Raw genomic sequence first — 55,633 nt, 5'->3', positions numbered from 1 at the left:
GCCAAAACCTCGCAGGGTTCGGATGCGGTCTTTCCCTATCTTGTGACGCAGATTATGGATATGCACTTCCAGCGAGTTGGAAGACGGGTCGTCGTTCCAGGCGTAGATATCCTGATGCAGAACCTCGCGATGTACTTGGGAACCGGCTTTCAACACCAGACGGGACAGGATCGCAAACTCTTTTGGCGTCAGCACCACTGGCTTGTCGTCCAGTAACACCTGTTGATTGTTTAAGTCCAACGTAATGTTGTCGACCTGTATCAAGCTGTTGCTTGAACCCTGATTGCGGCGAATCAGGGCGCGTACCCGCGCCTGTAATTCGGTCAGTGCGAAAGGCTTGGCAAGGTAATCGTCTGCGCCGACATCCAGCCCGCTGACGCGATCGTTGACCTTATCCCGCGCCGTTAAGATGAGTACGGGATGCTGGTAATGGTTCTTGCGCCAGCGTGAGAGCAGGGTGAGCCCGTCTTCATCCGGTAAGCCAAGATCGAGAATAACCAGACTGTAATGCGCGCTGCTGATGAGCGCGTCTGCTTCTTTGGCGGTGCCTGCACAATCGCAGGCATAACCTTCATGACTCAACGCCAATAATAATCCTTCCTGTAACAGCTTATCGTCTTCAACAATCAATAACTTCATGTTGCCTTGTCCCTGCACGGATGAAGGATATCGAGCTGAGGCTGATATTCTTTCGTGGCGATAGTAAACATCCCCAGTATGGTATGGAAAAGATTATCTTGCGAGTAATCCAGCTGTTTTGCGTTCTGGCGCAGACAGGTGTCCTGAATGCCTTGTTGCTGCTGGTAACCTGTTGATAACCACATCAACATCGGTACGTGCGTTTGCTGCTTCGGCGCAATTGAGTAGGGCATACTGTGCAGGTAGATGCCGTTTTCCCCTAATGATTCGCCGTGATCTGACAGGTAAACCAGCGACGTACTAAATTTATCCTGATGCTGTTTCAGTAAATTGATCGCTTTATCCAGAACAAAATCGACGTACAGGATCGTATTGTCATACGTATTGGTCAGCGCTTCCTGCGTACAGGTCTGAATCTGATTGGTATCGCACGTTGGCGTAAATTTCTTAAAGGCGTCAGGATAGCGCTGGTAATAACTCGGGCCGTGGCTGCCTATCGTATGTAATACGATAATCCCGTCGTTATCGAGCTTGTTAATATAATCTTCTACACCGTGGAATAACGCGTCATCGTGGCATTCGCCGTTGGTGCATAATCCCGGCAGCTTTAATGATGTCACATCAACTGTTGGCACTCGTGTACAGGCATCCTTGCAGCCGCCGTCATTTTCCTGCCAAAGTACGTTAACCTTTGCCCGTTGTAATATATCCAGCAGCCCTTCCTGATGGCTGGCTACGTCACCATTAAAGCTTTGGCGCGGCATGTTGGAAAACATGCAGGGAACGGAAACGCCCGTTGAGGTACCGCACGATGAGGTGTTTTCAAAATAAACCACATTGTCTTTTGCCAGCAGCGGATTCGTTTCTTTCCCGTAACCGCCCAGCGAAAAGTTTTGCGCCCGGGATGTCTCACCAACCACCAGAATAACCAGATTCTTTTTTGCCGTCGGGGATGGTGGGGCCGCTTTGTGGGCATCCAGACCGATTTGCTCCAGAGGCAAATTAGCTAGCACACTATGTTTATGGTAGGACAAGCTGGCCGCCACAATATTGCTGGGCGTAATCGCTTTTACCAACTCTTTGTTATTACGCATAAACGAGGCGTAATCTTTATAAAAGAATGCCGCGACGGATAAAATGGCGAATAACGAAATAATAACGCTAAGAAAGCGCATGCCAATATAGAGCGTTGTCGGCTTGGCGGGCTTTATTTTTATCCAGACGGCGAGCGCCGCAGGAATGACGCCAATAAAGAATACCCAGGCGACAAGCTGTGGCGTAAGCAGTGAAAAGGATTCACCAGCTGTTGTCTCCAGAATATTCTGGATCATGGTACGGTCAATGATAATGCCGTAGTTCAGCATAAAGTATTGCGCAGCGGCACCGGTCAGCAGGAAAAGAACAATGACGGCCTTACGCAGATAAGGGACTGCCAGAAGTGTGAAAATGATATTCAGCACCGCGAAAATCACAACGGGCATGCTGAGAAAGAAAGGGATAGTAACCCAGTCTGTCATGTCCAGCAGTTGCAGTGTCTGACGGTAGTAGGCAATGTTCTGGACCAGAGTAATAAAGGCAGAAAATATCAGCACGAACATGATGCTACTCACGTGTGGTCTGCCCATCGGTATTGGATTTTTCATACACGTCTCTCGTGATTTCCATGATGGAGAGGAAAGAAGACGCTGACTCTAGCGGGGTTAAATTAATACAACCTTAAGAGGTAGCCCGTGAAATTCAGGGACGCGAGTGTGGACATTTGCTAGACTATGCCCCTTGTCAATACAAAATAAATAGACCCGTCATACTTCAAGCTGCTTGTGCGTTGGCCGCCCTTACTCATCTCAGTCACTTACTTGAGTAAGCTCCTGGGGATTTGCGCGGTTGCCGCGTTACAAGGCCATAAATGGGCCTTGCCCTAAAGGGTCAACGCAGAGCGTTGTTCAAAACGCTAACGTTTTGTCACGCAGCTCGAATTATTGAGGGGATAATGACGTTGAGGGTGGTGTCTGCCATGTCTAATTCGCTTGTATCTGGCGAATCTTATGAGCTTGATTTGCTGGATGAACGTCCTTTCAGTCAAACGGACTATGAGATCCTGAAATCGTATGAAGCGGTGGTTGATGGCTTGGCCATGTTGATTGGCGAGCATTGTGAGATTGTGTTGCACTCGCTTGAGGATCTTAAATGTTCTGCTGTGCGTATTGCCAATGGAGAACATACTGGTAGGAAGATTGGCTCGCCGATTACGGATCTTGCATTGCGTATGCTGCATGATATGGCAGGTGAAGATAGCAGCGTGTCGAAAGCCTATTTTACCCGCGCAAAAAGCGGCGTGTTGATGAAGTCAGTGACGATTGCCATTCGCAATCGCGATCAGCGCGTGATTGGGCTGCTGTGTATCAACATGAATTTGGATGTGCCTTTCTCCCAGATTGTGCAGACCTTCATTCCACCTGAAACGCATGATGCCGCCTCTTCCGTTAACTTTGCGTCATCCGTTGATGATCTCGTGGCACAAACGTTGGAATTTTCGATTGAGGAAGTCAACGCGGATCGCAACGTTTCCAATAATGCGAAAAATCGCCAAATTGTACTGAGCCTGTATGAGAAAGGTATCTTTGATATTAAAGACGCCATCAACCAGGTTGCCGAACGCCTCAATATCTCCAAACACACGGTCTACCTTTATATTCGTCAATTCAAAAGCGGCGACTTCAGCGGGCACGAACGTTAATGCTGAGTTACTGTTTGCTGGTGACTGGCCCAGCTTATGGCACACAGCAAGCAAGCAGCGCATTGCAGTTTGCGCAGGCGCTGTTGGCTGAAGGGCACAAACTGAAAAGTGTGTTCTTCTATCGGGAAGGCGTGCTAAATGCCAACCAGCTGACGTCACCCGCGAATGATGAGTTTGATCTTGTACGCGCCTGGCAGCAGTTGGGTGCTGCGCATCAGGTGGCGCTGAATGTCTGTGTTGCCGCGGCGCTGCGACGGGGCGTGACCGACACACAGCAAGCGACTCAGCTCAACCTTGCTGGTGCGAATCTGCAACCCGGCTTTGTTCTGAGCGGGTTGGGTGAACTGGCGCAATCGGTGCTGACCTGCGATCGGGTTATTCAGTTTTAAGGTAGCGTTATGAAGCGAGTCGCATTTGTTTTTACGCATTCTCCACATGGGAGTGCTTCCGGGCGAGAAGGGCTAGATGCGCTATTGGCGATGTCAGCACTGACGGAAGAGATCGGCGTGTTCTTTGTTGGTGATGGCGTACTTCAACTGCTGCCGCATCAACAGCCGGAAAAGATTTTGATGCGTAATTACATCGCAACGTTTGGCGTGCTGCCGTTGTACGATATCGAATGTTGTTATCTGTGCGAGACTTCTGTGCGCCAGCGTGGGTTGAGTATAGAGACAGACTGGGTTTTGGATGTAGAGCTATTAGCGCCGCAAGCATGGCGTAGTAAGTTGGCCGATTATCATTCCATCCTTTCATTCTAGCGACGGATTTCTCCTTATATATGCTGCATACGCTCTCACGTTCTCCTTATCACATTGACCTGGATGCACTTCTGCGAAGTTTGGGTCAGGGTGATGCGTTGGTCTTATTGCAAGACGGTGTTATCGCTGCGCTGGCTGGTGGGGATATCATTCAGCGTCTTCTTGATTCAGCGGTTCTTCTCTATGCGCTCCAGCCTGATACGGCGGCAAGAGGAATGACTGAACAAATTTCAAACAATGTGACACTCATTGACTATAATCAGTTTGTTCAACTGACAGTGGAACACCCGCAGCAACTCGCGTGGTAACGCCGAATTTTTGTATATTTCTTGACTCCTTCCACTGCCAGCCCTAAAATTCTGCGTCCTCATACTTTGCCTTGCGCAAACATGAGGCGATTTATTACGTGTTTACGAAGCAAAACCCAGGAGCTTTTTGAATGGCAACGATTAACCAGCTGGTACGCAAACCACGCTCCCTGAAGGCTGCTAAAAGCAACGTTCCGGCGCTGGAAGCATGCCCGCAGAAACGTGGCGTATGTACCCGTGTATATACTACCACCCCTAAAAAACCGAACTCCGCACTGCGTAAAGTATGTCGTGTTCGTTTAACCAACGGTTTTGAAGTTACCTCCTATATTGGTGGTGAAGGTCATAACCTGCAGGAGCACTCCGTGATCCTGATCCGTGGCGGTCGTGTTAAAGACCTGCCAGGTGTGCGTTACCACACCGTTCGTGGCGCGCTGGACTGCTCAGGTGTTAAAGACCGTAAGCAATCCCGTTCCAAATACGGCGTGAAGAAGCCAAAGGCTTAATGGTTCTCCGTTAAGTAAGGCCAAACGTTTTAACTTAAATGTCAAACTAAACTCGTAGAGTTTTGGACAATCCTGAATTAACAACGGAGTATTTCCATGCCACGTCGTCGCGTCATTGGTCAACGTAAAATTCTGCCGGATCCTAAGTTCGGATCAGAACTGCTGGCCAAATTTGTAAACATCCTGATGGTAGATGGTAAAAAATCTACTGCTGAAGCAATCGTCTATACCGCGCTGGAGACCCTGGCTCAGCGCTCTGGTAAAGATCATCTGGAAGCTTTTGAAGTAGCTCTGGACAACGTTCGCCCGACTGTCGAAGTTAAGTCGCGCCGCGTTGGTGGTTCTACTTATCAGGTACCAGTAGAAGTCCGTCCGGTTCGTCGTAATGCGCTGGCAATGCGTTGGATCGTAGAAGCTGCTCGTAAACGCGGTGATAAATCTATGGCTCTGCGCCTGGCGAACGAACTTTCTGATGCAGCAGAGAACAAAGGTACTGCTGTTAAGAAACGTGAAGACGTTCACCGTATGGCCGAAGCTAACAAGGCGTTCGCTCACTACCGTTGGTAATCCCTTCGTTGTAGTCATGCTAACCAAGCGGGCGCTAAAAATAGCCAACCCGCTTGGGTTAACTAAATTGAACGCCCTAGTAAACAGAGGATACAAATGGCTCGTACAACACCCATCGCACGCTACCGTAACATTGGTATCAGTGCGCACATCGACGCCGGTAAAACCACTACTACCGAACGTATTCTGTTCTACACTGGTGTAAACCATAAAATCGGTGAAGTTCATGACGGCGCAGCTACCATGGACTGGATGGAGCAGGAGCAGGAGCGTGGTATTACTATCACTTCCGCAGCGACTACTGCATTCTGGTCTGGTATGGCTAAGCAGTATGAACCGCATCGTGTAAACATCATCGACACCCCAGGACACGTTGACTTCACTATCGAAGTAGAACGTTCTATGCGTGTACTTGATGGTGCGGTAATGGTTTACTGCGCAGTTGGTGGTGTTCAGCCGCAGTCTGAAACCGTATGGCGTCAGGCAAACAAATATAAAGTTCCACGCATTGCGTTCGTTAACAAAATGGACCGCATGGGTGCGAATTTCCTGAAAGTTGTTGGTCAGATCAAAGCTCGTCTGGGCGCGAACCCTGTTCCGCTGCAACTGGCAATTGGTGCTGAAGAAGGTTTCACTGGTATTGTTGACCTGGTGAAAATGAAAGCCATCAACTGGAACGATGCCGATCAGGGCGTGACCTTCGAATACGAAGATATCCCGGCTGATATGCAAGAGCTGGCTGAAGAGTGGCACCAAAACCTGATCGAATCCGCAGCAGAAGCTTCTGAAGAGCTGATGGAGAAATACCTGGGTGGTGAAGAACTGACTGAAGAAGAGATCAAAAAAGCTCTGCGTCAGCGCGTTCTGAACAACGAAATCATCCTGGTAACCTGTGGTTCTGCATTTAAGAACAAAGGTGTTCAGGCGATGCTGGATGCGGTAGTTGACTACCTGCCATCCCCAGTTGACGTACCTGCGATCAATGGTCTTTTGGATGACGGTAAAGACACGCCGGCTGAGCGTCACGCAAGTGATGACGAGCCGTTTGCTGCACTGGCGTTCAAAATTGCTACCGACCCGTTTGTTGGTAACCTGACGTTCTTCCGCGTGTACTCTGGTGTGGTTAACTCCGGTGATACCGTACTGAACCCAGTTAAATCAGCACGTGAGCGTTTTGGTCGTATCGTTCAGATGCACGCTAACAAGCGTGAAGAGATCAAAGAAGTTCGTGCGGGCGATATCGCTGCTGCTATCGGTCTGAAAGATGTAACGACGGGTGACACTCTGTGTGATCCAGACAACGTCATCATTTTGGAACGTATGGAATTCCCTGAACCGGTAATTTCCATCGCGGTAGAACCGAAAACCAAAGCTGACCAAGAAAAAATGGGTCTGGCATTGGGCCGTCTGGCTAAAGAAGACCCGTCTTTCCGTGTATGGACTGACGAAGAATCTAACCAGACCATCATCGCTGGTATGGGTGAGTTGCACCTCGATATCATCGTTGACCGTATGAAGCGTGAATTCAACGTTGAAGCGAACGTGGGTAAACCACAGGTTGCTTATCGTGAAGCGATTCGTGCGAAAGTTACCGATATCGAAGGTAAACACGCCAAGCAGTCTGGTGGTCGTGGTCAGTATGGTCATGTTGTTATCGACATGTACCCGCTGGAGCCGGGCTCAAATCCGAAAGGTTACGAGTTCACCAACGACATTAAAGGTGGTGTAATTCCTGGTGAATACATCCCTGCCGTTGATAAAGGCATTCAGGAACAGCTGAAAGCAGGCCCACTGGCTGGTTACCCAGTTGTGGATCTCGGCGTGCGTCTGCACTTCGGTTCTTACCATGACGTTGACTCCTCTGAGCTGGCGTTTAAACTGGCCGCTTCTATCGCCTTTAAAGATGGCTTTAAGAAAGCGAAACCTGTTCTGCTTGAGCCGATCATGAAGGTTGAAGTTGAAACGCCGGAAGAGAACACTGGTGATGTCATCGGTGACCTTAGCCGTCGTCGTGGTATGCTGCGTGGTCAAGAATCCAACGTTACTGGCGTTGTGATTCACGCTGAAGTTCCGCTGTCTGAAATGTTCGGATACGCAACTCAACTGCGTTCTCTGACCAAAGGCCGTGCGTCTTACTCCATGGAATTCCTGAAGTACGATGATGCGCCTAACAACGTTGCTCAGGCCGTAATTGAAGCCCGTGGCAAATAAGCCTCAGGGTTAAAACAAAATCCCGTGCTCTCTCCATAGGGGGAGAGCATTTGAGTAAGGAATATCGCCGTGTCTAAAGAAAAATTTGAACGTACAAAACCCCACGTTAACGTCGGTACTATCGGCCACGTTGACCATGGTAAAACAACGCTGACCGCTGCAATCACTACCGTTCTGGCTAAAACCTACGGTGGTAACGCGCGTGCATTCGACCAGATCGATAACGCACCGGAAGAAAAAGCACGTGGTATCACTATCAACACCTCTCACGTTGAATACGATACCCCGTCTCGCCACTATGCGCACGTTGACTGCCCAGGACACGCCGACTATGTGAAAAACATGATCACCGGTGCTGCTCAGATGGACGGCGCGATCCTGGTTGTTGCTGCGACTGACGGCCCAATGCCTCAGACCCGTGAGCACATCCTGCTGGGTCGTCAGGTTGGCGTTCCTTTCATCATCGTGTTCCTGAACAAATGTGACATGGTTGATGACGAAGAGCTGCTGGAACTGGTTGAGATGGAAGTGCGTGAGCTGCTGTCTCAGTACGACTTCCCAGGCGACGACACCCCAGTGGTTCGTGGTTCTGCTCTGAAAGCGCTGGAAGGCGAAGCTGAGTGGGAAGCCAAAATCATCGAACTGGCAGGCTACCTGGATTCTTATATTCCAGAACCAGAGCGTGCGATTGACAAGCCGTTCCTGCTGCCAATCGAAGACGTATTCTCCATCTCCGGTCGTGGTACCGTTGTTACCGGTCGTGTAGAGCGTGGTATCGTTAAAGTTGGTGAAGAAGTTGAAATCGTTGGTATCAAAGATACTGCGAAATCTACCTGTACTGGCGTAGAAATGTTCCGCAAACTGCTGGACGAAGGTCGTGCAGGCGAGAACGTTGGTGTTCTGCTGCGTGGTATCAAGCGTGAAGAAATCGAACGTGGTCAGGTACTGGCTAAGCCGGGTTCAATCAAGCCGCACACTCAGTTCGAATCAGAAGTGTATATCCTGAGCAAAGATGAAGGCGGCCGTCATACTCCGTTCTTCAAAGGCTACCGTCCTCAGTTCTACTTCCGTACAACTGACGTAACGGGCACCATCGAACTGCCAGAAGGCGTAGAGATGGTTATGCCGGGCGACAACATCAAAATGGTTGTTACCCTGATCCACCCAATCGCGATGGATGACGGTTTGCGTTTCGCAATCCGTGAAGGCGGCCGTACAGTAGGCGCGGGCGTTGTTGCTAAAGTTATCGCTTAATCGCTGATAAACTCAATGCATGAAAAAGGCACTTCGGTGCCTTTTTTTATGTCTTAATGATTAAATGTAAATTGAAATAAAAATAATTCTTATTTAGAATAACTCAGTTGGTTAAAAAATCGCTAGGAGCGGTTTCAAATACCGTTTGCAGTGTCCCGAAAGGTAGTGTGAAAGGCACTCGCGATAACAATGAGTCATTCTGGTATGTATGTTTGTTTGTGTAACGCAATTTCTGACAAAGTCATTCGTAATGCTGTTCGTCAGCACCAGCCTCAATCTATGCAACAATTACGCAAGCTTGTTCCTATCGGGACAGATTGCGGTAAGTGTATTCGTCAGGCGCGTGTCATTTTTGAGGAAGAGCAGGCTAAAATTCCTGATATGTATGAAGTAGCATAAAATGTAGGGTCGTTTTTTTGACTCTCTGCTTACCGGTTCTACACTTTAAGAACTGGAGCGGAGGAGCATGTCATGAAAGGCGATAAAAAAGTCATCACACACCTGAATAAGTTATTGGGCAACGAGCTGGTAGCCATTAACCAATATTTTCTTCATGCCCGAATGTTTAAAAACTGGGGCTTAACCCGTCTAAACGATCACGAATATCATGAGTCTATTGACGAAATGAAACATGCTGATCGCTACATCGAACGAATCCTGTTTCTTGAAGGCATCCCGAATCTACAGGATTTGGGTAAGTTAAATATTGGCGAGGATGTCGAAGAGATTTTACGTTCTGACCTTCAACTTGAATTGGATGGCGCAAAGAATTTGCGTGAGGCAATTGCCTATGCTGATTCGGTGCATGACTACGTCAGTAGGGATTTAATGATAGAAATTCTTGCCGATGAAGAAGGGCACATCGACTGGCTGGAAACAGAATTAGATTTGATTTCACGTCTTGGCATACAAAACTATCTTCAAGCTCAGCTAAAAGCTGAGTAGCATAGTAGGTACGATGCTATGTATTGTTATCCCCAATCCGGCTGGAGTCGCATACATCATCCGGCCGGATTTAAAATCATTTCATCCCGCTTGTTGCTTCCCCTGCCAATTTGCGTATAATGCGCGAGCTTACCGAAACTAGGTAAGCCTGATTCAATCCGAATCAGACGGTCAATATTCATTTATTGCCCAAAACAATACTCCCGATATGGGGGTTATGTGCTGACGATTACACTCCCCATCAATCGAAATGGGTGTGAGGAGTAATCATTTACGTTTATAAATAATTGGAGCTCTGGTCTCATGCAGAACCAAAGAATCCGTATCCGCCTGAAAGCGTTTGATCATCGTCTGATTGATCAATCAACTGCGGAAATCGTCGAGACTGCTAAGCGCACTGGTGCGCAAGTACGTGGTCCGATCCCGCTGCCGACCCGCAAAGAGCGCTTTACCGTTCTGATTTCTCCGCACGTCAATAAAGATGCGCGCGATCAGTACGAGATTCGCACTCACAAGCGTCTGGTTGACATCGTTGAGCCAACCGAGAAAACCGTTGATGCTCTGATGCGTCTGGATCTGGCTGCTGGTGTAGACGTGCAGATCAGCCTGGGTTAATCAGGTCATTGAGCGATTGAGAGGTTGAAACAATGATTGGTTTAGTCGGTAAAAAAGTGGGCATGACCCGTATCTTCACTGAAGATGGCGTATCTATCCCCGTAACCGTTATCGAAATTGAAGCAAACCGCGTAACTCAGGTTAAAGACCTGGCTAACGACGGTTACCGCGCTGTGCAAGTAACTACTGGTGCTAAAAAAGCAAACCGTGTTACTAAGCCAGAAGCAGGTCACTTTGCTAAAGCTGGCGTAGAAGCTGGCCGTACTCTGCGTGAATTCCGTCTTTCTGAAGGCGAAGAGTTCACTGTAGGTCAAAGCATCAGTGTCGAAATTTTCGCAGACGTTAAAAAAGTAGACGTTACTGGTACATCTAAAGGTAAAGGTTTTGCTGGCACAGTTAAGCGCTGGAATTTCCGTACTCAGGATGCTACTCACGGTAACTCCTTGTCCCACCGCGTTCCGGGTTCTATCGGTCAGAACCAGACTCCGGGCAAAGTGTTTAAAGGCAAGAAAATGGCAGGCCAGCTGGGTAACGAGCGTGTAACCGTTCAGAGCCTGGACGTAGTGCGTGTTGACGCTGAGCGCAACCTGCTGCTGGTTAAAGGTGCTGTTCCGGGAGCTACCGGTAGCGACCTGATCGTTAAACCAGCTGTGAAGGCGTGAGGAGATAGCAATGGAATTAGTATTGAAAGACGCGCAAAGCGCGCTGACTGTTTCCGAAACTACCTTCGGTCGTGATTTCAACGAAGCGCTGGTACATCAGGTTGTTGTTGCTTATGCAGCAGGTGCCCGTCAAGGTACTCGCGCCCAGAAGACCCGTGCTGAAGTAACTGGTTCCGGTAAAAAACCTTGGCGTCAGAAAGGTACTGGCCGTGCGCGTTCTGGTTCTGTTAAGAGCCCGATCTGGCGTTCCGGTGGTGTGACCTTCGCTGCTAAGCCACAGGACCACAGTCAGAAAGTTAACAAAAAGATGTACCGCGGCGCGCTGAAAAGCATTCTGTCCGAACTGGTACGTCAAGATCGTCTGATCGTTGTCGAGACGTTCTCTGTAGAAGCACCGAAAACTAAGTTGCTGGCACAGAAACTGAAAGATATGGCACTGGAAGACGTGTTGATCATCACCGGTGAACTGGATGAGAATCTGTTCCTGGCCGCTCGTAACCTGTACAAGGTTGACGTGCGTGATGCAGCAGGTATCGACCCAGTTAGCTTGATCGCCTTCGACAAAGTCGTTATGACTGCTGATGCAGTTAAGCAAGTTGAGGAGATGCTGGCATGATCCGTGAAGAACGTCTGCTGAAAGTACTGCGCGCGCCGCACGTATCTGAAAAAGCATCTACTGCGATGGAAAAAACTAACACCATCGTTCTCAAAGTTGCTAAAGACGCGACTAAAGCAGAGATCGTTGCTGCTGTCGAGAAACTGTTCGAAGTAGAAGTTAAAGACGTAAACACCCTGGTAGTTAAGGGTAAAGTTAAGCGTCACGGACAGCGTATTGGTCGTCGTAGCGACTGGAAAAAAGCTTACGTCACCCTGAAAGAAGGCCAGAATCTGGACTTCATCGGCGGCGCTGAGTAAGTCGGAGGAGAAAGACAATGGCAGTTGTTAAATGTAAACCGACATCTCCGGGTCGTCGCCACGTTGTTAAAGTGGTTAACCCTGAGCTGCACAAGGGCAAGCCTTACGCCCCATTGCTGGAAAAGAACAGCAAATCCGGTGGCCGTAACAACAATGGCCGCATCACTACCCGTCACATCGGTGGTGGTCACAAACAGCAGTATCGTCTGGTTGACTTCAAACGCAATAAAGATGGTATTCCTGCGGTTGTTGAGCGTCTCGAGTATGATCCGAACCGTTCCGCGAATATCGCGCTGGTTCTGTACAAAGACGGCGAGCGTCGTTACATCCTGGCGCCGAAAGGCCTGAAAGCCGGCGACCAGATCCAATCTGGCGTTGATGCTGCGATTAAAGCGGGTAACACCCTGCCAATGCGTAACATTCCAGTCGGTTCAACGGTTCACAACGTAGAAATGAAACCAGGTAAAGGCGGCCAATTGGCTCGTTCTGCTGGTACTTACGTTCAAATCGTTGCTCGTGACGGTTCTTACGTTACCCTGCGTCTGCGTTCTGGCGAAATGCGTAAAGTCGAATCCGACTGCCGCGCTACGCTGGGCGAAGTTGGCAACGCTGAGCATATGCTGCGCGTTCTGGGTAAAGCTGGTGCTGCACGCTGGCGTGGTGTTCGTCCTACCGTTCGCGGTACGGCAATGAACCCAGTCGATCACCCACACGGTGGTGGTGAAGGTCGTAACTTTGGTAAGCACCCGGTTAGTCCGTGGGGCCTCCAGACCAAAGGTAAGAAGACCCGCAGCAACAAGCGTACTGATAAATTTATCGTACGTCGCCGTACTAAATAATCTTAGAGGATAAACCATGCCACGTTCTCTCAAGAAAGGTCCTTTTATTGACCTGCACTTGCTGAAGAAGGTAGAGAAAGCGGTGGAAAGCGGAGACAAGAAGCCTTTGCGCACTTGGTCCCGTCGTTCAACGATCTTTCCAAATATGATCGGTTTGACCATCGCTGTCCATAATGGTCGTCAGCACGTTCCGGTGTTTGTTTCCGATGAAATGGTCGGTCACAAACTGGGTGAATTCGCGCCGACTCGTACTTATCGCGGCCATGCGGCCGACAAAAAGGCCAAGAAGCGCTAAGGTAGGAGGAAGAGATGGAAACTATCGCTAAACATTGCCACGCTCGTTCTTCTGCTCAAAAGGTTCGCCTGGTGGCAGACCTGATTCGCGGTAAGAAAGTGTCGCAAGCTCTGGAAGTTCTGACCTACACCAACAAGAAAGCTGCTGGTCTGGTTAAAAAAGTGCTGGAGTCTGCTATTGCTAACGCAGAACACAACGATGGCGCTGACATTGATGATCTGAAAGTCGCGAAAATCTTCGTTGACGAAGGCCCAAGCATGAAGCGCATTATGCCGCGTGCTAAAGGTCGTGCGGATCGCATCCTGAAGCGTACCAGCCACATTACTGTGGTTGTGTCCGATCGCTGAGACTCTGGAGACTAGCAATGGGTCAGAAAGTACATCCTAATGGTATTCGCCTGGGTATTGTCAAACCTTGGAACTCTACCTGGTATGCGAATACCAAAGAATTCGCTGACAACCTGGACAGCGATTTTAAAGTTCGTAAATACCTGACGAAGGAACTGGAGAAAGCTTCCGTTTCTCGTATCGTTATCGAACGTCCGGCAAAAAGCATCCGTGTGACCATTCACACTGCTCGCCCGGGTATCGTGATCGGTAAAAAAGGTGAAGATGTTGAGAAACTGCGCAAAGTCGTAGCGGATATCGCTGGCGTGCCTGCACAGATCAATATCGCAGAAGTTCGTAAACCTGAACTGGACGCAAAACTGGTTGCTGACAGCATCACTTCTCAGCTGGAGCGTCGTGTGATGTTCCGTCGTGCTATGAAGCGTGCGGTACAGAACGCCATGCGTCTGGGCGCTAAAGGTATTAAAGTTGAAGTAAGTGGCCGTCTTGGCGGCGCTGAAATCGCGCGTACCGAATGGTACCGTGAAGGTCGTGTTCCATTGCATACACTGCGTGCGGATATCGACTACAACACCTCCGAAGCGCACACCACTTATGGTGTTATCGGTGTGAAAGTGTGGATCTTCAAAGGTGAGATCCTGGGTGGTATGGCTGCCGTTGAACAACCGGAAAAACCGGCTGCTCAACCTAAAAAGCAGCAGCGTAAAGGCCGCAAGTAAGGAGAGTCGCTGATGTTACAACCAAAGCGTACAAAATTCCGTAAGGTGCACAAGGGCCGCAACCGTGGTCTGGCGCAGGGTACGGATGTTAGCTTCGGCACTTTCGGTCTGAAAGCTGTTGGCCGCGGTCGCCTGACTGCTCGTCAAATCGAAGCTGCACGTCGTGCCATGACTCGTGCTGTTAAGCGTCAAGGTAAGATCTGGATCCGTGTATTCCCGGACAAACCGATCACCGAGAAACCGCTTGAAGTTCGTATGGGTAAAGGTAAAGGTAACGTGGAATATTGGGTTGCCTTGATTCAGCCAGGTAAAGTCCTGTACGAAATGGACGGTGTGCCGGAAGAGTTAGCCCGTGAGGCATTCCAACTGGCAGCAGCGAAACTGCCTATCAAAACCACCTTTGTAACTAAGACGGTGATGTAATGAAAGCAAATGAGCTGCGTGAAAAAAGCGTCGAAGAGCTGAACACTGAACTGCTCGGCTTGCTGCGCGAGCAATTTAACCTGCGTATGCAGGCTGCCAGTGGTCAGTTGCAACAGACTCACCTGGTAAAACAAGTGCGTCACAATATTGCACGTGTTAAGACTTTACTGACTGAGAAGGCGGGTGCGTAATGACCGATAAAATCCGTACTCTGCAAGGTCGTGTTGTAAGCGACAAAATGGAGAAATCCATGGTTGTTGCTATCGAACGTTTTGTGAAACACCCGCTTTACGGTAAATTCATTAAGCGTACGACTAAGCTGCACGTACATGACGAGAACAATGAATGCGGTATCGGTGACGTGGTTGAAATCCGCGAATGCCGTCCGCTGTCCAAAAATAAGTCTTGGACACTTGTTCGCGTTGTAGAGAAAGCGATTCTGTAATAAAGTAGCGCTCTTCTCTTATGATAAACGGCTCTGCAAAGGGCCGTTTATTTTTTCTACCCATACCAAGGAAGCGGTGTTATAATGCTGCGCCCTCAATTATGGGGTATTTAATGGCCCGAAAGGGTCCTAGAGTAGTAGTTGACAAGCGGAGCACTAAAATGATCCAAGAACAGACTATGCTGAACGTGGCCGATAATTCCGGTGCACGTCGCGTAATGTGTATCAAGGTTCTAGGTGGCTCGCACCGTCGCTACGCAGGCGTCGGCGATATCATCAAAATTACCATCAAGGAAGCAATTCCTCGCGGTAAGGTGAAGAAAGGCGATGTTCTGAAGGCGGTAGTGGTGCGCACCAAGAAGGGTGTTCGTCGCCCGGACGGTTCTGTCATTCGCTTCGATGGTAATGCTTGCGTTATTTTAAACAATAACAGCGAACAGCCTATCGGTACGCGTATTTTTGGGCCGGTAACTCGTGAACTGCGTAATGAGAAGTTCATGAAAATTATCTCTCTGGCACCAGAAGTACTTTAAGGAGCGAATCATGGCAGCGAAAATCCGTCGTGATGACGAAGTTATTGTGCTAACCGGTAAAGATAAAGGTAAGCGCGGTAAAGTAAAAAATGTCCTGTCTGCTAGTAAGGTCATTGTTGAAGGTATTAACCTGGTTAAAAAACATCAGAAGCCGGTTCCGGCCCTGAATCAACCAGGTGGCATCGTTGAAAAAGAAGCTGCAATTCAAGTTTCTAACCTTGCAATCTTCAATGCGGCAACTGGTAAGGCTGACCGTGTAGGCTTTAGATTCGAAGACGGAAAAAAAGTCCGTTTCTTTAAATCTAATAGCGAAACTATCAAGTAATTTGGAGTAGTACGATGGCGAAACTGCATGATTACTACAAAGACGAAGTAGTTAAAAAACTCATGACTGAGTTTAGCTACAATTCTGTCATGCAAGTCCCTCGGGTCGAGAAGATCACCCTGAATATGGGTGTTGGTGAAGCGATCGCTGACAAGAAACTGCTGGATAACGCAGCAGCCGATCTGGCAGCAATCTCCGGTCAAAAACCGTTGATCACCAAAGCACGCAAATCTGTTGCAGGCTTCAAAATCCGTCAGGGCTATCCGATCGGCTGTAAAGTAACTCTGCGTGGCGAACGCATGTGGGAGTTCCTTGAGCGTCTGATTTCCATTGCTGTACCACGTATTCGTGACTTCCGTGGCTTGTCCGCCAAGTCATTCGATGGTCGTGGTAACTACAGCATGGGTGTGCGTGAGCAGATCATCTTCCCGGAAATCGACTACGATAAAGTCGATCGCGTTCGTGGTTTGGACATTACCATTACCACTACTGCGAAATCCGATGATGAAGGCCGTGCGCTGTTGGCCGCCTTTAACTTCCCATTCCGCAAGTAAGGTAGGGTTACTAATGGCTAAGCAATCCATGAAAGCACGCGAAGTTGTTCGTGTGAAACTGGCTGAAAAATACCGCGCTAAACGCGAGGAATTAAAAGCTATCATCTCTGGTGTGAACTCATCCGACGAAGATCGTTGGGATGCAGTTCTTAAGCTGCAGACTCTGCCGCGTGATTCCAGCCCGTCTCGTCAGCGTAACCGCTGCCGCCAAACTGGTCGTCCGCACGCTTTCCTGCGGAAGTTCGGGTTGAGCCGTATCAAGGTCCGTGAAGCCGCTATGCGCGGTGAAATTCCGGGTCTGAAAAAGGCTAGCTGGTAATTGTCACCAATTGAATCACGGGAGTAAAGACAGATGAGCATGCAAGATCCGATCGCGGATATGCTGACCCGTATCCGTAACGGTCAAGCCGCGAACAAAGTTGCGGTCACCATGCCTTCCTCCAAGCTGAAAGTGGCAATTGCCAACGTGCTGAAGGAAGAAGGTTACATTGAAGATTTCAAAATCGAAGGCGACACCAAGCCAGTTCTGGAATTAGAACTTAAATATTTCCAGGGCAAGGCAGTGGTAGAAAGCATTCAGCGAGTAAGCCGTCCAGGTCTGCGCATCTATAAAAGAAAAGATGAGCTGCCAAAAGTTATGGCCGGTTTGGGTATCGCTGTTGTTTCTACCTCTAAAGGTGTTATGACTGATCGTGCAGCTCGCCAAGCTGGTCTTGGTGGCGAGATTATCTGCTACGTAGCTTAATCGGGAGGAAAAATGTCTCGTGTTGCAAAAGCACCCGTCGTCATTCCTGCCGGCGTAGAGGTAAAACTCAACGGTCAGGATGTTTCGATTAAGGGTAAAAACGGCGAGCTGAGTCGTAAGATCCATGATGCTGTTGAAGTGAAACAAGCTGACAACGCTCTGACTTTCGCTCCGCGCGAAGGTTTCGTTGACGGATGGGCCCAAGCGGGTACCACTCGCGCTCTGTTGAACGCAATGGTTATCGGTGTTACCGAAGGCTTCACTAAGAAGCTGCAACTGGTTGGTGTTGGTTACCGTGCTGCTGTTAAAGGCAATGTGGTTAACCTGTCTCTTGGGTTTTCTCACCCAGTAGAGCATGCACTGCCGGCAGGTATTACTGCAGAATGCCCAAGCCAAACTGAAATCGTACTGAAAGGTGCTGATAAGCAGGTTATTGGTCAGGTTGCTGCGGAATTACGCGCCTACCGTCGTCCTGAGCCTTATAAAGGCAAGGGTGTCCGTTACGCCGACGAAGTCGTGCGTACCAAAGAGGCTAAGAAGAAGTAAGGTAACACTATGGATAAGAAAGCAGCTCGTATCCGTCGTGCGACCCGCGCACGCCGCAAGCTCCAGGAACTGGGTGCGACGCGTCTGGTGGTACATCGTACACCACGCCATATTTATGCGCAGGTCATTGCACCGAACGGTTCTGAAGTCCTGGTAGCCGCTTCTACTGTAGAAAAAGCTATCGCTGAACAACTGAAGTCTACCGGTAATAAAGACGCAGCTATCGCAATAGGTAAAGCTATTGCAGAACGCGCGTTAGAAAAAGGCATCAAAGATGTCTCTTTTGACCGTTCCGGTTTCCAATATCATGGTCGAGTCCAAGCACTGGCAGATGCTGCCCGTGAAGCTGGCCTTCAGTTCTAAGGTAGAGGTGTAAGATGGCTCACATCGAGAAACAAGCTGGCGAACTGCAGGAAAAGCTGATCGCGGTAAATCGCGTATCTAAAACCGTTAAAGGTGGTCGTATTTTCAGCTTCACCGCACTGACTGTAGTGGGTGATGGCAACGGCCGCGTTGGTTTTGGTTACGGTAAAGCTCGCGAAGTTCCAGCAGCGATCCAGAAAGCGATGGAAAAAGCCCGTCGCAATATGATGAATGTCGCGCTGAACAACGGCACCCTGCAGCACCCAGTTAAAGGTGCTCACACGGGTTCTCGTGTGTTCATGCAGCCAGCTTCCGAAGGTACCGGTATTATTGCCGGTGGTGCAATGCGCGCCGTTTTGGAAGTTGCAGGGGTTCACAACGTATTGGCTAAAGCCTATGGTTCCACTAACCCGATTAACGTGGTTCGTGCAACGATTGATGGTTTGGCCAATATGAAGTCCCCGGAAATGGTCGCTGCCAAGCGTGGTAAATCCGTTGAAGAAATTCTGGGGTAATGACCGTGGCAAAGACTATTAAAATTACTCAAACCCGTAGTGCAATCGGTCGTCTGCCGAAACATAAGGCGACACTGCTTGGCCTGGGTCTGCGTCGTATTGGGCATACAGTGGAACGTGAGGATACTCCTGCGGTTCGCGGTATGGTCAACGCGGTTTCCTACATGGTTAAAGTAGAGGAGTAACAGATGCGTTTAAATACTCTGTCTCCGGCCGAAGGTGCTAAACACGCACCGAAGCGTTTAGGTCGTGGTATCGGTTCTGGCCTGGGCAAAACCAGTGGTCGTGGTCACAAAGGTCAGAACTCTCGTTCTGGCGGTGGCGTACGTCGTGGTTTTGAAGGTGGTCAGATGCCTTTATATCGTCGTCTGCCGAAATTCGGTTTTACTTCTCGCAAAGCGATGATCACGGCAGAAGTTCGTCTGTCTGATTTAGCTAAAGTAGAAGGCGACGTGGTTGACCTGAATACGCTGAAAGCCGCTAATGTTATTGGCATTCAGATTGAGTTCGCGAAAGTGATTCTGTCTGGTGAAGTTGCTCGTCCGGTAACGATTCGTGGTCTGCGTGTCACTAAAGGTGCTCGTGCTGCTATCGAAACTGCTGGCGGTAAAATTGAGGAATAAGTAGCAGATGGCTAAGCAACCAGGATTAGATTTTCAAAGTGCTAAAGGCGGAGTTGGTGAACTGAAGCGCAGACTTTTGTTTGTTATCGGTGCGCTAATTGTTTTCCGTATTGGCTCTTTTATCCCAATTCCTGGTATTGATGCCACTGTGCTTGCCAAATTGCTTGAACAGCAGCGAGGCACCATCATTGAAATGTTTAACATGTTCTCTGGTGGTGCTCTCAGCCGTGCTTCTATCTTTGCACTGGGTATTATGCCGTATATTTCGGCGTCCATTATTATCCAGTTGCTGACGGTGGTTCATCCAGCGTTGGCTGAAATAAAGAAAGAAGGGGAAGCTGGCCGTCGTAAGATAAGCCAGTATACTCGCTACGGTACCTTGGTATTGGCTATATTCCAATCGATCGGTATTGCTACCGGTTTGCCGAATATGCCTGGAATGCAAGACTTGGTGATAAACCCAGGCTTTGCTTTCTACTTTACCGCTGTTGTGAGCCTAGTTACTGGAACAATGTTCCTGATGTGGCTGGGAGAACAGATTACGGAACGTGGTATCGGTAACGGTATCTCGATCATAATCTTCGCTGGTATTGTTGCGGGACTACCGCCGGCCATTGGCCATACCATCGAGCAAGCTCGGCAAGGCGACCTGCACTTCCTCCTGTTGCTGTTGGTTGCAGTTTTAGTGTTTGCAGTAACCTTCTTCGTTGTTTTCGTTGAGCGTGGTCAACGTCGTATCGTTGTTAACTATGCAAAACGTCAACAGGGGCGTCGTGTTTATGCAGCACAGAGTACGCATTTACCGCTGAAGGTGAACATGGCTGGGGTTATCCCTGCAATCTTCGCCTCCAGCATTATTCTGTTCCCAGCCACGATTGCATCTTGGTTTGGGGGCGGTACCGGTTGGAACTGGCTGACAACTATTTCGCTGTATTTGCAGCCCGGACAACCGCTTTATGTGTTACTCTATGCGTCTGCAATCATCTTCTTCTGTTTCTTCTACACTGCGTTGGTTTTCAATCCGCGCGAAACAGCAGATAACCTGAAGAAGTCCGGTGCATTCGTGCCAGGAATTCGTCCGGGAGAGCAAACGGCGAAATATATCGATAAAGTGATGACTCGCCTTACTCTGATTGGTGCGATGTATATTACTTTTATCTGCCTGATCCCGGAGTTTATGCGTGACGCAATGAAAGTGCCTTTCTATTTTGGGGGTACATCTTTATTGATCGTTGTTGTCGTCATCATGGACTTTATGGCTCAAGTGCAAACTCTAATGATGTCGAGTCAATATGAGTCTGCATTGAAGAAAGCAAACCTGAAAGGCTATAACCGTTAATTAGGTGAGCTTGAGAAGTTACGGAGAGTAAAAATGAAAGTTCGTGCTTCCGTCAAGAAATTATGTCGTAACTGTAAGATTGTTAAGCGTAACGGTGTCGTTCGTGTGATCTGCAGTGCCGAACCGAAGCATAAACAGCGTCAAGGCTGATTATCTCGCATATTTTTCTTGCAAAGTTGGATTGAGCTGGCTAGATTAGCCAGCCAATCTTTTGTATGTAGCTGCAACATTATTTGAGTATCCTGAAAACGGGCTTTTCAGAATGGTGTTGCCGTATAAAATTGTAGGAGTGCATAGTGGCCCGTATAGCAGGCATTAACATTCCTGATCATAAACATACCGTTATTGCATTAACGTCGATTTTCGGTATCGGTAAAACTCGGTCGCAGGCTATTTGTACTGCAACAGGAATTGCCGAAAATGTTAAGATCAGTGAGCTGTCTGAAGAGCAAATCGATAAGCTGCGTGACGAAGTTGCCAAGTTTGTTGTAGAAGGTGATCTGCGTCGTGAAGTTACCCTGAGCATCAAGCGTCTTATGGACCTTGGTACTTATCGTGGTTTGCGTCATCGTCGTGGTCTGCCGGTTCGCGGTCAGCGTACCAAGACTAACGCCCGTACCCGTAAGGGTCCGCGCAAACCGATCAAGAAATAATCGGGGTGATTGAATAATGGCAAAGGCACCTATTCGTGCACGTAAGCGTGTCAGAAAGCAAGTCTCTGACGGTGTGGCTCATATCCATGCTTCTTTCAACAACACCATCGTAACCATTACTGATCGTCAGGGTAATGCGCTAGGTTGGGCAACTGCCGGTGGTTCCGGCTTCCGTGGTTCTCGCAAATCCACTCCGTTCGCAGCTCAAGTTGCAGCAGAACGCTGTGCTGAAGCAGTGAAAGAGTACGGTATTAAGAACCTGGAAGTTATGGTTAAAGGACCTGGTCCGGGCCGTGAGTCTACTATCCGCGCGTTGAACGCGGCTGGTTTCCGCATCACTAATATTACTGATGTGACTCCGATCCCTCATAACGGTTGTCGTCCGCCGAAAAAGCGCCGCGTATAACGCCGCTTTTAGGATTGTTGGAGAAAGAAAATGGCAAGATATTTGGGTCCTAAGCTCAAGCTGAGCCGTCGTGAAGGCACCGACCTGTTTCTGAAGTCTGGTGTTCGTGCGATCGATTCCAAGTGTAAAATTGAACAAGCTCCTGGCCAGCACGGTGCGCGTAAACCGCGTCTGTCTGACTATGGTGTACAGTTGCGTGAAAAGCAAAAAGTTCGCCGTATCTACGGTGTTCTGGAGCGTCAGTTCCGTAACTATTATAAAGAAGCTGCACGTCTGAAAGGCAACACAGGTGCAAACCTGCTGCAACTGCTGGAAGGTCGTCTGGATAACGTTGTTTATCGTATGGGTTTTGGTGCCACTCGTGCTGAAGCACGTCAGATGGTAAGCCACAAAGCTATCATGGTAAACGGTCGCGTTGTTAGCATCGCTTCTTATCAGGTATCCCCGAATGACGTAGTCAGCATCCGTGAGAAAGCGAAAAAGCAATCTCGCGTGAAAGCCGCTCTGGAGCTGGCTGAACAGCGTGAAAAGCCAACTTGGCTGGAAGTTGATGCTGCCAAGATGGAAGGTGTGTTCAAACGTATTCCTGAACGTACCGATCTGTCTGCGGACATTAATGAACACCTGATCGTCGAGCTTTACTCCAAGTAAAGCTTAGTACCAAAGAGAGGACACAATGCAGGGTTCTGTGACAGAGTTTCTAAAACCGCGCCTGGTTGATATCGAGCAAGTGAGTTCGACGCACGCCAAGGTGACCCTTGAGCCATTAGAGCGGGGCTTCGGCCATACTCTTGGCAACGCACTGCGCCGTATTCTGCTTTCATCCATGCCAGGTTGCGCGGTGACCGAGGTTGAGATTGATGGTGTACTGCATGAGTACAGCACCAAAGAAGGCGTACAGGAAGATATCCTGGAAATCCTGCTCAACCTGAAAGGGCTGGCGGTGAGAGTTCAAGGCAAAGATGAAGTTATTCTTACCCTGAATAAATCTGGCATTGGCCCTGTGACTGCAGCCGACATCATCCATGATGGTGATGTCGAAATCGTCAAGCCGCAGCACTTAATTTGCCACCTGACCGATGAAAACGCATCTATTAGCATGCGTATCAAAGTTCAACGTGGTCGTGGTTATGTGCCGGCATCTGCCCGTATTCATACGGAAGAAGATGAGCGCCCGATTGGTCGTCTGTTAGTTGATGCTTGCTACAGCCCTGTAGAGCGTATTGCCTACAATGTTGAAGCAGCTCGTGTAGAACAGCGTACTGACCTGGACAAGCTAGTCATCGAAATGGAAACCAATGGCACGATCGATCCTGAAGAGGCGATCCGCCGTGCGGCTACCATTCTGGCTGAACAACTTGAAGCTTTTGTTGACTTACGTGATGTTCGTCAGCCAGAAGTTAAAGAAGAGAAACCAGAATTCGATCCGATTCTGCTGCGCCCTGTTGACGATCTGGAATTGACTGTCCGCTCTGCTAACTGCCTTAAGGCAGAAGCTATCCACTACATCGGTGATCTGGTACAGCGTACCGAGGTTGAGCTGCTCAAAACGCCTAACCTTGGTAAAAAATCTCTTACTGAGATTAAAGACGTACTGGCTTCCCGTGGTTTGTCTCTGGGCATGCGCCTGGAAAACTGGCCACCGGCAAGCATTGCTGATGAGTAACCAGATCACAGGTTAAGGTTTTACTGAGAAGGATAAGGTCATGCGCCATCGTAAGAGTGGTCGTCAACTGAACCGTAACAGCAGCCATCGTCAGGCTATGTTCCGTAACATGGCTAGTTCTTTGGTTCGTCATGAAATCATCAAGACGACCCTGCCGAAAGCGAAAGAGCTGCGTCGCGTTGTTGAACCGCTGATTACTCTTGCCAAGACCGACAGCGTTGCTAATCGTCGTCTGGCATTCGCCCGTACTCGTGATAACGAGATCGTGGCAAAACTGTTTAATGAACTGGGCCCGCGTTTCGCGAGCCGTGCCGGTGGTTACACTCGTATTCTTAAGTGTGGCTTCCGTGCTGGTGACAATGCGCCGATGGCATACATCGAGCTCGTTGATCGCTCAGTTTCGCAGACAGAAGAAGTTGCTACTGCAGAGTAATCTGTAAGAGCGTAAAAAAACCGGGGAAACCCGGTTTTTTTATATCTGAAATAAGTCATGCTTTGCATAAATATACACGGTGAGCAACTACCTGTGTCTGAGTGAGCTGAAAATACATCCCACCTGTTCTCATCTACCCATTTCGACTATATACTCTGCACGTTTTATTGATGTACATACCAACCCGAGTTCCTTAGGAGTAATGATGACCACATACCGACATCAACGTGGGAAAATCCAGGACAATGCCATTGAGGCATTGCTACATGACCCACTGTTTCGCCAACGAATTGAAGTGAATGAAAAAGGGAAGGGAAGTTATCGTAGAAAAGAGAAGCACATGAAGAAAGGTAATTGGGAGGCCAGTGGTAAGCAATCAAATGATTATTTACCTCTGGCCTTTCTACTTTCTGCGTAGTGATGCTGAGTCTAAGCAGAAACTCAATGCTTACTGTCTAGTCTGTTGTTCTTTTAGTAAGTCGCGAATTTCAGCTAAGAGCTTTTCTTCTGCGCTAGGTTTTGGCGGTGCTGCAGGGGTATCTTCCTGTTTACGTCGCATTTTATTCATAAGCTTGATCGCTATAAAAATTGCGAAAGCGACGATGATAAAGTCGAAAATATTCTGGATGAAAGCGCCATAGTTCATGACAACCGCGGGAATTTCGCCTTGGGCGTCGCGAAGAATAAGGCTGAATTGTTTAAAATCGACACCACCAATCAAAAGTCCAAGTGGCGGCATAATAATATCTGATACCAGAGAAGAAACGATCTTGCCGAAAGCTGCACCAATAATGACACCCACCGCCAAATCGACAACGTTGCCACGCATGGCAAACTCTCTGAATTCTTTGATGATGCTCATATCCGTTCTCCTTGCCAAAAAATTATAAATTAATTCTAACCAATAGCCGTATCTTTGCCAGATTATCGATTAGCAATAAATCTGCTCCCACATTACAAAAAGAAGGGGCTTGGTTGAAATAGACGTTCAACATCAGGCACAAATTTCTTGTCAGCCAAGAACATGATGACATGATCACCTTGTTCAATTTTGCTATTTGCGTTGGCAATGATGACGTCGTCACCGCGAACAATTGCGCCTATAGTGGTTCCGGGTGGAAGTTTAATATCTTCGATCATTCTGCCGACAACTTTCGATGTGCCCTCGTCACCGTGAGCGATGGCCTCGATTGCTTCAGCTACGCCACGACGTAAAGAAGATACGCTAACGATATCTGCCTTACGGACGTGGCTGAGTAGCGCAGAAATTGTTGCCTGCTGTGGGGATATTGCGACATCGATAACGCTGCCCTGAACCAGATCGACATAAGCCCGACGCTGGATAAGCACCATTACTTTTTTCGCGCCCATGCGTTTAGCCAGCATAGCTGACATAATATTCGCTTCGTCATCGTTGGTAATGGCGATGAATACATCGATCTGCTCGATGTGTTCTTCGGCGAGGAGCTCTTGATCTGAAGCATCACCATGGAACACGACCGTATTTTGCAGGAGCTCAGCCAGCTCCACAGCCCGGTCTGCATTTCGTTCAATCAACTTGATGCTGTAGTCTTTTTCTAACCGCTGCGCTAATCCTGCACCGACATTCCCACCGCCAACGATCATGATCCTTTTATACGGTTTTTCAAGGCGCTGCAACTCGCTCATCACCGCACGAATATGCTGCGAAGCGGCGACAAAAAACACCTCATCTCCAGCTTCGATGATGGTGGAACCCTGTGGGCGAATCGGACGATCGTGACGGAAAATAGCGGCAACGCGGGTATCTACATGAGGAATGTGTTCACGGAGAGAGGTGAGAGCATTACCGACCAGTGGACCACCATAGTAGGCGTTAACTGCGGCAAGACTCACTTTTCCTTCAGCAAAATTGACGACTTGAAGTGCTCCAGGATATTCGATCAGTTTGTAAATGTTATCGATCACCAACTGTTCCGGGGAGATCAGGTGATCGATGGGAACCGCTTCTGGTAAAAACAGCTGTTCTGATTCACGAATGTATTCAGCGGCACGAATACGCGCAATCCGGTTTGGTGTTTTGAAAAGAGAATAAGCAATCTGGCAGGCTACCATATTCGTTTCATCTGAATTGGTAACGGCGACCAGCATATCGGCATCTTCTGCTCCCGCTTCACGTAGCACTCGTGGGTGAGAGGCATAGCCCGTAACGACGCGCAGGTCAAACTTATCCTGGAGCTGACGTAACCGGTTTGCATCGGTATCAACGACAGTGATGTCATTGTTTTCACCCGCTAGATTTTCCGCCAGTGTTCCGCCGACCTGACCCGCGCCAAGAATGATAATTTTCATAATAAGCCATGCCGTTTATTGATTGCTGTCTGTTGCAGACAATACTGGGTTCAATATCAGTTTTTTACCAGCTTCGCATAAAAGAAACCATCGCCACCATCGGTATGAGGAAGCATCTGTATGCCCGGTATTTCTCTTGTACCTGTATCAACAAGCGTTGCATCGGTATGGCGGGTCAGGAAATCAGCAACTTGTTGGGCATTTTCTTCCGGCAGAATAGAGCAGGTCGCGTAGACCATCGTGCCGCCTGTTTTTAGATGTGGCCAGATGGCATCAAGAATTTCTTTTTGCAGTGCCACTAGCTCCTCGATGTCTCTGTCTCGTCGCAACCACTTAATGTCAGGATGACGACGAATGACACCAGTGGCTGAGCAAGGTGCATCCAACAGAATGCGATCAAACACACGTCCTTCACACCATGAATCAGGGTAACGTCCATCGCCTTGTTTTACTTCGGCATGCATTTGTAGCCGCAGTAAATTTTCTTTTACCCGGCCTAAACGTGTTTCATCAACATCGACAGCGAGTACATGAGATTTTGGTGCTGCTTCTAAAATGTGTGTTGTTTTTCCACCGGGTGCAGCACAGAGATCGAGGATCTGTTCGCTATCTTGTGGATCGAGCCAATAGGCGCAGCCTTGAGCCGATGCATCCTGTACCGTTGCCCACCCTTGTGAAAATCCTGGCAATTGATCGACTGCACAGGGAGCCGCAAGTCGTATCGCATCGCTGTATTCAGCATGAGGAAATGCTTCGATTCCCTCTTGTTCTAACAAGTTTAAATACGCTTCACGTGTGTGGTGTAATCGATTCACACGTAGCCACATTGGAGGGCGTTGATTATTCGCTTCAACGATGTTTTGCCAGTGATTTGGATAGGCACGCTCAATGCGATCCAGTAGCCAGCTTGGATGCAGGTAGTGAGATGAGTGAGTTGCCTCACGTTGAATCAGTTCTTCCTGCTGACGCTGAAATTGGCGTAATACGCCATTAATCAGTCCCTTGAGCTGCGGCCGCTTTAATGCGACGGCACCTTCTACTGTTTCTGCCAGGGCCGCATGTGGCGGGATCCGAGTGTAATGTAGCTGGTAGATACCGACCATGATGAGGTAATGCAGCGTGCGTTGTTTACCCGTCAGAGGTTTAGCCATCAGTTGTTGAATACACCATTCCAACTGCGGTAAAACGCGTAATACGCCGAAGCAAAGCTCTTGCAAAAGTGCGCGATCTTTATCGGAGACTTCACGCTGATGAACAGGTAATAAGGCACTGAGTGATTGTCCCTGATCCAGAACCTGTCCCACCACTTTTGCGGCAATACTGCGTAGATTGTATGAGCTTTTCATGTGTTAGCGATGACGTATACGTAAAAGAGAGAGGATATACCGGCTTGGCGCCGGTATGAAAAATAGATTAGTCCAGTGTATTACCGGGAACGAACCACTCACGGCGTGAGTTAAGTAGATCCTGCGCGCCCATGACTTTTTTGCCTGCGGGCTGCAATTCCTGAATATTCAAGATGCCATCTGTTGTTGCTACCTGAATGCCCTGCTTGTCTGCTTGTATGATGGTGCCAGGCTGTGAGCCATGTGCTTTGGCGATGACCTCAGCTTTCCAGACTTTCACTGGCTGTTCATCTACGATGAAATAGCTGACTGGCCAAGGATTAAAAGCACGAATACAGCGCTCAAGCTGCTCGGCAGATAACTGCCAGTTGAGACGAGCTTCTTCTTTGCTGAGCTTTTCTGCATAGGTGGCAAGGGCATCATTTTGTGCTTCAGCAACAGCGCTGCCATCAGCAAGCTGTTCCAGCGTTTCCAATAAGCCACGTGGGCCCAGCTCAGCAAGTTTATCGTACAACGTTGCACTGGTATCCTGTGGCAGGATTGGGCACGAAATTTTGTGCAGCATTGCACCCGTATCGAGTCCAACGTCCATTTGCATGATCGTCACGCCGGTTTCACTATCTCCAGCCCACAATGCACGCTGAATAGGTGCCGCACCACGCCAGAGAGGTAACAGAGATCCGTGGACATTAATGCAGCCAAGGCGAGGCATGGATAACACGGGCTGTGGCAGAATTAAACCGTAGGCGACAACGACCATAATATCGGCATTTAACGCTTGAACCATCGCCTGATTTTCTTCCGGCCGCAGAGACTTAGGCTGGAAAACGGGGATGCTGTGTTGCTCTGCCAGTACTTTTACCGGACTAGGGGTGAGCTTGTTGCCTCTGCCTGCCGGACGGTCAGGCTGGGTGAAAACGCCAACGACCTCATGACCCGATGATAAAAGCGCGTCTAGATGACGCGCTGCAAAGTCAGGGGTTCCGGCAAGGATTATGCGTAAAGAATCAGACACGGTGCTTCCTGTCAGGATGAAAAATTATCGGGCTCGGCTATTCTGCTTAGCCAGTTTTTCCAGTTTTTGACGAATGCGCTGGCGTTTAAGCGGGGAAAGGTAATCGATAAACAGTTTCCCAACCAGATGGTCCATTTCGTGCTGAATACAAATGGCGAGTAGCTCGCTTGCTTCCAGTTCGAACGCCTTACCTTCACGATCCAATGCGCGCACTTTTACACGTTCTGCACGAGGGACCAGCGCACGCGTTTCAGGGATCGACAAGCAACCTTCTTCGATGCCTGTATCGCCGCTCTTTTCAATCAACTCGGGATTGATCAGCACCAGTCGTTGGTCTCGTTCTTCAGAGACGTCAATAACAATAATACGCTGATGAATATCCACCTGTGTTGCTGCCAGGCCAATACCTTCTTCTTCGTACATGGTATCGAACATATCATCTACGATACGTTGAATATCTGCATTGACTTCTTTTACGGGTTGCGCAGTGATGCGGAGCCGCTCGTCTGGAAAATGTAATACCTGCAAAACTGCCATATATGTTTAGATCTGTATCTGAATAGTGAGAGAGTCTTAATGCTCATTCTAGACATTTCCTGCCCCGATTGACAGCATCAGCACTGAATTGCACCACTTATCTGAACATAGCGGAATAAGGGACGACGATGCTATTAACGGAAATCTGGCTACGTATGACGGGTGTACGGCACCTAGGGGGCAGGCGTGCTCAGGCGATTGTCAGAAAGCTTATTGATTTAAATACGTTCGATAACGAGACCTTGGGGGCGTTAGGCCTGTCCGATGCTCAAATTGCCCAATTCTGTTCCTATGATCGTAAGATCCTAGAGGAAACTCTCACCTGGTTGTCTCATCCCAATAATCATATCGTGACGTGCGAAGATGTCCTTTATCCCTTTCTGTTGAGCAATATTCGTGATTTTCCGCTGTTGCTTTTTGTATCTGGTTCTCCTGAATTGCTGGCATCGCCACAAATATCGATTATTGGTAGCCGTGGGAGCAGTGCTTACGGCGAGCGCTGGGGATGCTTTTTCGCCCAAGAGCTTGCTGCGAATGAACTCACGGTGACAAGCGGGTTAGCGATTGGCATTGATGGTATTGCTCATCGTGCTGCGTTGGATGCGGGAGGGCGAACCGTTGCGGTGCTGGGAAGCGGGCTGGAGAATGTTTATCCCAAGCGGCACGCTAAGCTTGCCGAACGTATTTGTGGCGGTGGTGGCGCGCTGGTTTCCGAATTTCCTCTCGCGATGCCGCCTTTCCCAACCAACTTTCCCAGAAGAAATCGTATTATCAGCGGGTTAGGGCTGGGTGTTCTGGTCATTGAAGCGTCTATCCGCAGTGGATCGTTGGTCACTGCGCGTTATGCTTTGGAGCAAGGACGGGAAGTTTTTGCTCTGCCGGGGCCGATTGGTAACCCGATGACTGAGGGAACACACTGGTTGATCCAGCAAGGAGCCAGCTTGGTTACACATCCTAAAGATATTCTTGAGCAGTTGGTGAGTGAGTTACAGTGGCTGCCGATGGAAAGCGGGCAAACTATTTCTAGCGAAGAAGAGGATGGCGAATTGCCATTTGCCGACGTGTTGGCTAACGTAGGAGATGAGGTTACACCTGTTGACGTTGTCGCTGAACGTGCCGGCCAACCTGTGCCAGAGATAGTCACTAAGCTATTAGAGCTGGAGTTAGCAGGGTGGATCGCAGCAGTACCCGGCGGCTATGTCCGATTAAGGAGGGCAGGCCATGTTCGACGTACTCATGTACTTGTTTGAGAGCTACATCCACAATGAAACTGAAATGCGTGTCGATCAGGATACGTTAACTGATGACCTCACCCGCGCTGGATTCCATCGTAACGATATCTATAGCGCGTTGAGTTGGCTGGAAAAATTGGCCGATATTCAGGAAGGGCAGACCGCGCCGCTTCATTTAGCGAATGATCCTCTGGCTATGCGGATCTATACGCAGGATGAGGCGCTGCGTCTTGATGCGGAATGTCGTGGCTTTTTATTGTTCCTTGAGCAAATTCAGGTTCTGAACCTTGAAACGCGGGAAATGATTATTGAACGCGTCATGGCGTTGGAAACGCAGGAGTTTGATCTGGAAGATCTGAAGTGGGTCATTCTCATGGTGCTTTTCAATGTACCTGGTTGTGAGAATGCTTATCAGCAAATGGAAGAATTACTCTTTGAGGTCAATGACGGTTATGTGCAATAGCCAGAGGAATAACAGTTCGAATGGCTAAGCCTGCGCTGTTTGCTGAAAAAAAACAGGAAATATGTCCAGACTGTGGGTCAGTGCTGGTTATCCGTTCTGGTCGGCACGGCCCATTTCTTGGCTGTTCTGCGTATCCAGAATGTGAGTTCATTCGCCCGCTGAAAGCACAAGCTGATGGACATATCGTCAAAGTGTTAGATGGGCAGCAATGTCCGCTTTGTCAGTCGACCTTGGTTTTACGGCAAGGCCGTTATGGGATGTTCATCGGCTGTGGCAATTACCCTGAATGCCATCATACCGAGACTATCGATCGCCCTGATGATACGGCGATTCGATGTCCACAGTGTAATGAAGGAACGCTGTTGCAGCGCAAATCTCGCTACGGCAAGGTATTTCATTCTTGCGATCGCTATCCCGATTGCCAGTTTACGTTAAACCATAAGCCGATAGCGGGTGAATGCCCTTCTTGCCATTACGCTTTATTGTTTGAGAAAAAAACGGCACAAGGCATCAAGCTATTTTGTGCCAGTAAATTATGTGGAAAACCGATAGCGGCAGAAGTTGATAAGAATGAGTGATGCGTCTGATGAACTAATGATTCCCCTTTTGCGGGAGTTACACAACGAGCAGGTTATTGCGTACCCGACTGAAGCGGTATTTGGGTTGGGGTGCGATCCTGATAGTGAAGTGGCGGTTAATCGCCTGCTGGCGTTAAAGCAACGCCCTTGGCAAAAAGGTTTGATCCTGATTGCGGCAGATTTTAGCCAACTTGCTCTCTATATTGATGACAGTGCGTTATCCGCTGAGCAGAAGGCTATGATGTTTTCCACATGGCCAGGTCCGGTTACTTGGGTGTTGCCAGCAAAACGCACGACTCCGCAGTGGTTAACGGGGCAATTTTCTTCGCTTGCGGTACGTGTTAGTGACCATCCGTTAGTTAAGGAACTGTGCCAGCGTTACGGTAAACCGTTGGTGTCGACCAGCGCCAATTTAAGTGGTCAACCGCCTTGCCGCACGGCTCAGGAAGTTTCTCTACAGTTTGGTGATGATTTTCCTGTGCTAGTTGGGGATGTCGGCGGAAGAATGAACCCATCAGAAATCAGGGATGTATTAACAGGCGAGCTTATTCGTCAGGGGTAACGACAAGTTGGAGAGGAACGTGTCTGAAGTAACGTCTTTTGCGGTTTTTGGCAATCCGATTGCGCATAGTAAATCACCTCGCATACATGAGCTATTTGCTGCACAGACGGGGACAACATTGACGTACCAGCGCGTGTTGGCGCCTCTGGATAATTTTGAGCAGATGCTGCGCCAGTATTTTCGTGATGGTGCTGGTGGGGCGAATGTGACTGCGCCTTTTAAAGAGCGGGCCTTTGCCGAAGCGGATGAGCGTAGCGAGTGTGCCGCGCTTGCGGGGGCGGTCAATACATTGAAGAGATTGAGTGACGGCCGCCTGTTTGGTGATAATACTGATGGCATCGGTTTGCTCAGCGATCTGCAACGATTGGCGCTGGTGAAGCCGTTGGATCGTGTTTTGCTGGTTGGTGCAGGTGGTGCGGCGCGGGGTGTTATCCAACCTCTGCTGGCTTATGGCTGCACAGTGGTGCTGACGAATAGGACCTTTTCCAAGGCCGATGACTTAGCTAAGATCTTCCGTGACATTGGTGATATTAACGCTGTTGCTCTCGATGATTTACAGGGTCAGTCGTTCGATCTGATCATCAACGCCACATCTTCTGGTATGTACGACAGCGTTCCTAACTTACCGCCGGAACTCATTTCGCCGGAAACGTGCTGTTATGACATGTTTTACCTGCCACAACTGACACCATTTTTGTCATGGTGTGTACAGCATGGTGCCCTCCATTATGCAGATGGTTTGGGAATGCTGGTGGGGCAAGCGGCACATGCGTTTAAACTTTGGCATGGTGTTATGCCGGACGTGGAACCAGTGATTGCTTTACTAAAGCAGGATCTTGCTAAATGAATCAGGCGATCCAGTTCCCCGATCGTGAAAGCTGGGATGATAAGTCATGGCGATCCGCTTTCCTGTTTTAGTGAATGGCTTTCAGCAGGAATGTTTAGTGAGCACAGAGCAGCTCCAGCAACGTTACGGTGGTGATAGCCCTGAACGGTGGCTGGCACTGTTCAGGGAATATCGATGGGATCTTGAAGATGAACTGGAACAAATGATCGTTGCTGAAGAATGGGATGATGAAGGTTGTTACTCGTTGTCCTGAGCAAGGTATTCATCTTTCCAACGAACATAGTTGTTTGCCGAGTAAATCAATCCCTCTATTTCTTCTTGTGTTAGTGGTCGAATTTTTTTGACTGGGCTGCCGAGGTATAGATGTCCCTTCTCTAGCCGTTTTCCTGGGGGGACCAAGCTACCAGCGCCAATCATGACATCATCTTCAACAACGGCTCCATCGAGGAGTATTGAACCCATTCCGACCAGAACCCGATTTCCTATCTGGCAACCGTGCAGCATCGCTTTATGTCCTACCGTGACGTCTTCACCAATAATAAGCGGATTACCTTCTGGTTTTTTCTCTGAGCAGTGGGTGATGTGAAGTACAGATCCGTCCTGAACATTACTCCTTGCACCAATAGTAATGTAGTTAACGTCACCGCGTATGGCGACAAGAGGCCATATGCCGACATCATCGCCTAGTGTTACCTTACCAATCACCACGCTGGAATGATCGACCATGACTCTTTCGCCTAAAACGGGAGAAGTACCGTTATAACGGCGCAATGTTTTTGCACTCATCGACAACCTCGTAGTTATTTGCCACATACTGATGATTCGTTATTAGACAAAATATCGACAGATATGGGATGTCGGCAACTGAAAAGTGGTGTGGATCGAGTAAGATCTCATCGAAAGGGTCGAAAAACACGCGAACAGAAAAAAAGATCAAGAAAGTTGTTGTGTAACGAAAACGGATCCCTATAATGCGCCTCCATCGACACGGCGCTGTGAACACACAACCGGGTCGATAAAGAAAGAGAAAACACTTTAAAATAAGCGTTGACTCTGAAGGTGAAAAGCGTAATATACGCCACCTCGCGAAGTGGTTAAGGCCACAACGCACTGCTCTTTAACAATTTAATCAGACAATCTGTGTGGGCACTCACAAGACCGTATCTTAACGATATAAAAAGTCTTGAAGAGTGAACAACAGTAAAATTCATTACGAATGAACAGTGACTAATTCTTTGAGCATCGCTTCTCGAGTAGAAGCAAATCAAACAAATCTTAAATTGAAGAGTTTGATCATGGCTCAGATTGAACGCTGGCGGCAGGCCTAACACATGCAAGTCGAGCGGTAGCACAGGAGAGCTTGCTCTCTGGGTGACGAGCGGCGGACGGGTGAGTAATGTCTGGGAAACTGCCTGATGGAGGGGGATAACTACTGGAAACGGTAGCTAATACCGCATAACCTCGCAAGAGCAAAGAGGGGGACCTTCGGGCCTCTCGCCATCAGATGTGCCCAGATGGGATTAGCTAGTAGGTGAGGTAATGGCTCACCTAGGCGACGATCCCTAGCTGGTCTGAGAGGATGACCAGCCACACTGGAACTGAGACACGGTCCAGACTCCTACGGGAGGCAGCAGTGGGGAATATTGCACAATGGGCGCAAGCCTGATGCAGCCATGCCGCGTGTGTGAAGAAGGCCTTCGGGTTGTAAAGCACTTTCAGCGGGGAGGAAGGCGATAAGGTTAATAACCTTGTCGATTGACGTTACCCGCAGAAGAAGCACCGGCTAACTCCGTGCCAGCAGCCGCGGTAATACGGAGGGTGCAAGCGTTAATCGGAATGACTGGGCGTAAAGCGCACGCAGGCGGTCTGTTAAGTTGGATGTGAAATCCCCGGGCTTAACCTGGGAACTGCATTCAAAACTGACAGGCTAGAGTCTTGTAGAGGGGGGTAGAATTCCAGGTGTAGCGGTGAAATGCGTAGAGATCTGGAGGAATACCGGTGGCGAAGGCGGCCCCCTGGACAAAGACTGACGCTCAGGTGCGAAAGCGTGGGGAGCAAACAGGATTAGATACCCTGGTAGTCCACGCTGTAAACGATGTCGACTTGGAGGTTGTGCCCTTGAGGCGTGGCTTCCGGAGCTAACGCGTTAAGTCGACCGCCTGGGGAGTACGGCCGCAAGGTTAAAACTCAAATGAATTGACGGGGGCCCGCACAAGCGGTGGAGCATGTGGTTTAATTCGATGCAACGCGAAGAACCTTACCTACTCTTGACATCCACAGAATTCGGTAGAGATACCTTAGTGCCTTCGGGAACTGTGAGACAGGTGCTGCATGGCTGTCGTCAGCTCGTGTTGTGAAATGTTGGGTTAAGTCCCGCAACGAGCGCAACCCTTATCCTTTGTTGCCAGCGATTCGGTCGGGAACTCAAAGGAGACTGCCGGTGATAAACCGGAGGAAGGTGGGGATGACGTCAAGTCATCATGGCCCTTACGAGTAGGGCTACACACGTGCTACAATGGCGTATACAAAGAGAAGCGACCTCGCGAGAGTAAGCGGACCTCATAAAGTACGTCGTAGTCCGGATTGGAGTCTGCAACTCGACTCCATGAAGTCGGAATCGCTAGTAATCGTAGATCAGAATGCTACGGTGAATACGTTCCCGGGCCTTGTACACACCGCCCGTCACACCATGGGAGTGGGTTGCAAAAGAAGTAGGTAGCTTAACCTTCGGGAGGGCGCTTACCACTTTGTGATTCATGACTGGGGTGAAGTCGTAACAAGGTAACCGTAGGGGAACCTGCGGTTGGATCACCTCCTTACCAAAAAGATGTGTGTTAAGTGAAGTGCTCACACAGATTGTCTGATGAAAATACTGAGCAAGCGCACCTGTTGATGTCATGAGTGTAGACTCATGCTGACGCGAAAGTGCCGGGTTTATGATCCGGTACGGATTTTTCGTGTCCCCATCGTCTAGAGGCCTAGGACACTGCCCTTTCACGGCTGTAACAGGGGTTCGAATCCCCTTGGGGACGCCAATCCGATAATGAGTGAAAGACATTATCACGAATATCTTAAAGATGATTCTTCGGAGTCATGTTTACGATATTGCTCTTTAACAATCTGGAACAAGCTGAAAATTGAAACATGACAGCTGAACATGCATTGATACCTGCGGGTATGAATGGTGTATCAGTGTGTCAATGAGTCTCTCAAATAATCGCAGCACGACAGTGACTTTGATTTATCAAAGACACCTTCGGGTTGTGAGGTTAAGCGACTAAGCGTACACGGTGGATGCCTAGGCAGTCAGAGGCGATGAAGGGCGTGCTAATCTGCGATAAGCGTCGGTAAGCTGATATGAAGCGTTATACCCGACGATACCCGAATGGGGAAACCCAGTGTGTTTCGACACACTATCATGATGTGAATACATAGCATCATGAGGCGAACCGGGGGAACTGAAACATCTCAGTACCCCGAGGAAAAGAAATCAACCGAGATTCCCCTAGTAGCGGCGAGCGAACGGGGAGGAGCCCAGAACCTGAATCAGTTTGTGTGTTAGTGGAAGCGTCTGGAAAGTCGCACAGTAAAGGGTGATAGTCCCGTACACAAAAATGCACAGGCTGTGAGTTCGATGAGTAGGGCGGGACACGTGACATCCTGTCTGAATATGGGGGGACCATCCTCCAAGGCTAAATACTCCTGACTGACCGATAGTGAACCAGTACCGTGAGGGAAAGGCGAAAAGAACCCCGGCGAGGGGAGTGAAATAGAACCTGAAACCGTGTACGTACAAGCAGTGGGAGCCTTGATTAATCAGGGTGACTGCGTACCTTTTGTATAATGGGTCAGCGACTTATATTCTGTAGCAAGGTTAACCGAATAGGGGAGCCGCAGGGAAACCGAGTCTTAACTGGGCGTTAAGTTGCAGGGTATAGACCCGAAACCCGGTGATCTAGCCATGGGCAGGTTGAAGGTTGGGTAACACTAACTGGAGGACCGAACCGACTAATGTTGAAAAATTAGCGGATGACTTGTGGCTGGGGGTGAAAGGCCAATCAAACCGGGAGATAGCTGGTTCTCCCCGAAAGCTATTTAGGTAGCGCCTCGTGAACTCATCTTCGGGGGTAGAGCACTGTTTCGGCTAGGGGGTCATCCCGACTTACCAACCCGATGCAAACTACGAATACCGAAGAATGTTATCACGGGAGACACACGGCGGGTGCTAACGTTCGTCGTGAAGAGGGAAACAACCCAGACCGCCAGCTAAGGTCCCAAAGTCATGGTTAAGTGGGAAACGATGTGGGAAGGCACAGACAGCCAGGATGTTGGCTTAGAAGCAGCCATCATTTAAAGAAAGCGTAATAGCTCACTGGTCGAGTCGGCCTGCGCGGAAGATGTAACGGGGCTAAACCATGCACCGAAGCTGCGGCAGCGACACTTAGGTGTTGTTGGGTAGGGGAGCGTTCTGTAAGCCGTAGAAGGTGGCCTGTGAGGGCTGCTGGAGGTATCAGAAGTGCGAATGCTGACATAAGTAACGATAATGCGGGTGAAAAACCCGCACGCCGGAAGACCAAGGGTTCCTGTCCAACGTTAATCGGGGCAGGGTGAGTCGACCCCTAAGGCGAGGCTGAAAAGCGTAGTCGATGGGAAACAGGTTAATATTCCTGTACTCGGTGTTACTGCGAAGGGGGGACGGAGAAAGCTAGGTTATCCGGGCGACGGTTGTCCCGGTTTAAGCGTGAAGGTGGATGACTTTGGTAAATCCGGGTCGTCATTAACACTGAGGCGTGATGACGAGTCACTACGGTGATGAAGTAACCAATGCTACGCTTCCAGGAAAAGCCTCTAAGCTCCAGGTAACATCAAATCGTACCCCAAACCGACACAGGTGGTCAGGTAGAGAATACTCAGGCGCTTGAGAGAACTCGGGTGAAGGAACTAGGCAAAATGGTGCCGTAACTTCGGGAGAAGGCACGCTGATGGTAGGTGAAGTGACTTGCTCACGGAGCTGAAATCAGTCGAAGATACCAGCTGGCTGCAACTGTTTAATAAAAACACAGCACTGTGCAAACACGAAAGTGGACGTATACGGTGTGACGCCTGCCCGGTGCCGGAAGGTTAATTGATGGGGTCAGCCGCAAGGCGAAGCTCTTGATCGAAGCCCCGGTAAACGGCGGCCGTAACTATAACGGTCCTAAGGTAGCGAAATTCCTTGTCGGGTAAGTTCCGACCTGCACGAATGGCGTAATGATGGCCAGGCTGTCTCCACCCGAGACTCAGTGAAATTGAACTCGCTGTGAAGATGCAGTGTACCCGCGGCAAGACGGAAAGACCCCGTGAACCTTTACTATAGCTTGACACTGAACCTTGAGCCTTGATGTGTAGGATAGGTGGGAGGCTTTGAAGCGTGGACGCCAGTCTGCGTGGAGCCAACCTTGAAATACCACCCTTTAATGTTTGATGTTCTAACGTGGGCCCGTGATCCGGGTTGCGGACAGTGTCTGGTGGGTAGTTTGACTGGGGCGGTCTCCTCCCAAAGCGTAACGGAGGAGCACGAAGGTTAGCTAATCCTGGTCGGACATCAGGAGGTTAGTGCAAAGGCATAAGCTAGCTTGACTGCGAGAGTGACAGCTCGAGCAGGTGCGAAAGCAGGTCTTAGTGATCCGGTGGTTCTGAATGGAAGGGCCATCGCTCAACGGATAAAAGGTACTCCGGGGATAACAGGCTGATACCGCCCAAGAGTTCATATCGACGGCGGTGTTTGGCACCTCGATGTCGGCTCATCACATCCTGGGGCTGAAGTAGGTCCCAAGGGTATGGCTGTTCGCCATTTAAAGTGGTACGCGAGCTGGGTTTAGAACGTCGTGAGACAGTTCGGTCCCTATCTGCCGTGGGCGTTGGAAGATTGAGAGGGGTTGCTCCTAGTACGAGAGGACCGGAGTGAACGCACCACTGGTGTTCGGGTTGTGATGCCAATTGCATTGCCCGGTAGCTAAGTGCGGAAGAGATAACCGCTGAAAGCATCTAAGCGGGAAACTTGCCTCGAGATGAGTCTTCCCTGGGCACTAGATGCCCCTGAAGGGCCGTTGAAGACGACGACGTAGATAGGCTGGGTGTGTAAGCGTAGCGATACGTTGAGCTAACCAGTACTAATGACCCGAGAGGCTTAACCTTACAACACCGAAGGTGTTTTGAGACGACTCAAAAAACAATACTCAGCTTGTTCAAAGATTGGTTCTGATGGTTGTGCGAGCGCGTAAGCAACGTATAACGGTTGGAATGAAACAGAATTTGCCTGGCGGCGATAGCGCGGTGGTCCCACCTGACCCCATGCCGAACTCAGAAGTGAAACGCCGTAGCGCCGATGGTAGTGTGGGGCTTCCCCATGTGAGAGTAGGGAACTGCCAGGCATCAAACAAGTGGAAAGCCTCTGTCGAAAGACAGGGGCTTTTTGCTATGGGGAATTTTGGGGTTAGCTGCAAGAATTTGCTCACCGTTTGTACGCAGAGAAACCCATAGGGAATAGTAAATATAGGGAAATTCATGACGATCTTATATATCCAGATCCGTAAGAATAAAATGGTTGTTCGTAATCCTGAAACGTCTCAGGAGTTAAGTGATTCCAGTCAGGTTTTTAGTAATTCACGCTTACTGGTTGCTGATTTTTTTCGTGCAGAGAAAGTTCTTCAAGATTTAGCCGACAAGTTTATCAAACGTAGCTGGTTTAAATTTGGTCAGGATGTGCTGATTATTCATGCTCTTGAAATGAATGAGGGTGGTTTGTCTCAGGTTGAGGAACGTATTCTTCAGGAAATAGCTGTTGCCGCTTCACCGAAGGCGCGATTGATTGTAATAGAACGCTCTCAGACGTTAGTCGATGCGGAAGTGATTGAGCTGGCAAGGAAAAAAAGATAAAGCATGTGGCGCGTTCTTTGGGCACAGTGAAACATTTTCACCTTATGCGCTGAGCACTCGACATTAGTACAAAAACTCGCTATCTTCGGGCATCTGGATGTCTAAACGTTTAAACGTATGCTTTGAGGATATAAGGTTATGCCAATTCGGGTTCCTGATGAGTTACCAGCTGTCAATTTTCTGCGGAATGAGAACGTCTTTGTGATGACGTCCTCGCGTGCTAAAACGCAGGAAATTCGTCCCCTCAAAGTGCTGGTGCTGAACCTGATGCCTAAAAAGATCGAGACTGAAAACCAGTTTCTGCGCCTGTTATCCAATTCTCCCTTACAGATCGATATCCAGCTGTTGCGTATCGATAGTCGTGAATCAAAGAATACGCCGGCTGAGCATTTGAATAACTTCTACTGCGATTTCGACGACATCCAAAACGAAAATTTTGATGGCCTGATTGTGACTGGCGCACCGCTGGGATTAGTCGATTTCTGTGATGTTGTTTATTGGCCACAGATCGCGCGTGTCATTGAATGGGCAAAAGAGCATGTTACCTCCACATTGTTTGTGTGTTGGGCTGTGCAGGCTGCTCTCAATATCCTTTACGGCATCCCCAAAATGACCCGTAAGGAAAAGCTATCCGGCGTTTACCTACATCAAACGTTGCAACCTCATGCCTTGTTGACCCGCGGCTTTGATGAAACGTTCTTGGCACCACATTCACGCTATGCAGATTTCCCCGCTGATGTAATTCGGCAGCATACTGATTTAGAGATTCTGGTTGAGTCGGAGCAGGCCGGAGCCTATCTGTTTGCCAGCAAGGATAAGCGTCTGGCGTTTGTTACCGGACACCCAGAGTATGATGTCTTGACGCTCGCGGGCGAGTTTTTCCGCGATTGCGATGCTGGATTGGATCCGGCCGTTCCGGTGAATTATTTCCCCGATGACAACCCTGAATTGGCACCGAAAGCGAGCTGGCGTAGCCACGGTCATCTGCTTTTTGTTAACTGGCTGAATTACTATGTTTACCAGATTACGCCTTACGATTTACGCCGGATGAACCCTACGCTGGACTAACCCATTTCCCTTCTTTTCTCTAAGGCACCTTCAAGGGTGCCTTTCTTTTTTGTGCTGAACCCTTTCATTTATGTTGCTTAGTGAAAGTCATTTCTCTTCTTTTTGGATTTTAATTTTCATTTTTATCATGATGTTAATTTCTACTTTTAATTAAAATGGAAATTGTTTTTGATTTTGTTTTTTATTGTATTACGCTTAATCCTGTCGGCTAAGAAATGTACATACTGGTTTGCCGATTTGGCGGTTGTTGATAAATGAAGCGGAATCTGAAAAGGAACCACGAATGATGCAGCAGACGATAAACAGAGAATTGGCGTTTAGTCAGCGTTTTGGCGAAGGTGAGAAGCAAATTCTTACGGAAGAAGCGATTGATTTCTTAACGGAGCTGGTCGCGCATTTCACGCCAGCCCGTAATCAATTACTCGCTGAACGGCAGGTACAACAGCGTAATATCGATCAGGATAAGTTGCCTGATTTTATTTCAGAAACGGCTTCCATTCGTGATAAGGCATGGACAATACGCGGTATTCCCGATGACCTTCAGGATCGTCGCGTTGAAATTACCGGTCCGGTCGAACGCAAGATGGTGATCAATGCATTGAATGCCAACGTGAAAGTGTTCATGGCGGACTTCGAGGATTCGCTGTCGCCGAGTTGGGAAAAGGTGATCGACGGGCAAATCAACTTGCGTGATGCCGTACGCGGTACGATTTCCTACATCAATGAAACAGGAAAAATCTACCAGCTGAAACCCAATCCTGCCGTATTGATTTGCCGGGTACGCGGTTTGCATTTGCCTGAAAAACACGTGTCTTGGCAGGGGGAAGCAATTCCCGGCAGCCTGTTCGATTTTGCGCTGTATTTTTTCCACAACTATCAGGAATTGCTGAAGAAAGGTAGTGGCCCTTATTTCTATCTGCCAAAGACCCAATCATGGCAGGAAGCGGCCTGGTGGAATGATGTCTTCTGCTACACGGAAGATCGCTTTGATCTGCCGCGCGGGACGATCAAAGCGACAGTGTTGATTGAAACGCTGCCTGCCGTTTTCCAGATGGATGAAATTCTCTATCACTTACGTGACCATATCGTTGGGCTGAACTGCGGCCGCTGGGATTATATCTTCAGCTATATCAAAACATTAAAGAACCACAGCGATCGCGTTCTGCCCGATCGCCAGTCGGTGACGATGGAAAAACCCTTTCTTAGCGCTTACTCACGGCTGTTGATCAAAACCTGTCACCGTCGCGGCGCGTTCGCTATGGGCGGGATGGCAGCGTTCATTCCGAGTAAGGATGCGGAACGCAATAATTGGGTGTTGGATAAGGTACGTAAAGACAAAGAGCTGGAAGCTCACAATGGTCACGATGGCACTTGGGTAGCTCATCCGGGGCTGGCCGATGCGGTGATGGAGGTGTTCGATCGGGCGTTAGGTGAGCGTAAAAATCAGCTCGAAATCAGTCGTGAACACGATGCGCCTATTCGTGCAGAAGCGCTGCTGGAGCCTTGCCCGGGAGAGCGCACGGAAGTGGGGATGCGCGCGAATATCCGTGTGGCGGTGCAGTACATCGAAGCATGGATATCCGGCAATGGCTGCGTCCCGATTTATGGGCTGATGGAAGATGCGGCAACGGCAGAAATTTCCCGTACCTCAATCTGGCAGTGGATTCGCCACGGCAAGACATTGAGTGATGGTCGAGTGATCACCAAAGCGCTGTTCCGCCAGATGCTGGCCGAAGAGATGTTTGTGATTCAAGAGGAGCTCGGTGATGCCCGTTTCAGCGGAGGGCGCTTTGATGAAGCCGCTCGGCTAATGGAGCAAATTACCACGCAAGATGAGCTGATCGACTTCCTGACGCTACCCGGCTACGCATTGCTTGATTAATCCTGACTGATAATAAAAAGGAACCTCTGCTATGACGACCTCTCGTACCCAACAAGTCCAGCATATCGAAAAAGAGTGGAAAACCGCCCGCTGGGAAGGTATTACGCGCCCCTACAGCGCAGAAGATGTGGTTAATCTACGGGGATCGGTGAACCCGGAATGCACGCTCGCGCAGCTCGGCGCAGCAAAGCTATGGAACCTGCTGCATGGTGACTCTCGCAAAGGCTATGTGAATTGCCTGGGCGCGCTGACGGGAGGACAGGCTTTACAGCAGGCGAAAGCGGGCATCGAAGCGATTTATCTTTCCGGTTGGCAGGTGGCGGCGGATGCCAATCTGGCGTCCAGCATGTATCCCGACCAGTCGCTCTACCCGGCGAATTCCGTACCTGCGGTGATTGAACGCATCAATAACACCTTTCGGCGAGCCGATCAGATTCAGTGGTCGAACCGTATTGAGCCGGGCGATAAGCGTCATACCGACTACTTTTTGCCGATTGTTGCGGATGCAGAGGCAGGGTTCGGCGGTGTGCTGAATGCGTTTGAGCTGATGAAATCGATGATCGAAGCGGGTGCTGCTGCGGTTCACTTTGAGGATCAGCTGGCATCGGCGAAGAAATGCGGGCACATGGGGGGAAAAGTACTGGTGCCGACTCAGGAAGCCATTCAGAAACTGGTTGCGGCCCGTCTGGCGGCGGATGTCCTGGGCGTGCCCACCTTACTGGTCGCGCGAACCGATGCGGATGCGGCAGATTTGCTGACTTCCGATTGCGATGAATATGACCGTGATTTCATCACCGGAGAACGTACGGTGGAAGGCTTCTATCGCACGCGAGCCGGGATCGAGCAGGCAATCAGCCGTGGTCTGGCCTACGCACCGTATGCCGATTTGGTGTGGTGTGAAACCTCAACGCCGGATTTATCGCTGGCGCGTCGTTTTGCCGAGGCTATCCACGCGAAGTTCCCCGGTAAGCTGCTGGCGTACAACTGTTCCCCTTCCTTTAACTGGAAGAAGAATCTGGATGACAGCACGATCGCCCGTTTTCAGGACGAGCTGTCGGCGATGGGCTACAAGTACCAATTCATTACGCTGGCTGGCATTCACAGCATGTGGTTCAACATGTTTGACCTGGCACACGCCTATGCGCAGGGCGAGGGGATGAGACACTACGTAGAAAAAGTACAGCAGCCTGAATTTGAGGCGATTAAAGACGGCTATACCTTCTCATCGCATCAGCAGGAAGTGGGTACCGGCTACTTCGATAAGGTGACGAACATCATTCAGGGAGGCGAGTCTTCAGTGACGGCGCTGACGGGATCGACGGAAGAACAGCAGTTCTGATCCTAACCCGGTCAGTGTTCGGCTGGCCGGGTTTCATCGGGAGATCATGATGACGCGTGACCTTGAAAAGCTGGTGGCGCAGACGATCCTGCAAGGGTTTGATGCGCAATATGGACGTTTTCTCGAAGTGACGGCAGGAGCGCAGCAGCGTTTTGAACAGGCCGACTGGCCCGCCGTACAGCAGGCAATGAAACAGCGTATTCACTTATACGATCACCATGTTGGTCTGGTGGTTGAACAGCTGCGCTGTATTACCGGTATCCGCTGCAATGATGCGGATTTTTTAGCGCGAGTGAAGCATATCTATACCCGCTTACTGCCGGATTATCCACGTTTTGAAATTGCTGAGAGTTTCTTTAATTCTGTCTACTGTCGGCTGTTTAACCATCGGGAACTGACGCCTGATAAGCTGTTTGTTTTCAGCTCTCAGCCTGAACAGCGCTTTCGTGAAATTCCCCGGCCTATCGCCAAGACGTTTGTGCCCACTGACGGCTGGCAGAACATGTTGGAAAAGCTGCTGAGCGATGTGCCGCTGCGTTTACCGTGGGAGGATTTGCCGCGTGATATTGGTTATATCACTGCGTATTTGCAGCGTACTTTCTCATCAGCGGAGCAGCTTGCGCAGGCGACGCTACAGCTGGCTAATGAGCTGTTTTACCGTAACAAAGCCGCCTGGCTGGTAGGGAAATTGTCGCTCCCTGACGGTGTTTTTCCGTTCCTGCTACCGATTCACCACAACGAACGCGGGGCGCTATTTATTGATACCTGCTTAACCAGTCAGGCTGACGCCAGCATTGTGTTCGGCTTCGCCCGCTCTTACTTCATGGTGTATGCCCCGTTACCGTCGGCGCTGGTGGCCTGGCTGCGTGACATTTTGCCGGGGAAGACGACGGCGGAGCTGTATTTGGCCATCGGCTGCCAGAAGCACAGTAAAACCGAGTATTACCGCGAATATCTGCACTACATTGCCGAATCAGAAGAGCAGTTTATTATCGCGCCCGGCGTGAAAGGTATGGTGATGCTGGTGTTTACGCTACCTTCGTTCGATCGCGTATTTAAGGTCATCAAAGATCGCTTCGCGCCGCAGAAAGAGGTAAGTGCAGAGCGGGTAATGGCGTGCTATCAGCTGGTGAAAGAGCACGATCGCGTGGGGCGCATGGCGGATACGCAGGAATATGAAAACTTCGTCATCGATAAGCATCGTATCAGTCCAGAGTTGCTGGATGAGCTTTGGCGTGAGGTACCGGAAAAGCTGGAAGATCTGGGCGATCAGTTGGTGATCCGACACTTGTACATGGAACGCCGGATGACGCCGCTGAACCTCTATCTTGAACAGGCAAGTGCGCAGCAGTTGCACGATGTGATTGAAGAATACGGCAATGCTATCAAACAGCTGGCCGCGGCGAATATTTTCCCCGGCGACATGCTATTCAAGAATTTCGGCGTCACGCGTCATGGGCGAGTCGTATTTTATGACTACGATGAAATCTGCTACATGACTGAAGTGAATTTCCGCAAAATCCCGCCGCCGCGTTACCCAGAGGACGAACTGGCCGCCGAGCCGTGGTACAGCGTCGCGCCGAATGACGTGTTTCCCGAAGAATTTCCGCACTTCCTGTGCAGTGACCGCCACATTCGTACGCTGTTTGAGGAAATGCACGGCGATCTGTTTTGCGCGGATTACTGGCGAGTATTACAGCAGCGTATCAGAGACGGGTACATTGAGGATGTTTACGCCTACCGACGCCGCAAGCGTTTCAGTCAGCGTGCTGAGCCGCTATACACCACAACTGAGAATGACTCTGGCCTTTGTCGTTATCCGGCGTAAAAAATTATGCTGAGGAGATAGCAGGCTTAGGATGAGCCGCAGGACGCGGCGAAAGCTTGCGCCACGTAGGGAACGTGTCGCAAGCGGTCCGTTAAGCCTGATACCGACGAAGGCACCGCGTCAGCGGCATAATTCCCGCCGAAAGCCTGGGTACACAGGGCGGCGGCGACTGAGCGCCCTGTGTCGGGCGCGTGCTACGACGTAGCATGAAAATAACGGTATTATTGCGCACGAAACCTTCCCACAGTCTGCATAAACATGCGCCTAAAAGGCTTATAACCCGCTGTATTCCTGCATGACCTGTTTCGCGGCCTTGATTACCAGCGCGCCGAGTTCTGTTACGCGGTCGTCCGTTATGCGCGATACGGGGCCAGAGATGGAAATAGCGGCGAACGCTTCATGATGTTCATCCAGAATACAGGCCGCGATGCAGCGTAGTCCCAGCGCGTGCTCTTCGTCATCGAACGAATAGCCCTGCTTGCGAATCAGCGACAGGTTTTCTTTCAACGCTTGTGGCGAGCTGAAGGTGTGTGGCGTGTAGCCATGCAGCCCTTTCTTGTGCAGCAGTTGAGTGACCTGAGCATCGGGTAAATGTGCCAGAAACGCTTTCCCGGCACCGGAAGCATGCATCGGCAGCTTACCGCCGATCGGTGCGGACATGCGCATCAGCGCCGTACACTGTACCTGATCGATGATGATCGCCTGGCTGTCGGTCTGATCGAGCACGGCCAGATTGACGGTTTCTCCCGAGTCTTCCATTAACTTGCGTACTATCGGATGCACAATCGCCAGCAGGTTGCGGCTTTGCAGAAAGCTGCTGCCGACGATAAACGCGTGTGAAGCAATTGTCCACAGCCCCAAGTCGCCAACCTGACGCACAAAGCCCTGTTGCTGCATGGTGGTGAGCAGACGGTGGGTCGTGGAATTCGGTAAACCGGCCTGCTGAGCGAGATCGGTTAGCGCCACGCTGCCGTTGGCTTTGGCGATATATTCAAGCAGCGTCAGGCCACGGGTCAGCGACTGAACCTGCCCGGTTGGCTGTGCGGCGGTGCCCGCGCTGGCTCTGGGTTTTTTCCCGCGTTTAGCTGGCTCTGGTGGCGTCATGGCGTCGATTCCTTTTTATGGTAATGGAATTGATTTTCGTTTTTTTACCGCAGAATGCAACTCTTCTTTCTCTGCGCTTTTTATCGGCAAATGACCTGAAAAAGTCTCATGCTACACCGCGTTAGCGTGTTCATAACTTATGCTAGGATAGACGCAATATATATCGTATTTATTGGCCGGGAATGGGGTTCGCGTGAGTAATCGGGTAGACGAATTGCGGCGTCAGTTGGCGCAACGCATTATGGTGCTGGATGGTGGTATGGGAACCATGATCCAGGGTTATCGCCTGGAGGAAGCAGATTATCGCGGCGAGCGCTTTGCTGACTGGCCGAGCGATGTGAAAGGGAATAACGATCTGCTGGTGCTGACCAAGCCTCAGGTGATTAGTGAAATCCACGACGCCTATCTGGAAGCCGGTGCCGACATTCTCGAAACCAACACCTTCAACGCCACCACCATTGCAATGGCGGACTATGATATGCAGGCGTTGTCGGCGGAAATTAATACCGTTGCTGCACAGTTGGCGCGTGCCAGTGCGGACAAATGGACGGCCTTAACGCCGGATAAGCCGCGTTATGTTGCCGGTGTGCTCGGCCCGACGAACCGTACCGCGTCGATCTCTCCCGATGTTAACGATCCAGCGTTTCGTAACGTTAGTTTTGATCAACTGGTGGAAGCGTATCGCGAATCGACACGCGCATTGATCGCAGGCGGCGTCGATCTGATCATGATCGAAACCATCTTCGATACGTTGAACGCCAAAGCAGCGAGCTTCGCGGTAGAAAGCGAGTTTGAGGCATTAGGGATCACACTGCCGGTGATGATTTCCGGCACGATCACGGATGCGTCAGGGCGTACGCTATCCGGCCAAACAACAGAAGCGTTTTACAACTCCTTACGTCATTCCCGCCCGCTATCTTTCGGCCTGAACTGTGCGCTGGGGCCGGATGAACTGCGTCAGTATGTCGCTGAACTGTCACGTATTTCAGAATGCTATGTGAGTGCGCACCCGAACGCAGGGCTGCCCAACGCCTTTGGAGAATACGATCTGGATCCGGCTGATATGGCGAAACATATTGGAGAATGGGCGCGATCCGGTTTTCTGAATATTGTCGGTGGCTGCTGTGGATCGACTCCTGCGCACATTGCCGCGATGGCAAAAGTGGTGGAAGGTGTGCCGCCGCGCAAGCTGCCAGAGATTCCGGTGGCCTGCCGCCTGTCTGGTCTGGAACCGCTGAATATCGATGCCAACACGCTGTTTGTTAACGTTGGGGAGCGGACGAATGTTACTGGTTCCGCACGTTTTAAGCGTTTGATCAAAGAAGAAAAATATAACGAAGCGCTGGATGTTGCCCGTCAGCAGGTGGAAAGCGGTGCGCAGATCATCGACATCAATATGGATGAAGGCATGCTGGATGCGGAAGCGGCGATGGTCCGTTTCCTGAATCTGATTGCTGGTGAACCGGATATTGCTCGTGTGCCGATCATGATCGATTCCTCTCGGTGGGAGGTGGTTGAGAAGGGGCTTCAATGTATTCAGGGCAAGGGAATTGTTAACTCGATTTCCATGAAAGAAGGCGTTGAGGCCTTTGTGCATCACGCCAAACTGGTACGGCGCTACGGCGCGGCTGTGGTGGTGATGGCGTTTGATGAAGTCGGTCAGGCGGATACCCGCGCACGTAAAATTGAAATTTGTCGCCGGGCGTACCGCATCCTGACGGAAGAAGTCGGTTTCCCACCGGAAGATATCATTTTCGATCCGAACATTTTTGCTGTGGCAACGGGGATCGATGAGCACAACAACTACGCGGTGGATTTCATCGAAGCCTGTGCGGATATCAAGGCGCAGCTACCGCATGCGATGATCTCCGGCGGCGTATCCAACGTTTCCTTCTCATTCCGCGGCAACGATCTGGTGCGTGAAGCGATCCACGCCGTCTTCCTGTATTACGCGATCCGCAATGGTATGGACATGGGGATCGTGAACGCCAGCCAGTTGGCGATCTATGACGATCTCCCTGTTGAACTACGCGATGCCGTTGAAGATGTGATCCTTAACCGTCGCAGCGATGCCACCGAGCGTATGCTCGATCTGGCAGAAAAATATCGCGGCAGCAAAACGGAAGATGAAGGCAGTAAAACGCAGGCGGAGTGGCGCGGCTGGGACGTGCGGAAGCGTCTGGAATATTCGCTGGTTAAAGGCATTACCGAATTTATCGAGCTGGATACCGAAGAAGCGCGCCAGCAGGCGACGCGGCCGATCGAGGTGATTGAAGGCCCGCTGATGGACGGCATGAATGTGGTCGGCGATCTGTTCGGCGCGGGGAAAATGTTTTTGCCGCAGGTGGTGAAATCCGCCCGTGTGATGAAGCAGGCGGTGGCCTACCTCGAACCTTATATTGATGCCAGTAAAGACAAAGGCTCGTCCGCTGGGAAAATCCTTCTGGCAACGGTAAAAGGCGACGTCCACGATATCGGCAAGAATATTGTCGGCGTGGTGCTGCAATGTAACAACTACGAGATTATCGATCTGGGCGTGATGGTGCCGACGGATAAAATCCTGAAGACCGCGCGTGAAGAGAAGGTCGATATCATCGGGCTGTCTGGGCTGATTACGCCGTCGCTGGATGAAATGGTCAACGTGGCGAAAGAGATGGAGCGTCAGGGCTTTACGCTGCCGCTGCTGATTGGTGGCGCGACGACGTCTAAAGCGCATACCGCCGTGAAGATTGAGCAGAACTATAGCGGTCCGACGGTCTACGTGCAGAATGCCTCGCGCTCTGTTGGCGTGGTGTCTGCGCTGCTGTCCAGTGCGCAATATGACGACTTTGTTGCACGTACCCGTAAAGAGTACGAAACCGTGCGTATTCAGCACGCGCGTAAAAAGCCGAGAACGCCACCCGTGACGCTGGAGGTGGCTCGTGCTAACGCTTCGGATCTGGATTGGGAAAACTACACGCCACCCGTTGCGCATCGACTGGGTGTTCAGGAAGTGACGGCCAGTATTGAAACGCTGCGCAACTATATCGACTGGACGCCGTTCTTTATGACCTGGTCGCTGGCCGGGAAATATCCTCGCATTCTGGAAGATGAGGTGGTGGGTGAAGAGGCCAAGCGCCTGTTTGCCGATGCCAACGCGATGCTGGATGATTTGTCCGAACGCGGCGCACTTAACCCTCGTGGCGTGGTTGGCTTATTCCCGGCGAACCGCGTTGGGGATGACGTCGTGATTTATACCGATGAGCGGCGTGAAACGGTGCTGTCCGTTAGCCACCATCTGCGCCAGCAGACGGAAAAAACCGATTTTCCGAACTACTGCCTGTCTGATTTTGTGGCACCGAAATCCAGCGGCAAGCCGGATTATCTCGGTGCCTTCGCGGTGACTGGTGGGTTGGAAGAAGATACGCTGGCCGATCAGTGGGAAGCTCTACATGATGATTACAACAAGATCATGGTGAAGGCGATCTCCGACCGTCTGGCGGAAGCCTTTGCGGAATACCTGCATGAGCGTGTGCGTAAGGTCTACTGGGGCTATGCGCCGAATGAGAACCTCAGTAATGAGCTGCTGATCCGCGAGAACTATCAGGGCATCCGTCCTGCGCCGGGTTATCCGGCTTGCCCTGATCACACGGAGAAAGTGCAAATCTGGCAGCTGTTGGATGTGGAAAAGCACACTGGTATGAAGCTCACCGAATCCTATGCTATGTGGCCGGGCGCGTCGGTATCCGGCTGGTACTTCAGCCACCCCGACAGCAAATACTTCGCCGTCGCGCAAATCCAACACGATCAGGTAGAGGATTACGCGGTGCGTAAAGGGATGGATGTGAGTGAGGTGGAGCGCTGGCTGGCGCCAAACCTCGGCTATGATGCAGATTAAGAGGTTGAGTAAGTAGCTTACGATATTGCTGCCTGAATTATGCATTGCCGGGGGGCGTTTCGTGCGTGATGAGCCACATGATTTCTCTGTGGCACTCGCACCACGCCCGCTCAGGGCGCTCAGTCGCCGCCGCCCTGAGAACCCAGGCTTTTTGGCGGAAATTATGCCGCTTTGCGGTTCCTTCGGCATTCGAGAACGCTAATCGTGCCGCTAGTGACGCGCTCCCGGCGCGGCACTAGCTTTCGCAGCGTCCATGCTGCTCACACGGCGTCCTCGCTCGCCTCAGCATAATTTTTAACGCCACTTGAAAAGCAAAACCAGTTAGCCTATCGCCATGCAATATTGATTGCGATGAGAATAATTATCAGTCTTATTGATGCGTTCGCTACGCAATGATAAGGTGAATAACGATCTCTGTAGCGAATACGTCGCTGCGTCACGTCATTTCCGCTAACCGCAGGCCTGATTCTGGGCGTTAAACAGGATGAGGGTATCTTCCCGCTCATGCTCAAACGACTCTTTTCCATTGAGGATTTCTTCGACATCGGTGAACGTTACGGGATTGATTACCACTTCCCGCAGCTGTCGTCCTGCCGTGAGCGCGCGAAAGAAAAGCGTATCGTGGTGCAGGGTGATGTCGAAGAGATGACGCTGTCCTCTGGGATTTGCCTGACGAATTCCAACGTGCAGGTGTTGCAGCCTTACGAATCGACGTCGTTGCACTGCTGTCCGTTTTATACGCTGGTGGTGCTGGAAGGTTGCGTCGCGCTGCGTCTGAACGGCAAGGAATTTGTTGTGCGGTCTGGTATGGCATTCAGCACCCGGCTGGGTGATCCGTTAGTCATGAACGCCAGCCACCTTGCGGACTGTCATCTTCGCACCGTATCGCTGGGGATTTTCCCCACCACTTTCGCTTTGGATCCGCTGTTGGGCTCGCTGCTGAACGAGTGGGAGCAGAGCGGTAATCCGACATTTTTATGGCAGGTTCCCGGCTATTTGTTATCCGGGTTGCAGCACGCGCTGGAAAACACCGTGCCGGGATTATCGCGCCAGCTGATGCTGGAAGGCGTGATGCTACAGCTGCTAGGGCAAGGTCTGTCATTCGGGCAACGTGGGGGAGAGCGGCGCGTCTTGCCTCCGCCCGGTGAACAGAATCGACTGGAGAACGTTCGACGGCTTCTGGCGCAACAGCCTGAAAAAGAGTACACCCTCAATGAATTGGCGCAGCTGGCCGCGATGAGCACCAGTAGCCTGCGTACCAAGTTTCGTCAGGCGTATGGTCATTCGGTCTTTGACTATCTGCGTGACTGTCGGCTGGAACTGGCTCGGCGGTATCTGTTGCAGGGATATAGCGTTCAGCAGGCGGCCTGGATGTCGGGCTACCAGCACGCGACCAACTTTGCCACGGCTTTCCGGCGGCGTTACGGTATGGCACCGAGCGATGCACGTATGGTCAGCTAGCGTTTCCTTTCTTATCACTCTCCTGAGCCCTATTTATGCCAGATATTGCCACTTGGCTGTCCGCTTGACGCTTTCTCGCTGAGTTCCCGTTTTGTCATTACGCATACGCAAGTTGTCACTGCGCATAGCTATCGCAAGACTAAAAACAGTAATAATTCTTATTTACAATAATAAGGTCTGTGGAGATTCCCATGTTCAGAAAAACGCGGCTGGCGCTGGTGGTTGGCTGTTTCACCAGTGGATTCACGGTGTCGGCACTGGCGCAGGATACGCCATCCTCTTCTTCTCAGGGCGATACGTTAGTCGTGACGTCTCAAACGCAACGCGGCGCGACTAAGCTGGAAACGCCCGATATCGAGACTCCTCAGGCCGTTTCTATCATTACGCGCGACCAGATTCAGGAACAGGGTGCGACCAGCGTTCGTCAGGCGGTCGGCTATACGCCGGGCGTGTACAACAACCAGATCGGCGCGTCCAACCGCTTTGATTACATGGTGCTGCGCGGCTTTTCCGACGGCAGCCTCGATAACGTCTATCTCGACGGGCTGAAGATGATGGGGGATACCAACTCCCATAGCTCGCTGGTTATCGATCCCTGGTTCCTCGACAGCATTGAAGTGGTCAGAGGCCCGGCGTCCGTACTCTATGGCCGTTCTTCTCCGGGTGGGATTGTGGCGCTGAATTCCCGTCAGCCGTCGTTCGATCGCAGCGGGCAGATCAAACTGTTTGCAGGTAATAATGCACAGCGCGGTGCGGCGTTTGACGTTACCGGTCCGCTGGATGATGACGAGCGTTTTGCGTTCCGTCTGGGCGGGATGGTGCGTGAGGCGGATACCCAATTTGGGCCGCTGAAAGAAGAACGCTATGCGATTGCACCTAGCCTGCTGTGGCGGATTTCCGACAAGACCCGTCTGGAGTTGATGGCGTACCTGCAACGCGATCCTGAAGGCGGCAGTCACTCGGGGTTGCCGTATGAAGGTACGGTAGTCGCGCACAACGGGCGGAAAATCTCGAACACCTTCTATGAAGGGGAAGATAATTATGAGAAATACGACCGTAAGCAAAACATGGTGGGATACAACGTTGAGCATGGTTTTGATAGCGGCTGGGCGGTGCGCCAAAAAGTGCGTTATCTGCGTACCAAAGTGCATTTGGATCAGGTGTACGCCTATGGCTGGACGCAGCCGACCGCCGATACGTTGACCCGCTATTACTCTGGTTCCCGCGAGTCGCTGTCTGCGCTAACGTTAGATAATCAGCTCGATGGCAGCGTGGATACCGGTGCGGTGAACCACCGTCTGCTGGTGGGGATTGATTATCAACAACGTCATAATGATGTGGATTGGCCTTCGGGTTCCTTCCCGGCGCTCGACGCGTTTAATCCCGTTTACGGTTCCGGTCCAACGGCCATGTCCGGTACGCTGGAAAAGCACAAGCTGCAACAGACAGGCATCTATGTGCAGGATCAAATGAGCTGGGAGCGTTGGCGTTTAACGTTGGGTGGTCGTCACGATCAGGTAAAAATCACCACTATCAATAAAAATAGCGGTGACCGTGGTGAGCTGGATGAGAATAATTTTAGCTCACGTGCCGCGTTGCTCTACCTGTTTGATAATGGCTTTGCGCCTTATGTGAGCTATTCCACGGCCTTCACGCCAACCAGTTTTGCTGATGCGAGTGGCAACATCCTTGAGCCGATGAAAGGCAAACAGTGGGAAGCGGGCGTTAAGTATCAGCCGGAAGGATCGCAAAACCAATATAGCCTGTCGGTATTCCGTATTAATCAGAAAAATGTCGCGACGAAGAATCAGCCCAGCGATCCGTATCGTTCCATCGGTGAAATTGAATCGGAAGGCGTGGAGCTGGAGGCTGTGAGTCATATCACCGAAAACCTTCGTTTGCAGGCGGCCTATACCTATACGGATATCCGCTATAAGAAGAGTGATGATGTGAATGAACAAGGCCGACGTGCGGTTTACGCACCGCGCAATCAGGCTAGCGCCTGGGCTAGCTATGATGTCAAAAGCGGTCCGCTGGACGGCCTGACGATTGGCTCCGGCGTGCGTTACGTGAACGGCGTGACCTCCGATCGTGCCAACACCCACACGCTGCCTTCTTATACGCTGGTGGATATGGCGGTGGGATACGATCTCTCGAAGGTCGGTCTGAAAGGGCTGAGTGCACAGCTTAACGTCAATAACCTGACCGACAAACGCTACGTAGCAGCCTGTAACTCGCTGGAATTCTGCTACTTCGGTGCGGAGCGTAGCGTGGTCGGTAGCGTCTCTTATTCGTTCTGATCGCGCGTGTTGCGACAATGAAACGAAAGCCGGGGGAAACCCGGCTTTTTCATATCATGTACTCGCTAACTATTAATACAGGCCAATCACCTTCCACCACAGCAGACCCGCGCTCATGAAGATCGCCTGATTCACCAGACTGACGACGAAACCGGTGCGCCACCATACGGCGGTGGGCACGTAGCCTGCGCCGAACAGGATGGGGCCGCGAGCGTGGGTATATTGCGTCAGTGAACAGTACAGGCTGCTGGTAAACGCCAGCATGAACGCCATCGGCACTGCTGGAATGTTCAGGTTGATCCCGACACTGAGGAACACCGCAAAAAGTGCCGCGATCTGCGCGTTGCCGCTGGCAAAGAAATAGTGGGTGTAGAAATAGGCCGCATTCAGCAGCAACAATACCAATACCCAGCTGGTTCCCTGCATCAAGTGACCGATGTTGCTGCCGATGAGATCGCCAAACCAGTTGGTGAAGCCGAGTTTTTTCAACTGATTCGCCATCATCAGTAGGGCAGCGAACCAGATCAGCGTATCCCATGCCCCTTTCTCGCTCTTCACGTCTTCCCAGCTCAGTACGCCGGTTAGCAGCAGGAAAGACAGCCCGACGAACGAGGCGGTCGTGGCATCCACGCCTAATTTATCGCCAAAAATCCACAGCACCAGCAGCAGGACAACAGTGAATGCCATCAGCCATTCACCGCGGCTCATGTTGCCCATTTTTGCCAGTTCGGCGACGGCCAGTTTTGGCGCATCCGGCGTATGGCGAATTTCCGGCTTGGTCAGCCAGTAGACGAGCAGGGGAACAACCGCCAGAGAGATCAAGCAGGGTACGAGCGCTGCCAGAAACCAGCTTCCCCAAGTGATGGTCACGCCCGCGTTGGCCGCCAGTTTCACCGCAAGCAGGTTGCCGGTGTAAGCGGTCATAAACAGGGCTGCCGTCACGTCGTTAACGTTACCGATGCAGGTAATCAGGAAGGTGCCAATCTTACTGCGTGAGGCATCTTCCGGTTTGGAGTCGAAGCTGCGCGACAGCGAATCGGCAATGGGATAAATAATCCC

General features: G+C 50.4%; 62 protein-coding genes, 1 tRNA gene, 3 rRNA genes and 1 pseudogene (2 of these 67 running past the window's edge). 57 read left to right on the top strand and 10 right to left on the bottom strand.

Going from position 1 to position 55,633, the window contains the following annotated elements:
- Positions 1 to 639 carry the 5' portion of a two-component system response regulator PmrA gene (gene pmrA, locus BJJ97_RS02885; protein ID WP_095993005.1) on the bottom strand. The gene continues 30 nt to the left of window position 1, outside the view, so 639 of the gene's 669 nt are visible here — the first part of the coding sequence; its start codon is at positions 637 to 639; the stop codon falls past the left edge of the window.
- Positions 636 to 2,282: a phosphoethanolamine transferase EptA gene (gene eptA / locus BJJ97_RS02880; RefSeq protein WP_095993004.1), complete on the bottom strand. Its 1,647-nt coding sequence runs from the start codon at positions 2,280 to 2,282 to the stop codon at positions 636 to 638. Before eptA ends, pmrA begins: the two co-directional genes overlap by 4 nt.
- A 371-nt stretch (positions 2,283 to 2,653) precedes the next feature.
- Here eptA and BJJ97_RS02875 point away from each other — a divergent pair, with 371 nt between their 5' ends.
- The 39 genes from BJJ97_RS02875 to BJJ97_RS02685 all read left to right on the top strand — a co-directional run bounded on the left by BJJ97_RS02875 (position 2,654) and on the right by BJJ97_RS02685 (position 24,304).
- Positions 2,654 to 3,376, top strand: coding sequence for a helix-turn-helix transcriptional regulator (locus BJJ97_RS02875; protein WP_010296984.1), 723 nt, complete (start codon positions 2,654 to 2,656; stop codon positions 3,374 to 3,376).
- Positions 3,376 to 3,765 (top strand): sulfurtransferase complex subunit TusD, encoded by a 390-nt coding sequence (gene tusD / locus BJJ97_RS02870; RefSeq protein WP_095993003.1) that lies wholly within the window; start codon positions 3,376 to 3,378, stop codon positions 3,763 to 3,765. The genes BJJ97_RS02875 and tusD overlap by 1 nt, the downstream gene beginning before the upstream one ends.
- A gap of 9 nt (positions 3,766 to 3,774) precedes the next feature.
- Entirely contained in the window at positions 3,775 to 4,134 is a 360-nt protein-coding gene (gene tusC / locus BJJ97_RS02865) for a sulfurtransferase complex subunit TusC (RefSeq protein ID WP_039484535.1), read from the top strand.
- A gap of 20 nt (positions 4,135 to 4,154) precedes the next feature.
- A complete protein-coding gene (gene tusB, locus BJJ97_RS02860; protein ID WP_095993002.1) occupies positions 4,155 to 4,442 on the top strand; it encodes a sulfurtransferase complex subunit TusB in 288 nt (95 codons plus the stop codon).
- 131 nt (positions 4,443 to 4,573) lie between these two features.
- Positions 4,574 to 4,948: a 30S ribosomal protein S12 gene (gene rpsL / locus BJJ97_RS02855; protein WP_005969567.1), complete on the top strand. Its 375-nt coding sequence runs from the start codon at positions 4,574 to 4,576 to the stop codon at positions 4,946 to 4,948.
- A gap of 96 nt (positions 4,949 to 5,044) precedes the next feature.
- On the top strand, positions 5,045 to 5,515 hold the full coding sequence (rpsG, locus tag BJJ97_RS02850; RefSeq protein ID WP_009111198.1) for a 30S ribosomal protein S7: 471 nt from the start codon (positions 5,045 to 5,047) through the stop codon (positions 5,513 to 5,515).
- A gap of 96 nt (positions 5,516 to 5,611) precedes the next feature.
- Positions 5,612 to 7,726 carry an elongation factor G gene (fusA, locus tag BJJ97_RS02845; protein ID WP_039484528.1) on the top strand — a complete coding sequence of 705 codons (2,115 nt, stop codon included), beginning with the start codon at positions 5,612 to 5,614 and terminating at the stop codon, positions 7,724 to 7,726.
- Between the two features lie 69 nt (positions 7,727 to 7,795).
- The gene (tuf, locus tag BJJ97_RS02840; RefSeq protein ID WP_095700750.1) at positions 7,796 to 8,980 is read left to right on the top strand and encodes an elongation factor Tu; all 1,185 of its coding nucleotides are present in this window, start codon (positions 7,796 to 7,798) and stop codon (positions 8,978 to 8,980) included.
- Positions 8,981 to 9,184: 204 nt separating this feature from the next.
- Entirely contained in the window at positions 9,185 to 9,379 is a 195-nt protein-coding gene (gene bfd, locus BJJ97_RS02835) for a bacterioferritin-associated ferredoxin (RefSeq protein WP_005970281.1), read from the top strand.
- Between the two features lie 72 nt (positions 9,380 to 9,451).
- Positions 9,452 to 9,925, top strand: coding sequence for a bacterioferritin (gene bfr, locus BJJ97_RS02830; RefSeq protein WP_010286186.1), 474 nt, complete (start codon positions 9,452 to 9,454; stop codon positions 9,923 to 9,925).
- Positions 9,926 to 10,228: 303 nt separating this feature from the next.
- A complete protein-coding gene (gene rpsJ, locus BJJ97_RS02825; RefSeq protein ID WP_001181005.1) occupies positions 10,229 to 10,540 on the top strand; it encodes a 30S ribosomal protein S10 in 312 nt (103 codons plus the stop codon).
- A gap of 32 nt (positions 10,541 to 10,572) precedes the next feature.
- Complete coding sequence (gene rplC, locus BJJ97_RS02820; RefSeq protein WP_010304941.1) at positions 10,573 to 11,202, top strand: 50S ribosomal protein L3; 630 nt, start codon at positions 10,573 to 10,575, stop codon at positions 11,200 to 11,202.
- Positions 11,203 to 11,212: 10 nt separating this feature from the next.
- Positions 11,213 to 11,818, top strand: a complete 606-nt coding sequence (gene rplD / locus BJJ97_RS02815) for a 50S ribosomal protein L4 (RefSeq protein ID WP_010304939.1) — start codon at positions 11,213 to 11,215, stop codon at positions 11,816 to 11,818.
- A complete protein-coding gene (rplW, locus tag BJJ97_RS02810; RefSeq protein WP_005970277.1) occupies positions 11,815 to 12,117 on the top strand; it encodes a 50S ribosomal protein L23 in 303 nt (100 codons plus the stop codon). The genes rplD and rplW overlap by 4 nt, the downstream gene beginning before the upstream one ends.
- A gap of 17 nt (positions 12,118 to 12,134) precedes the next feature.
- Positions 12,135 to 12,956, top strand: coding sequence for a 50S ribosomal protein L2 (gene rplB, locus BJJ97_RS02805; RefSeq protein WP_095700748.1), 822 nt, complete (start codon positions 12,135 to 12,137; stop codon positions 12,954 to 12,956).
- Between the two features lie 16 nt (positions 12,957 to 12,972).
- A complete protein-coding gene (gene rpsS / locus BJJ97_RS02800; protein WP_004929772.1) occupies positions 12,973 to 13,251 on the top strand; it encodes a 30S ribosomal protein S19 in 279 nt (92 codons plus the stop codon).
- Between the two features lie 14 nt (positions 13,252 to 13,265).
- Complete coding sequence (gene rplV / locus BJJ97_RS02795; protein WP_005970275.1) at positions 13,266 to 13,598, top strand: 50S ribosomal protein L22; 333 nt, start codon at positions 13,266 to 13,268, stop codon at positions 13,596 to 13,598.
- Positions 13,599 to 13,615: 17 nt separating this feature from the next.
- On the top strand, positions 13,616 to 14,317 hold the full coding sequence (gene rpsC / locus BJJ97_RS02790) for a 30S ribosomal protein S3 (protein WP_005970274.1): 702 nt from the start codon (positions 13,616 to 13,618) through the stop codon (positions 14,315 to 14,317).
- 12 nt (positions 14,318 to 14,329) lie between these two features.
- Positions 14,330 to 14,740 (top strand): 50S ribosomal protein L16, encoded by a 411-nt coding sequence (rplP, locus tag BJJ97_RS02785; protein ID WP_005970273.1) that lies wholly within the window; start codon positions 14,330 to 14,332, stop codon positions 14,738 to 14,740.
- Entirely contained in the window at positions 14,740 to 14,931 is a 192-nt protein-coding gene (gene rpmC / locus BJJ97_RS02780; protein ID WP_005970272.1) for a 50S ribosomal protein L29, read from the top strand. Before rplP ends, rpmC begins: the two co-directional genes overlap by 1 nt.
- On the top strand, positions 14,931 to 15,185 hold the full coding sequence (gene rpsQ, locus BJJ97_RS02775; RefSeq protein WP_010286161.1) for a 30S ribosomal protein S17: 255 nt from the start codon (positions 14,931 to 14,933) through the stop codon (positions 15,183 to 15,185). The genes rpmC and rpsQ overlap by 1 nt, the downstream gene beginning before the upstream one ends.
- A gap of 161 nt (positions 15,186 to 15,346) precedes the next feature.
- Positions 15,347 to 15,718 (top strand): 50S ribosomal protein L14, encoded by a 372-nt coding sequence (rplN, locus tag BJJ97_RS02770; protein WP_000613954.1) that lies wholly within the window; start codon positions 15,347 to 15,349, stop codon positions 15,716 to 15,718.
- A 10-nt stretch (positions 15,719 to 15,728) separates the two neighbouring features.
- Positions 15,729 to 16,043 carry a 50S ribosomal protein L24 gene (gene rplX, locus BJJ97_RS02765; protein ID WP_005970267.1) on the top strand — a complete coding sequence of 105 codons (315 nt, stop codon included), beginning with the start codon at positions 15,729 to 15,731 and terminating at the stop codon, positions 16,041 to 16,043.
- A 14-nt stretch (positions 16,044 to 16,057) separates the two neighbouring features.
- Positions 16,058 to 16,597: a 50S ribosomal protein L5 gene (gene rplE / locus BJJ97_RS02760; protein ID WP_039487909.1), complete on the top strand. Its 540-nt coding sequence runs from the start codon at positions 16,058 to 16,060 to the stop codon at positions 16,595 to 16,597.
- 13 nt (positions 16,598 to 16,610) lie between these two features.
- Positions 16,611 to 16,916: a 30S ribosomal protein S14 gene (gene rpsN, locus BJJ97_RS02755; protein ID WP_010286114.1), complete on the top strand. Its 306-nt coding sequence runs from the start codon at positions 16,611 to 16,613 to the stop codon at positions 16,914 to 16,916.
- Between the two features lie 33 nt (positions 16,917 to 16,949).
- On the top strand, positions 16,950 to 17,342 hold the full coding sequence (gene rpsH / locus BJJ97_RS02750) for a 30S ribosomal protein S8 (RefSeq protein WP_005970261.1): 393 nt from the start codon (positions 16,950 to 16,952) through the stop codon (positions 17,340 to 17,342).
- A gap of 12 nt (positions 17,343 to 17,354) precedes the next feature.
- On the top strand, positions 17,355 to 17,888 hold the full coding sequence (gene rplF, locus BJJ97_RS02745; RefSeq protein WP_005970259.1) for a 50S ribosomal protein L6: 534 nt from the start codon (positions 17,355 to 17,357) through the stop codon (positions 17,886 to 17,888).
- Between the two features lie 9 nt (positions 17,889 to 17,897).
- A complete protein-coding gene (rplR, locus tag BJJ97_RS02740) occupies positions 17,898 to 18,251 on the top strand; it encodes a 50S ribosomal protein L18 (protein WP_039487912.1) in 354 nt (117 codons plus the stop codon).
- A gap of 14 nt (positions 18,252 to 18,265) precedes the next feature.
- Entirely contained in the window at positions 18,266 to 18,766 is a 501-nt protein-coding gene (gene rpsE / locus BJJ97_RS02735) for a 30S ribosomal protein S5 (protein ID WP_005970257.1), read from the top strand.
- Positions 18,767 to 18,771: 5 nt separating this feature from the next.
- The gene (gene rpmD / locus BJJ97_RS02730) at positions 18,772 to 18,951 is read left to right on the top strand and encodes a 50S ribosomal protein L30 (RefSeq protein ID WP_004846568.1); all 180 of its coding nucleotides are present in this window, start codon (positions 18,772 to 18,774) and stop codon (positions 18,949 to 18,951) included.
- A 3-nt stretch (positions 18,952 to 18,954) separates the two neighbouring features.
- On the top strand, positions 18,955 to 19,389 hold the full coding sequence (gene rplO / locus BJJ97_RS02725) for a 50S ribosomal protein L15 (protein ID WP_010286086.1): 435 nt from the start codon (positions 18,955 to 18,957) through the stop codon (positions 19,387 to 19,389).
- Positions 19,390 to 19,396: 7 nt separating this feature from the next.
- Positions 19,397 to 20,728 (top strand): preprotein translocase subunit SecY, encoded by a 1,332-nt coding sequence (gene secY / locus BJJ97_RS02720; RefSeq protein WP_010286083.1) that lies wholly within the window; start codon positions 19,397 to 19,399, stop codon positions 20,726 to 20,728.
- Between the two features lie 33 nt (positions 20,729 to 20,761).
- Positions 20,762 to 20,878 carry a 50S ribosomal protein L36 gene (gene rpmJ, locus BJJ97_RS02715; RefSeq protein WP_002227352.1) on the top strand — a complete coding sequence of 39 codons (117 nt, stop codon included), beginning with the start codon at positions 20,762 to 20,764 and terminating at the stop codon, positions 20,876 to 20,878.
- 146 nt (positions 20,879 to 21,024) lie between these two features.
- The gene (gene rpsM, locus BJJ97_RS02710) at positions 21,025 to 21,381 is read left to right on the top strand and encodes a 30S ribosomal protein S13 (protein WP_095993001.1); all 357 of its coding nucleotides are present in this window, start codon (positions 21,025 to 21,027) and stop codon (positions 21,379 to 21,381) included.
- Between the two features lie 16 nt (positions 21,382 to 21,397).
- On the top strand, positions 21,398 to 21,787 hold the full coding sequence (gene rpsK, locus BJJ97_RS02705) for a 30S ribosomal protein S11 (RefSeq protein WP_002919257.1): 390 nt from the start codon (positions 21,398 to 21,400) through the stop codon (positions 21,785 to 21,787).
- Positions 21,788 to 21,817: 30 nt separating this feature from the next.
- A complete protein-coding gene (gene rpsD / locus BJJ97_RS02700; protein WP_010286047.1) occupies positions 21,818 to 22,438 on the top strand; it encodes a 30S ribosomal protein S4 in 621 nt (206 codons plus the stop codon).
- A gap of 25 nt (positions 22,439 to 22,463) precedes the next feature.
- Entirely contained in the window at positions 22,464 to 23,453 is a 990-nt protein-coding gene (locus BJJ97_RS02695) for a DNA-directed RNA polymerase subunit alpha (RefSeq protein WP_005970247.1), read from the top strand.
- Positions 23,454 to 23,493: 40 nt separating this feature from the next.
- Entirely contained in the window at positions 23,494 to 23,886 is a 393-nt protein-coding gene (rplQ, locus tag BJJ97_RS02690; protein ID WP_005970246.1) for a 50S ribosomal protein L17, read from the top strand.
- A 205-nt stretch (positions 23,887 to 24,091) separates the two neighbouring features.
- Complete coding sequence (locus tag BJJ97_RS02685) at positions 24,092 to 24,304, top strand: alternative ribosome-rescue factor A (RefSeq protein WP_095993000.1); 213 nt, start codon at positions 24,092 to 24,094, stop codon at positions 24,302 to 24,304.
- 30 nt (positions 24,305 to 24,334) lie between these two features.
- Here BJJ97_RS02685 and mscL read toward each other — a convergent pair whose 3' ends face one another.
- From mscL to def, 5 genes are all read right to left on the bottom strand, one after another.
- Positions 24,335 to 24,748, bottom strand: a complete 414-nt coding sequence (gene mscL / locus BJJ97_RS02680; protein WP_039476380.1) for a large-conductance mechanosensitive channel protein MscL — start codon at positions 24,746 to 24,748, stop codon at positions 24,335 to 24,337.
- 92 nt (positions 24,749 to 24,840) lie between these two features.
- The gene (gene trkA, locus BJJ97_RS02675; RefSeq protein WP_010304922.1) at positions 24,841 to 26,217 is read right to left on the bottom strand and encodes a Trk system potassium transporter TrkA; all 1,377 of its coding nucleotides are present in this window, start codon (positions 26,215 to 26,217) and stop codon (positions 24,841 to 24,843) included.
- A gap of 56 nt (positions 26,218 to 26,273) precedes the next feature.
- The gene (rsmB, locus tag BJJ97_RS02670) at positions 26,274 to 27,563 is read right to left on the bottom strand and encodes a 16S rRNA (cytosine(967)-C(5))-methyltransferase RsmB (protein WP_095992999.1); all 1,290 of its coding nucleotides are present in this window, start codon (positions 27,561 to 27,563) and stop codon (positions 26,274 to 26,276) included.
- Positions 27,564 to 27,630: 67 nt separating this feature from the next.
- Positions 27,631 to 28,578, bottom strand: coding sequence for a methionyl-tRNA formyltransferase (gene fmt / locus BJJ97_RS02665; protein WP_095992998.1), 948 nt, complete (start codon positions 28,576 to 28,578; stop codon positions 27,631 to 27,633).
- A 24-nt stretch (positions 28,579 to 28,602) separates the two neighbouring features.
- Positions 28,603 to 29,115, bottom strand: a complete 513-nt coding sequence (gene def / locus BJJ97_RS02660; RefSeq protein WP_095992997.1) for a peptide deformylase — start codon at positions 29,113 to 29,115, stop codon at positions 28,603 to 28,605.
- A 128-nt stretch (positions 29,116 to 29,243) separates the two neighbouring features.
- Here def and dprA point away from each other — a divergent pair, with 128 nt between their 5' ends.
- From dprA to BJJ97_RS02630, 6 genes and pseudogenes are all read left to right on the top strand, one after another.
- Positions 29,244 to 30,365: a DNA-protecting protein DprA gene (gene dprA, locus BJJ97_RS02655; protein WP_095992996.1), complete on the top strand. Its 1,122-nt coding sequence runs from the start codon at positions 29,244 to 29,246 to the stop codon at positions 30,363 to 30,365.
- Positions 30,337 to 30,810 (top strand): DUF494 family protein, encoded by a 474-nt coding sequence (locus tag BJJ97_RS02650; protein ID WP_039487928.1) that lies wholly within the window; start codon positions 30,337 to 30,339, stop codon positions 30,808 to 30,810. The genes dprA and BJJ97_RS02650 overlap by 29 nt, the downstream gene beginning before the upstream one ends.
- A gap of 20 nt (positions 30,811 to 30,830) precedes the next feature.
- A complete protein-coding gene (locus tag BJJ97_RS02645; RefSeq protein ID WP_095992995.1) occupies positions 30,831 to 31,388 on the top strand; it encodes a DNA topoisomerase family protein in 558 nt (185 codons plus the stop codon).
- Positions 31,381 to 31,950 carry an L-threonylcarbamoyladenylate synthase type 1 TsaC gene (gene tsaC / locus BJJ97_RS02640; protein ID WP_095992994.1) on the top strand — a complete coding sequence of 190 codons (570 nt, stop codon included), beginning with the start codon at positions 31,381 to 31,383 and terminating at the stop codon, positions 31,948 to 31,950. Before BJJ97_RS02645 ends, tsaC begins: the two co-directional genes overlap by 8 nt.
- Before the next feature lie 19 nt (positions 31,951 to 31,969).
- A complete protein-coding gene (aroE, locus tag BJJ97_RS02635) occupies positions 31,970 to 32,797 on the top strand; it encodes a shikimate dehydrogenase (RefSeq protein ID WP_095992993.1) in 828 nt (275 codons plus the stop codon).
- Positions 32,794 to 33,050 (top strand): annotated as a pseudogene (locus BJJ97_RS02630) (DUF1488 domain-containing protein). Before aroE ends, BJJ97_RS02630 begins: the two are co-directional and overlap by 4 nt.
- Here BJJ97_RS02630 and BJJ97_RS02625 read toward each other — a convergent pair.
- Entirely contained in the window at positions 33,035 to 33,583 is a 549-nt protein-coding gene (locus tag BJJ97_RS02625; protein ID WP_095995311.1) for a gamma carbonic anhydrase family protein, read from the bottom strand. The pseudogene BJJ97_RS02630 and the gene BJJ97_RS02625 overlap by 16 nt on opposite strands.
- A 491-nt stretch (positions 33,584 to 34,074) precedes the next feature.
- On the opposite strand from BJJ97_RS02625, the gene BJJ97_RS02620 reads away from it, so the two are divergent.
- The 9 genes from BJJ97_RS02620 (at position 34,075) to aceK (ending at position 45,832) form a co-directional block, all read left to right on the top strand.
- Positions 34,075 to 35,616, top strand: a 16S ribosomal RNA gene (locus BJJ97_RS02620).
- 140 nt (positions 35,617 to 35,756) lie between these two features.
- A tRNA-Glu gene (locus tag BJJ97_RS02615) sits at positions 35,757 to 35,832 on the top strand.
- 232 nt (positions 35,833 to 36,064) lie between these two features.
- Positions 36,065 to 38,974: ribosomal RNA gene (locus BJJ97_RS02610) — 23S ribosomal RNA — on the top strand.
- Positions 38,975 to 39,094: 120 nt separating this feature from the next.
- Positions 39,095 to 39,210: ribosomal RNA gene (gene rrf / locus BJJ97_RS02605) — 5S ribosomal RNA — on the top strand.
- The 16S, 23S and 5S rRNA genes sit together here with 1 tRNA gene alongside, the layout of an rRNA operon.
- A gap of 133 nt (positions 39,211 to 39,343) precedes the next feature.
- On the top strand, positions 39,344 to 39,715 hold the full coding sequence (locus BJJ97_RS02600) for a YjaA family stress response protein (protein ID WP_095992992.1): 372 nt from the start codon (positions 39,344 to 39,346) through the stop codon (positions 39,713 to 39,715).
- Between the two features lie 138 nt (positions 39,716 to 39,853).
- Entirely contained in the window at positions 39,854 to 40,783 is a 930-nt protein-coding gene (gene metA / locus BJJ97_RS02595; RefSeq protein WP_095992991.1) for a homoserine O-acetyltransferase MetA, read from the top strand.
- A 283-nt stretch (positions 40,784 to 41,066) separates the two neighbouring features.
- On the top strand, positions 41,067 to 42,665 hold the full coding sequence (aceB, locus tag BJJ97_RS02590) for a malate synthase A (RefSeq protein ID WP_095992990.1): 1,599 nt from the start codon (positions 41,067 to 41,069) through the stop codon (positions 42,663 to 42,665).
- A 31-nt stretch (positions 42,666 to 42,696) separates the two neighbouring features.
- Positions 42,697 to 44,004 carry an isocitrate lyase gene (gene aceA / locus BJJ97_RS02585; protein ID WP_095992989.1) on the top strand — a complete coding sequence of 436 codons (1,308 nt, stop codon included), beginning with the start codon at positions 42,697 to 42,699 and terminating at the stop codon, positions 44,002 to 44,004.
- A gap of 49 nt (positions 44,005 to 44,053) precedes the next feature.
- Complete coding sequence (aceK, locus tag BJJ97_RS02580; protein WP_095992988.1) at positions 44,054 to 45,832, top strand: bifunctional isocitrate dehydrogenase kinase/phosphatase; 1,779 nt, start codon at positions 44,054 to 44,056, stop codon at positions 45,830 to 45,832.
- 273 nt (positions 45,833 to 46,105) lie between these two features.
- Here the strand turns inward: aceK and iclR are convergent, their stop codons facing one another.
- Entirely contained in the window at positions 46,106 to 46,936 is an 831-nt protein-coding gene (gene iclR, locus BJJ97_RS02575; protein WP_039462458.1) for a glyoxylate bypass operon transcriptional repressor IclR, read from the bottom strand.
- 241 nt (positions 46,937 to 47,177) lie between these two features.
- Between iclR and metH the strand changes: the two genes are divergently transcribed.
- From metH to foxA, 3 genes are all read left to right on the top strand, one after another.
- Positions 47,178 to 50,813 carry a methionine synthase gene (gene metH, locus BJJ97_RS02570; RefSeq protein ID WP_264372084.1) on the top strand — a complete coding sequence of 1,212 codons (3,636 nt, stop codon included), beginning with the start codon at positions 47,178 to 47,180 and terminating at the stop codon, positions 50,811 to 50,813.
- Between the two features lie 504 nt (positions 50,814 to 51,317).
- The gene (locus BJJ97_RS02565; RefSeq protein WP_095992986.1) at positions 51,318 to 52,274 is read left to right on the top strand and encodes a helix-turn-helix transcriptional regulator; all 957 of its coding nucleotides are present in this window, start codon (positions 51,318 to 51,320) and stop codon (positions 52,272 to 52,274) included.
- A 191-nt stretch (positions 52,275 to 52,465) separates the two neighbouring features.
- The gene (foxA, locus tag BJJ97_RS02560; protein ID WP_095992985.1) at positions 52,466 to 54,574 is read left to right on the top strand and encodes a ferrioxamine B receptor FoxA; all 2,109 of its coding nucleotides are present in this window, start codon (positions 52,466 to 52,468) and stop codon (positions 54,572 to 54,574) included.
- A gap of 72 nt (positions 54,575 to 54,646) precedes the next feature.
- Here the strand turns inward: foxA and BJJ97_RS02555 are convergent, their stop codons facing one another.
- Positions 54,647 to 55,633, bottom strand: the 3' portion of a protein-coding gene (locus tag BJJ97_RS02555) for a DASS family sodium-coupled anion symporter (protein WP_095992984.1). Its footprint extends 468 nt past the window's final position; 987 of the gene's 1,455 nt are visible here — the last part of the coding sequence; the start codon falls outside the window, past its right edge — the gene reads right to left on this strand; its stop codon occupies positions 54,647 to 54,649.

It is taken from the genome of Pectobacterium polaris (genome assembly GCF_002307355.1).
Classification (GTDB): Bacteria; Pseudomonadota; Gammaproteobacteria; order Enterobacterales; family Enterobacteriaceae; genus Pectobacterium; species Pectobacterium polare.
Note: the sequence above shows the minus strand (reverse complement) of the source record. Positions and strands in the feature narration are given on the sequence as shown.

Excerpts from the sequence above, each read along its gene's own strand:
- fusA (WP_039484528.1), top strand. The coding sequence starts at position 5,612 with ATGGCTCGTACAACACCCATCGCACGCTACCGTAACATTGGTATCAGT.
- BJJ97_RS02600 (WP_095992992.1), top strand. The coding sequence starts at position 39,344 with ATGACGATCTTATATATCCAGATCCGTAAGAATAAAATGGTTGTTCGT.
- rplN (WP_000613954.1), top strand. The coding sequence starts at position 15,347 with ATGATCCAAGAACAGACTATGCTGAACGTGGCCGATAATTCCGGTGCA.
- aceA (WP_095992989.1), top strand. The coding sequence starts at position 42,697 with ATGACGACCTCTCGTACCCAACAAGTCCAGCATATCGAAAAAGAGTGG.
- rpsL (WP_005969567.1), top strand. The coding sequence starts at position 4,574 with ATGGCAACGATTAACCAGCTGGTACGCAAACCACGCTCCCTGAAGGCT.
- secY (WP_010286083.1), top strand. The coding sequence starts at position 19,397 with ATGGCTAAGCAACCAGGATTAGATTTTCAAAGTGCTAAAGGCGGAGTT.
- rplP (WP_005970273.1), top strand. The coding sequence starts at position 14,330 with ATGTTACAACCAAAGCGTACAAAATTCCGTAAGGTGCACAAGGGCCGC.
- rpmC (WP_005970272.1), top strand. The coding sequence starts at position 14,740 with ATGAAAGCAAATGAGCTGCGTGAAAAAAGCGTCGAAGAGCTGAACACT.
- BJJ97_RS02645 (WP_095992995.1), top strand. The coding sequence starts at position 30,831 with ATGGCTAAGCCTGCGCTGTTTGCTGAAAAAAAACAGGAAATATGTCCA.
- rplO (WP_010286086.1), top strand. The coding sequence starts at position 18,955 with ATGCGTTTAAATACTCTGTCTCCGGCCGAAGGTGCTAAACACGCACCG.
- bfr (WP_010286186.1), top strand. The coding sequence starts at position 9,452 with ATGAAAGGCGATAAAAAAGTCATCACACACCTGAATAAGTTATTGGGC.
- rplR (WP_039487912.1), top strand. The coding sequence starts at position 17,898 with ATGGATAAGAAAGCAGCTCGTATCCGTCGTGCGACCCGCGCACGCCGC.
- rplD (WP_010304939.1), top strand. The coding sequence starts at position 11,213 with ATGGAATTAGTATTGAAAGACGCGCAAAGCGCGCTGACTGTTTCCGAA.
- rplW (WP_005970277.1), top strand. The coding sequence starts at position 11,815 with ATGATCCGTGAAGAACGTCTGCTGAAAGTACTGCGCGCGCCGCACGTA.
- rplX (WP_005970267.1), top strand. The coding sequence starts at position 15,729 with ATGGCAGCGAAAATCCGTCGTGATGACGAAGTTATTGTGCTAACCGGT.
- rplV (WP_005970275.1), top strand. The coding sequence starts at position 13,266 with ATGGAAACTATCGCTAAACATTGCCACGCTCGTTCTTCTGCTCAAAAG.
- rplB (WP_095700748.1), top strand. The coding sequence starts at position 12,135 with ATGGCAGTTGTTAAATGTAAACCGACATCTCCGGGTCGTCGCCACGTT.
- metA (WP_095992991.1), top strand. The coding sequence starts at position 39,854 with ATGCCAATTCGGGTTCCTGATGAGTTACCAGCTGTCAATTTTCTGCGG.
- tusB (WP_095993002.1), top strand. The coding sequence starts at position 4,155 with ATGCTGCATACGCTCTCACGTTCTCCTTATCACATTGACCTGGATGCA.
- iclR (WP_039462458.1), bottom strand. The coding sequence starts at position 46,936 with ATGACGCCACCAGAGCCAGCTAAACGCGGGAAAAAACCCAGAGCCAGC.
- BJJ97_RS02625 (WP_095995311.1), bottom strand. The coding sequence starts at position 33,583 with ATGAGTGCAAAAACATTGCGCCGTTATAACGGTACTTCTCCCGTTTTA.
- rpsG (WP_009111198.1), top strand. The coding sequence starts at position 5,045 with ATGCCACGTCGTCGCGTCATTGGTCAACGTAAAATTCTGCCGGATCCT.
- rpsQ (WP_010286161.1), top strand. The coding sequence starts at position 14,931 with ATGACCGATAAAATCCGTACTCTGCAAGGTCGTGTTGTAAGCGACAAA.
- BJJ97_RS02565 (WP_095992986.1), top strand. The coding sequence starts at position 51,318 with ATGCTCAAACGACTCTTTTCCATTGAGGATTTCTTCGACATCGGTGAA.
- eptA (WP_095993004.1), bottom strand. The coding sequence starts at position 2,282 with ATGAAAAATCCAATACCGATGGGCAGACCACACGTGAGTAGCATCATG.
- BJJ97_RS02695 (WP_005970247.1), top strand. The coding sequence starts at position 22,464 with ATGCAGGGTTCTGTGACAGAGTTTCTAAAACCGCGCCTGGTTGATATC.
- rpsK (WP_002919257.1), top strand. The coding sequence starts at position 21,398 with ATGGCAAAGGCACCTATTCGTGCACGTAAGCGTGTCAGAAAGCAAGTC.
- BJJ97_RS02650 (WP_039487928.1), top strand. The coding sequence starts at position 30,337 with ATGTTCGACGTACTCATGTACTTGTTTGAGAGCTACATCCACAATGAA.
- rplC (WP_010304941.1), top strand. The coding sequence starts at position 10,573 with ATGATTGGTTTAGTCGGTAAAAAAGTGGGCATGACCCGTATCTTCACT.
- rpsN (WP_010286114.1), top strand. The coding sequence starts at position 16,611 with ATGGCTAAGCAATCCATGAAAGCACGCGAAGTTGTTCGTGTGAAACTG.
- rplF (WP_005970259.1), top strand. The coding sequence starts at position 17,355 with ATGTCTCGTGTTGCAAAAGCACCCGTCGTCATTCCTGCCGGCGTAGAG.
- metH (WP_264372084.1), top strand. The coding sequence starts at position 47,178 with ATGGTGCTGGATGGTGGTATGGGAACCATGATCCAGGGTTATCGCCTG.
- rpsS (WP_004929772.1), top strand. The coding sequence starts at position 12,973 with ATGCCACGTTCTCTCAAGAAAGGTCCTTTTATTGACCTGCACTTGCTG.
- rplE (WP_039487909.1), top strand. The coding sequence starts at position 16,058 with ATGGCGAAACTGCATGATTACTACAAAGACGAAGTAGTTAAAAAACTC.
- aceB (WP_095992990.1), top strand. The coding sequence starts at position 41,067 with ATGATGCAGCAGACGATAAACAGAGAATTGGCGTTTAGTCAGCGTTTT.
- BJJ97_RS02685 (WP_095993000.1), top strand. The coding sequence starts at position 24,092 with ATGACCACATACCGACATCAACGTGGGAAAATCCAGGACAATGCCATT.
- rsmB (WP_095992999.1), bottom strand. The coding sequence starts at position 27,563 with ATGAAAAGCTCATACAATCTACGCAGTATTGCCGCAAAAGTGGTGGGA.
- foxA (WP_095992985.1), top strand. The coding sequence starts at position 52,466 with ATGTTCAGAAAAACGCGGCTGGCGCTGGTGGTTGGCTGTTTCACCAGT.
- BJJ97_RS02875 (WP_010296984.1), top strand. The coding sequence starts at position 2,654 with ATGTCTAATTCGCTTGTATCTGGCGAATCTTATGAGCTTGATTTGCTG.
- rpsE (WP_005970257.1), top strand. The coding sequence starts at position 18,266 with ATGGCTCACATCGAGAAACAAGCTGGCGAACTGCAGGAAAAGCTGATC.
- trkA (WP_010304922.1), bottom strand. The coding sequence starts at position 26,217 with ATGAAAATTATCATTCTTGGCGCGGGTCAGGTCGGCGGAACACTGGCG.
- rplQ (WP_005970246.1), top strand. The coding sequence starts at position 23,494 with ATGCGCCATCGTAAGAGTGGTCGTCAACTGAACCGTAACAGCAGCCAT.
- rpsD (WP_010286047.1), top strand. The coding sequence starts at position 21,818 with ATGGCAAGATATTTGGGTCCTAAGCTCAAGCTGAGCCGTCGTGAAGGC.
- bfd (WP_005970281.1), top strand. The coding sequence starts at position 9,185 with ATGTATGTTTGTTTGTGTAACGCAATTTCTGACAAAGTCATTCGTAAT.
- rpsH (WP_005970261.1), top strand. The coding sequence starts at position 16,950 with ATGAGCATGCAAGATCCGATCGCGGATATGCTGACCCGTATCCGTAAC.
- tusC (WP_039484535.1), top strand. The coding sequence starts at position 3,775 with ATGAAGCGAGTCGCATTTGTTTTTACGCATTCTCCACATGGGAGTGCT.
- tsaC (WP_095992994.1), top strand. The coding sequence starts at position 31,381 with ATGAGTGATGCGTCTGATGAACTAATGATTCCCCTTTTGCGGGAGTTA.
- rpsC (WP_005970274.1), top strand. The coding sequence starts at position 13,616 with ATGGGTCAGAAAGTACATCCTAATGGTATTCGCCTGGGTATTGTCAAA.
- dprA (WP_095992996.1), top strand. The coding sequence starts at position 29,244 with ATGCTATTAACGGAAATCTGGCTACGTATGACGGGTGTACGGCACCTA.
- def (WP_095992997.1), bottom strand. The coding sequence starts at position 29,115 with ATGGCAGTTTTGCAGGTATTACATTTTCCAGACGAGCGGCTCCGCATC.
- aceK (WP_095992988.1), top strand. The coding sequence starts at position 44,054 with ATGACGCGTGACCTTGAAAAGCTGGTGGCGCAGACGATCCTGCAAGGG.
- tusD (WP_095993003.1), top strand. The coding sequence starts at position 3,376 with ATGCTGAGTTACTGTTTGCTGGTGACTGGCCCAGCTTATGGCACACAG.
- rpsJ (WP_001181005.1), top strand. The coding sequence starts at position 10,229 with ATGCAGAACCAAAGAATCCGTATCCGCCTGAAAGCGTTTGATCATCGT.
- mscL (WP_039476380.1), bottom strand. The coding sequence starts at position 24,748 with ATGAGCATCATCAAAGAATTCAGAGAGTTTGCCATGCGTGGCAACGTT.
- rpmJ (WP_002227352.1), top strand. The coding sequence starts at position 20,762 with ATGAAAGTTCGTGCTTCCGTCAAGAAATTATGTCGTAACTGTAAGATT.